Source organism: Corynebacterium pilosum DSM 20521 = CIP 103422 (genome assembly GCF_000373805.1).
GTDB lineage: Bacteria > Actinomycetota > Actinomycetes > Mycobacteriales > Mycobacteriaceae > Corynebacterium > Corynebacterium pilosum.
The window spans coordinates 1-45767 of the sequence record NZ_KB892469.1 but is presented as its reverse complement, the minus strand read 5'-3'; the positions used below and the strand labels follow the sequence as shown (position 1 = coordinate 45767).

Annotated in this window: 39 protein-coding genes, 2 pseudogenes and 1 CRISPR repeat array; of the genes and pseudogenes, 13 read left to right on the top strand and 28 right to left on the bottom strand. The window is 59.0% G+C overall.

Features of this window, described 5'->3' with window-relative positions; translation table 11 throughout:
• Positions 1-4 precede the first annotated feature (4 nt).
• A CRISPR array of direct repeats spans positions 5-1192; the repeat unit is 28 nt; unit sequence GGCTCATCCCCGCTAGCGCGGGGAACAC.
• A gap of 75 nt (positions 1193-1267) precedes the next feature.
• The 11 genes from cas2e to B097_RS0110185 all read right to left on the bottom strand — a co-directional run bounded on the left by cas2e (position 1268) and on the right by B097_RS0110185 (position 12179).
• Positions 1268-1612 carry a type I-E CRISPR-associated endoribonuclease Cas2e gene (gene cas2e / locus B097_RS13370; protein ID WP_081618056.1) on the bottom strand — a complete coding sequence of 115 codons (345 nt, stop codon included), beginning with the start codon at positions 1610-1612 and terminating at the stop codon, positions 1268-1270.
• The gene (gene cas1e / locus B097_RS0110230; RefSeq protein ID WP_026254460.1) at positions 1609-2544 is read right to left on the bottom strand and encodes a type I-E CRISPR-associated endonuclease Cas1e; all 936 of its coding nucleotides are present in this window, start codon (positions 2542-2544) and stop codon (positions 1609-1611) included. The genes cas2e and cas1e overlap by 4 nt, the downstream gene beginning before the upstream one ends.
• Complete coding sequence (gene cas6e / locus B097_RS13365) at positions 2537-3217, bottom strand: type I-E CRISPR-associated protein Cas6/Cse3/CasE (RefSeq protein ID WP_081618055.1); 681 nt, start codon at positions 3215-3217, stop codon at positions 2537-2539. The genes cas1e and cas6e overlap by 8 nt, the downstream gene beginning before the upstream one ends.
• The gene (gene cas5e / locus B097_RS13360) at positions 3214-3924 is read right to left on the bottom strand and encodes a type I-E CRISPR-associated protein Cas5/CasD (RefSeq protein ID WP_081618054.1); all 711 of its coding nucleotides are present in this window, start codon (positions 3922-3924) and stop codon (positions 3214-3216) included. The genes cas6e and cas5e overlap by 4 nt, the downstream gene beginning before the upstream one ends.
• A gap of 1 nt (position 3925) precedes the next feature.
• The gene (cas7e, locus tag B097_RS0110215; protein ID WP_026254459.1) at positions 3926-5053 is read right to left on the bottom strand and encodes a type I-E CRISPR-associated protein Cas7/Cse4/CasC; all 1128 of its coding nucleotides are present in this window, start codon (positions 5051-5053) and stop codon (positions 3926-3928) included.
• Positions 5054-5065: 12 nt separating this feature from the next.
• Positions 5066-5650: a type I-E CRISPR-associated protein Cse2/CasB gene (casB, locus tag B097_RS0110210; RefSeq protein ID WP_026254458.1), complete on the bottom strand. Its 585-nt coding sequence runs from the start codon at positions 5648-5650 to the stop codon at positions 5066-5068.
• A gap of 62 nt (positions 5651-5712) precedes the next feature.
• Positions 5713-7392: a type I-E CRISPR-associated protein Cse1/CasA gene (gene casA, locus B097_RS0110205; RefSeq protein WP_018582429.1), complete on the bottom strand. Its 1680-nt coding sequence runs from the start codon at positions 7390-7392 to the stop codon at positions 5713-5715.
• Positions 7393-7471: 79 nt separating this feature from the next.
• On the bottom strand, positions 7472-10321 hold the full coding sequence (locus tag B097_RS0110200) for a CRISPR-associated helicase/endonuclease Cas3 (RefSeq protein WP_081618053.1): 2850 nt from the start codon (positions 10319-10321) through the stop codon (positions 7472-7474).
• Positions 10322-10820: 499 nt separating this feature from the next.
• On the bottom strand, positions 10821-11261 hold the full coding sequence (gene arfB / locus B097_RS0110195) for an alternative ribosome rescue aminoacyl-tRNA hydrolase ArfB (protein WP_018582427.1): 441 nt from the start codon (positions 11259-11261) through the stop codon (positions 10821-10823).
• 34 nt (positions 11262-11295) lie between these two features.
• On the bottom strand, positions 11296-11823 hold the full coding sequence (locus B097_RS13175; protein WP_018582426.1) for a hypothetical protein: 528 nt from the start codon (positions 11821-11823) through the stop codon (positions 11296-11298).
• Positions 11820-12179, bottom strand: coding sequence for a GntR family transcriptional regulator (locus tag B097_RS0110185; protein WP_018582425.1), 360 nt, complete (start codon positions 12177-12179; stop codon positions 11820-11822). The genes B097_RS13175 and B097_RS0110185 overlap by 4 nt, the downstream gene beginning before the upstream one ends.
• Before the next feature lie 109 nt (positions 12180-12288).
• Between B097_RS0110185 and B097_RS13170 the strand changes: the two genes are divergently transcribed.
• Positions 12289-12801, top strand: a complete 513-nt coding sequence (locus B097_RS13170; RefSeq protein ID WP_018582424.1) for a GNAT family N-acetyltransferase — start codon at positions 12289-12291, stop codon at positions 12799-12801.
• A gap of 12 nt (positions 12802-12813) precedes the next feature.
• Here B097_RS13170 and B097_RS0110175 read toward each other — a convergent pair whose 3' ends face one another.
• From B097_RS0110175 to B097_RS0110165, 3 genes are all read right to left on the bottom strand, one after another.
• Entirely contained in the window at positions 12814-13836 is a 1023-nt protein-coding gene (locus B097_RS0110175) for a PTS sugar transporter subunit IIC (RefSeq protein ID WP_026254455.1), read from the bottom strand.
• A gap of 170 nt (positions 13837-14006) precedes the next feature.
• Positions 14007-15269: a Glu/Leu/Phe/Val family dehydrogenase gene (locus B097_RS0110170; protein ID WP_018582422.1), complete on the bottom strand. Its 1263-nt coding sequence runs from the start codon at positions 15267-15269 to the stop codon at positions 14007-14009.
• A gap of 447 nt (positions 15270-15716) precedes the next feature.
• The gene (locus B097_RS0110165; RefSeq protein ID WP_018582421.1) at positions 15717-17849 is read right to left on the bottom strand and encodes a beta-glucosidase; all 2133 of its coding nucleotides are present in this window, start codon (positions 17847-17849) and stop codon (positions 15717-15719) included.
• A gap of 146 nt (positions 17850-17995) precedes the next feature.
• Between B097_RS0110165 and B097_RS0110160 the strand changes: the two genes are divergently transcribed.
• The 5 genes from B097_RS0110160 (at position 17996) to larE (ending at position 23283) form a co-directional block, all read left to right on the top strand.
• On the top strand, positions 17996-18943 hold the full coding sequence (locus B097_RS0110160; RefSeq protein ID WP_018582420.1) for an Ldh family oxidoreductase: 948 nt from the start codon (positions 17996-17998) through the stop codon (positions 18941-18943).
• A 101-nt stretch (positions 18944-19044) separates the two neighbouring features.
• Positions 19045-20352 carry an MFS transporter gene (locus tag B097_RS0110155; RefSeq protein WP_018582419.1) on the top strand — a complete coding sequence of 436 codons (1308 nt, stop codon included), beginning with the start codon at positions 19045-19047 and terminating at the stop codon, positions 20350-20352.
• A gap of 25 nt (positions 20353-20377) precedes the next feature.
• Entirely contained in the window at positions 20378-21367 is a 990-nt protein-coding gene (locus B097_RS0110150; RefSeq protein ID WP_018582418.1) for a glutathione S-transferase family protein, read from the top strand.
• A gap of 11 nt (positions 21368-21378) precedes the next feature.
• On the top strand, positions 21379-22362 hold the full coding sequence (locus B097_RS0110145) for a glutathione S-transferase family protein (protein WP_018582417.1): 984 nt from the start codon (positions 21379-21381) through the stop codon (positions 22360-22362).
• A gap of 27 nt (positions 22363-22389) precedes the next feature.
• Positions 22390-23283, top strand: coding sequence for an ATP-dependent sacrificial sulfur transferase LarE (gene larE, locus B097_RS0110140; RefSeq protein ID WP_018582416.1), 894 nt, complete (start codon positions 22390-22392; stop codon positions 23281-23283).
• A gap of 37 nt (positions 23284-23320) precedes the next feature.
• On the opposite strand, the gene B097_RS0110135 is transcribed toward larE, so the two are convergent.
• Positions 23321-25237 (bottom strand): acyl-CoA dehydrogenase family protein, encoded by a 1917-nt coding sequence (locus B097_RS0110135; protein WP_018582415.1) that lies wholly within the window; start codon positions 25235-25237, stop codon positions 23321-23323.
• A gap of 13 nt (positions 25238-25250) precedes the next feature.
• Positions 25251-25871 (bottom strand): TetR/AcrR family transcriptional regulator, encoded by a 621-nt coding sequence (locus B097_RS12890; RefSeq protein ID WP_018582414.1) that lies wholly within the window; start codon positions 25869-25871, stop codon positions 25251-25253.
• A gap of 87 nt (positions 25872-25958) precedes the next feature.
• Here B097_RS12890 and B097_RS0110125 point away from each other — a divergent pair, with 87 nt between their 5' ends.
• The 5 genes from B097_RS0110125 (at position 25959) to B097_RS0110105 (ending at position 30715) form a co-directional block, all read left to right on the top strand.
• On the top strand, positions 25959-27209 hold the full coding sequence (locus B097_RS0110125; RefSeq protein WP_018582413.1) for an acetyl-CoA C-acetyltransferase: 1251 nt from the start codon (positions 25959-25961) through the stop codon (positions 27207-27209).
• Positions 27206-28606 carry a 3-oxoacyl-ACP reductase gene (locus B097_RS0110120; RefSeq protein WP_018582412.1) on the top strand — a complete coding sequence of 467 codons (1401 nt, stop codon included), beginning with the start codon at positions 27206-27208 and terminating at the stop codon, positions 28604-28606. The genes B097_RS0110125 and B097_RS0110120 overlap by 4 nt, the downstream gene beginning before the upstream one ends.
• A gap of 10 nt (positions 28607-28616) precedes the next feature.
• The gene (locus B097_RS0110115) at positions 28617-29504 is read left to right on the top strand and encodes a MaoC family dehydratase (protein WP_018582411.1); all 888 of its coding nucleotides are present in this window, start codon (positions 28617-28619) and stop codon (positions 29502-29504) included.
• Between the two features lie 55 nt (positions 29505-29559).
• Positions 29560-30225, top strand: coding sequence for a nickel pincer cofactor biosynthesis protein LarB (gene larB / locus B097_RS0110110; protein ID WP_172463368.1), 666 nt, complete (start codon positions 29560-29562; stop codon positions 30223-30225).
• Between the two features lie 82 nt (positions 30226-30307).
• Positions 30308-30715 (top strand): excisionase family DNA-binding protein, encoded by a 408-nt coding sequence (locus tag B097_RS0110105; protein WP_018582409.1) that lies wholly within the window; start codon positions 30308-30310, stop codon positions 30713-30715.
• A gap of 322 nt (positions 30716-31037) precedes the next feature.
• On the opposite strand, the gene B097_RS13355 is transcribed toward B097_RS0110105, so the two are convergent.
• The 6 genes from B097_RS13355 to B097_RS0110075 form a co-directional block, all read right to left on the bottom strand.
• Positions 31038-31337, bottom strand: a complete 300-nt coding sequence (locus B097_RS13355; RefSeq protein WP_202593336.1) for a hypothetical protein — start codon at positions 31335-31337, stop codon at positions 31038-31040.
• Positions 31338-31719: 382 nt separating this feature from the next.
• Positions 31720-32811: a Fic family protein gene (locus B097_RS0110095; RefSeq protein WP_048402848.1), complete on the bottom strand. Its 1092-nt coding sequence runs from the start codon at positions 32809-32811 to the stop codon at positions 31720-31722.
• Positions 32812-32886: 75 nt separating this feature from the next.
• Entirely contained in the window at positions 32887-34122 is a 1236-nt protein-coding gene (larC, locus tag B097_RS0110090; protein ID WP_018582406.1) for a nickel pincer cofactor biosynthesis protein LarC, read from the bottom strand.
• Positions 34123-34488: 366 nt separating this feature from the next.
• On the bottom strand, positions 34489-36255 hold the full coding sequence (locus B097_RS0110085; RefSeq protein ID WP_018582405.1) for a hypothetical protein: 1767 nt from the start codon (positions 36253-36255) through the stop codon (positions 34489-34491).
• Positions 36252-37169, bottom strand: coding sequence for a hypothetical protein (locus B097_RS12885; protein ID WP_147287099.1), 918 nt, complete (start codon positions 37167-37169; stop codon positions 36252-36254). Before B097_RS12885 ends, B097_RS0110085 begins: the two co-directional genes overlap by 4 nt.
• Before the next feature lie 334 nt (positions 37170-37503).
• Positions 37504-37776: a ribbon-helix-helix protein, CopG family gene (locus tag B097_RS0110075; protein ID WP_018582403.1), complete on the bottom strand. Its 273-nt coding sequence runs from the start codon at positions 37774-37776 to the stop codon at positions 37504-37506.
• 487 nt (positions 37777-38263) lie between these two features.
• Between B097_RS0110075 and B097_RS0110070 the strand changes: the two genes are divergently transcribed.
• Positions 38264-38737, top strand: a complete 474-nt coding sequence (locus tag B097_RS0110070) for a hypothetical protein (protein ID WP_018582402.1) — start codon at positions 38264-38266, stop codon at positions 38735-38737.
• A 53-nt stretch (positions 38738-38790) separates the two neighbouring features.
• On the opposite strand, the gene B097_RS0110065 is transcribed toward B097_RS0110070, so the two are convergent.
• Entirely contained in the window at positions 38791-39942 is a 1152-nt protein-coding gene (locus B097_RS0110065; RefSeq protein WP_147287095.1) for a hypothetical protein, read from the bottom strand.
• 647 nt (positions 39943-40589) lie between these two features.
• On the opposite strand from B097_RS0110065, the gene B097_RS0110060 reads away from it, so the two are divergent.
• Positions 40590-41552, top strand: a complete 963-nt coding sequence (locus B097_RS0110060; RefSeq protein WP_018582400.1) for an Abi family protein — start codon at positions 40590-40592, stop codon at positions 41550-41552.
• A gap of 253 nt (positions 41553-41805) precedes the next feature.
• Here the strand turns inward: B097_RS0110060 and B097_RS0110055 are convergent, their stop codons facing one another.
• The 5 genes and pseudogenes from B097_RS0110055 to B097_RS12875 form a co-directional block, all read right to left on the bottom strand.
• Entirely contained in the window at positions 41806-42552 is a 747-nt protein-coding gene (locus B097_RS0110055; RefSeq protein WP_018582399.1) for an ATP-binding protein, read from the bottom strand.
• Positions 42549-43622 (bottom strand): annotated as a pseudogene (locus tag B097_RS0110050) (Mu transposase domain-containing protein); the annotation flags it as partial. The pseudogene B097_RS0110050 and the gene B097_RS0110055, both read right to left, overlap by 4 nt.
• A 127-nt stretch (positions 43623-43749) precedes the next feature.
• Entirely contained in the window at positions 43750-44517 is a 768-nt protein-coding gene (locus B097_RS0110045; RefSeq protein ID WP_018582397.1) for an ATP-binding protein, read from the bottom strand.
• Positions 44518-44618: 101 nt separating this feature from the next.
• Entirely contained in the window at positions 44619-45506 is an 888-nt protein-coding gene (locus tag B097_RS12880; RefSeq protein ID WP_018582396.1) for a Mu transposase domain-containing protein, read from the bottom strand.
• Between the two features lie 25 nt (positions 45507-45531).
• Positions 45532-45767 (bottom strand): annotated as a pseudogene (locus B097_RS12875) (IS256 family transposase); the annotation flags it as partial.

Below are 45767 nucleotides of genomic sequence, written 5' to 3'. Positions count from 1 at the left end.
CAGGGGCTCATCCCCGCTAGCGCGGGGAACACGTGAAGTCCTGGTTCATTTCGGTGACAATCCGGGGCTCATCCCCGCTAGCGCGGGGAACACGTGAACACGATTTGGGCGATGCGGTCGCCTTGGGGCTCATCCCCGCTAGCGCGGGGAACACTCGCCGAAGTGGTTGGTGTCGAACCCGATGATGGGCTCATCCCCGCTAGCGCGGGGAACACTCCGTTTTGCACGGGTTGTCCTACTCGGGTGCGGGCTCATCCCCGCTAGCGCGGGGAACACCGAAGCCCAAAGCGCCTGTGGACGTCCGTTGTAGGCTCATCCCCGCTAGCGCGGGGAACACTTTCGGCCACGTCCTGCATGACCAGGCCGATGGGGCTCATCCCCGCTAGCGCGGGGAACACACGATGGCTGCAACTTCGTCTTCTTCGTACGTGGGCTCATCCCCGCTAGCGCGGGGAACACAGGCTGATACCCGTGAGGGGCCTGCGAAATGGGGGCTCATCCCCGCTAGCGCGGGGAACACGGGTCCTTGTTCGCGTCCCACACCTCGGATTTGGGCTCATCCCCGCTAGCGCGGGGAACACTGACCCCCTCACCCCGGCTCTCACCGTTTTGCCAGGCTCATCCCCGCTAGCGCGGGGAACACGAATCATGTGTGGTGGTTGATGACGATGGTGTGGGCTCATCCCCGCTAGCGCGGGGAACACAGGGCGAGGCTGCACCTCACCGTACCTACGGACGGCTCATCCCCGCTAGCGCGGGGAACACCACCACGAAAGGAACACACCACAATGAAAACCCGGCTCATCCCCGCTAGCGCGGGGAACACGGCGGCTTCCTCCACCCTCTGGAGTGGCAGGACGGCTCATCCCCGCTAGCGCGGGGAACACCCCGTGAACGTGGAATGGACACAGATAGCCGAGGGCTCATCCCCGCTAGCGCGGGGAACACTGTTGTGCCTTGTGCGTGGTGGCAAGCGGGTGGGGCTCATCCCCGCTAGCGCGGGGAACACTCGCCCGCCAGGTCCTCGACCTCCGAAACCAAAGGCTCATCCCCGCTAGCGCGGGGAACACATAATGTGGTTTATTGTCGTGCGTGTCGTGGGAGGCTCATCCCCGCTAGCGCGGGGAACACCCGGGCGTATTTATTGAGCGCGGTCTCTACCCAGGCTCATCCCCGCTAGCGCGGGGAACACCCTTAATGAACAGGGCTTTTGGGAGCCAGGATGCTAGTTTACACTCAACTTCAAAATAATTCTCGGACGTCTCAGTCATCGTCGACGGAATCGCGCACTAGCCCACCCCGTACGACGCCCGCTTCCGCTTGCCGCATCTGAACGTTTCTTAGTAGAACGCACCATCAGTGTCACTCCATCGAAATCTGTCGGTTCCCAATCGTGACGATGTGTGCGGAACTCCATTCCTTGTTCGTTATCCGACGAGAAAACTAGAATAGCTCGTCCATCACGGCACAATTCGACTGTTCTTTCCCACAACAAATCTCGAATCCTGGCTGAAGGTCGTCCAACGAAAACTCCTGGGCTGAGTTCCATAAGCCACTTCGTCAGGTCTCCCCTCAAGCCGGCGGGACATGCTGTTACGATGAGCACGATCAATGCTGATCAGCGCCCCAATTAACGCCGGCTGCTATGACTTCAAGCTCGCTCCACAGGATTAGATCCACGTCAGAGTACAAATCGCTTTCTGAGACTTCCAAAAGCGTTTGGAGGTCCCTCACCATCCTCTGCATTATATGCTTATCGACGATTAACTGGCGAAGCCTTTTGCGTACTGATGAACTGATCTCCATCTCTCCGCTAGCAACAACTTCGAAAGCACAAGGAATTGCTATTTCTGCCTTATAGAGATCTGCAAGATCATAAACGAAGCTACGATCTGTTCCGGAGTGTATGATCCCAAGACTTGGGATAAGGCCTAATCCTGCAATCACAGCGTGAGCAACTCCGTACAAGGCGGCGGACGCAGATGTGAGTGCTTGGTTGATCGGATCTCCGGAGGAAAAGTCATTAGGGTCGTAACGCCTTCCTGACCAGTCCACTCCTGTTCTTCGTGCGGCTTCGGCGTACGCTCGTTTCATGCGCGTGCCCTCTCGACCACGAAGTTGTGCCATATTTAACTTTGAAACATCTTCGTTTGGGAATCGCATCTGGTACATTTTGCGGGCGCAAGCAAGTCTGGTACGCTGGTTACTCCAAATACGTGCTTGAGCTTCAGCCAAGCGCGCAGTCTTAGCAGGTGGCCGTCCCGCCGCGTAGAACCTGATTCCTTTCGAACCTACCCAAACTACTGACGTACCCGAATCTCCCAGTAAAGACATTGCAGCATAAGTTATCTTTGTTCCAGGGCCAAGCAAAAGGACGGCGATCTGGGTTGAAGGAACATGTGCTACTCCGCGCTGATCAGTAATAGTCAGCGCATTGTTGTCTCGATTGAGTACAGCGCGCTCCACATAGAGAAACGATAATCGCTTCTCCATGCGGGTTAATGCCAACCTATCTATCGGTGACGCGCTAGGTTTATCAGCCATCACGTTGCCCCAAAGGAGCCAGGGTCATGAGTCCGCAACCATAGCCCTTCGCACGACCGATCCCGTTGCGCAAAGCATCACGAAACTTGGCCACATCTTGGATTTCAAGTTCTCCACCGAATCGTACAGTTGCTACCTTCACTCGCGAACGCCGATTATTCTTTTCCGGGTCTGATCGTCCGAAGTCCAAAAAATCTCGACTTAAAACACGCGGTTCACCAAGACCACCATCTGGGAGAGAAAATCCGTGCAGATCAGCTTTACGACGCAGCCAGGATAGTTGATGTTCAACAGAAACATGCGCTGTTACCTTACCGCGCTTACCCTCTCCTCTTGACTTACTTTGCGTTGGGTTAGCCACCAGCTCAAACCACCAACGTTGCCCCTTTAGTAGTGAATCGAGAAAACGATCATAATCTGCAGTCTGGGCTGGTATTCCATCCCATCCAGCGTCATCACTCAAAGTTTCGAGCTCAGGTTTGTTTGGGCCTACGATGTATAACACATGTTCATGCTGGCGTTTATCCAGTCTCCACAACACTCGCCCAGCATCACTGTCTTGCTGAGGAGGGAATGCCTGGGCCACCCGCGCATGCAACGCGTTAGGACTTGTGATTAGCTTTCTCCCTTCCCTTTTAGCAGGGCTAATAACAAACTTGGTGAAAGTTGTCATACCGACATCACCGCCTCCATAAATGGGTCATGGCTACGCCCAAACGCACTGTTATCAATTGCTTTCGAGCCAGCAAATACCACCGTGCGCCATCCGTACTTTCGATGCTGAGGATCGAATGAGATAGGGACATCTTGTCGCCTTTCTCCTTGTTCCCCTGGCCGCGCGTCACGGTAGACAGGAAGTTCTACCTTTTTACTCCGTACTTTCCGATGGGCGCTACTTGCAAACCATTCATCTTCTTCAAGGAGGGCTACGTCTGCAGCGGCCGGGACAATTCCCTGAACCAAGTTAGCCGGGGCAGGACACGACCGCCGCCCAAGAAAGAGTGGATAAGCCGGGTTACGCAGAGCTTCTTGAAGACCTTCAAGCAGCTCAAGATTCTCTGACTCTATTCCGACCAGAAATGCCGCATCTGAAAGATAGTAACGAGTGACCAGTTTTGCAGGATCATTCGGATTCTTTTGCCACGGTTGAGCCGTTTGGTAATCGCGCAACAATGACCCTGACTGGTCCACACGCACAGCAAGACTCAATGCAGCCAAATCCTCAATAGGATCCGTTCTCCGCCGACCTTCAGCCGCCGCTAAGAGTCCAACGATACCGGACTTTGTTGGCGTACTCCCCGTGCTTCTGGTCCGATAGCGCGAGTTATCTCCCCATGATTGCATTGGACCTTTAAGGAGCAGTTTCAGCGTATGCTCCACTTTAGTTCTCCTCAAGAACGTCAACGATCCTTCCTGGCAGATCCGGGAAAGAGACCGGTTCAGCCAGGTTTTCAAATGGTCGGCGCATGTCTTCACCAAGAGCTACCACGTAAGCGGCTTTCGGCTTCATGCCATAGTTCTCTTCAATCTCACGTTCTTCTGCTGCGAGCGCTTGTGCACTTGCCTCGCGACGTCCCTGACCATCTGTTGCTACCACTGGCTCTTCAAAGGCATTAACCAGTGACACGGATCGATCATCTCTAACAGCGACATACACTAGCTCTGGAAGCGTGTTGTTAGCGAAAGTATTCTGCTTACCAGTAGGCATGGAATTCACGAAGGCCTCCACGAGCTGCGCCACCGCTTGGGTCGGGGCTACTTCGCCACCAAGGTTCTTTTTTAATCCATCAACATTGATGGTGGCAAACCTGTACAGGGTGGACGACATCATCTGAACTGTGCCGATCATGCCTGCGCCAGATTCTTCAGCATCCTCGACGACATCGTCTACCGCTGTGAAATAATCAAACTCGGGCTGACTTTCATGTACGCCGAGCGCGTGAGCAACCTGCACTGAAGCATCGACGTTAAAACTCGGAGCATCGGCAAGCATCCGGCCGAAGGCAGCCATGTCAACTGAGTGACGCGTGTCAAGGATATCCTCTGCTTCTTTCTTAGAGAATTTTTCACCTTTGCGATCGATGATCGCCTGTGCGGCACGCTCGATTTGCTGTGGGCTCAGGAATAGAAGGTAGCTCGTCTCCGGATACTGCTTTTCCTGGTCCTCCTCAACTTCCTCATTCTTCTTTTTATCAGTGACTAGCTTGATCTTTGCCGCTTTAAAGAGCGCCGTTATACCCTCCGTAATCTGTTCATGAGTTAGGGAGTTGTCGAGCTCAGCCAACTTTTTCGCAATCATCGAAGGAATGCGCTTCGAGCGAGTACCCACAGTTTCGGGATCGAAGCGCGTTTCAAAATACTTGCGCATTGCACGCTTCCACGACTGGGATGAGACTCTCTGACGAGGCACCCCACCAAAAATGGCGGTCTTGGGAGCACCAGTGTCATCTCGGTTAATCAGGCTGGGAGGAAGAGTTTGAAGGATGTGAAGGTCAACAAAAGTAGACATGGATGTACCTTTCTAGGATTGTGGATTTGAATTCGAAAAATGAGATCTGGTTCCGTAGACAAAGTCCCGGCCCCAGCGGAGTTGGACACCTGAGCGTTTCTTGGCGTCCGCGAGTCTCCTTAAGTCGTCGGCAAAGCGCCCGTAGTCGAAGTTGATGTTGTTCCCACGCATAAGTGTGACAAGAGATCGGATATGCACAATGCGCGCAGCCTCATTCGTCGCCAAGAGCATTGCATCTACCCGAGGTTTGATTGAATTCGATAACTCCAAAGAATTGAGGATCCCGCAAGCGTAGGCAAAACTCTGCATCGGATTATGTGCGGGTTGTGTCGCCGATTGCATGTGGATCGCAAAAAGCGTCATTGCAGTTGCTGCTGCGTACTCAGAACTGGATGGTTTGTCTCCTTTCCCTAGCTCTCTTTCACTCAGTTCGGGCATCAAGATCATCAGAACCTCTTGAAGCAGAAGGGGATCGGTAAGTAAGGATCCTGACCCTGCCTTCCGAAGTCGCGCGAGCGTCGCTCGCGAACTAGTTGATCGCGTAGAACCCGCAGCTGACAGGTAATCAGACTGGAGCGCCTGGCACGTAGCTCGCACTGATGTCGATAGTGTGGGACCTGCTGCTGACGACTCTGTTCCTGTCTCGTCTTTAGAATCAGTCACTGTTTATCTCCTTTCGATGTACTCAGTTCTTCCTTGCTTGGAGGAACCGTGCTTGGCAAAATATTGTGGAGCTTCCTCTTCAGCTGGTTTAATGCCGAACCTGCTGAAATCACTTGGGGAGATTCACCTTCGCCCCGGGGAGGAAGGATGCGACCACTTAGCGCCTTTGGACCTGCTCCGCGAAGCTCTGTTTCAGCTAGCTCCATAACATGAGAGTAAACGGTCTGTTCCCACTCAGCCTCTGCATCAGCTGCATCTTGCGAGGTCGTTGACGCGGCATCGCTAAGTGTTGTCAACCACTCGACAAAGCTGAATTCAAGTTCCGAAAGCAACCTGTCAGTTAAGTCGCTGCGGAATTGATAGTCCCCTCCAGCAGCCTGGAGAAGATTGCCCCCGTAGGCTCCAAGAGCAATAGATGAATCACTGGCTTTAGCTGCCGCGTCTCGAGCTGACCTCCTCAGTGATCGATTGTCTGCAACAAGGATGTCGATAGGCATCCCAACATGTGAGTGCACTGTTGATGCCACCGATGATGATTGAGGGCCATATTCAACAGAGATCAGCTCCAAGTCCAGGTGTTTTGGCACTATCTTTCGAAATTCCGCAAGACTAGTCAGATTCTTTGGACGTTTCGGCGCCTTTTCCTTGGCTCCAAAGCCACCATCTGTTTCTGCAACAATGAGCGCATCGAGTGCGCGCCACAGCGTGCGTGTCGGGTCATATGGACGCGGATAATATACGTCTTTGTCCTTGGTGGACTTATTCTTCGACCACCGATACGGGGTCATCGGATCTTGAAGTACATTAGCTCCCGCATCTGGGATTTTGTCACCATTGGCGATAACCACCCTGGTAACTCGGCCCTCTTCGGTGAAGAGACGAACTCGTCGTACCTGCCATGTCGCTAGGTCTGCGGGACCCATAGGAAAATCGGGCACTATCGGATAGTTTTTCCATGGCGTTGCTTGACTACGAATGCTCGGACCGTCCGGAGTACGCTCCCAGACTGGGCGATCATCGGCATTCTTTAAAGCTTCCTCGATCGTGTTAAGAACGAGAGTGTGGCGCAAGTTCTTACCGTGAACGACGGTGGCGCCCGTCAATCCCGACCACCCTTGACCGATTGGATACCCTCTCCCGCCTTTGACCCTTGGATCGCCAAGTGCACCCGATTTAATTCCGCTGTAATCGAATGCTTGAATATAGACCAGCCAACGACTCGCTTCCTCGAGGGACAAAGAATCCAGTTCTGGCCCTGCACGCATCGTAAAATACGAATCTTGCGCTTCAGGCACAATCATCGTGATTTCTTTGGTTGAATCGTCCCTAGTGCTCAGATCCGGGACCTGCATAAAGGGTACTTCTGGGTGCAGCAAATCAAATCTTTCAGAAAACTTTTCCAAGTAGTCCAAGACTTGGTCATCGCGCTGATTCATGATTGCCACTTCTTGAGAATCGCTGAGCCATTCTCCAAAGCTATCGTTTTGGCCTAGCTGGTGCGCTCGCCAGAATATTGCGAGCAGCATTCGCAAGATCGCATAGTCTTGAGCTGGAGACTCGCCACGAACACGCGACAAAACGACTGTGCCATCAAAGACTTCTCGAACACTCACAGATATCGGATGGCCCGTGCTATCTTCGGCTCTGATCCAAGGCTCGTCGAGCAGTGAATACATATTCTTACTCCTTCCTTGCTTCTAGGTGTTGGGATTTCTTTCTGCGTTGGGGGCGGGGATCGTCCCCTATAAATCTTTTTCACGGTGAGTCTGCTTTCACTTGGAGTCCAAGATCTCGGGAGTAGTCCAATTGGAATCTGCCAAGGCGGCCTCGCCCTTGCGCGTCCAGAGTCACAGCAATTTTTCCTTTCAACATGTGGCTTCGAATCCACCCAGCAGGGGTTTGCTGCTCCGCGTCTGTCACGACCGCATCGAAGTCCTTCTCTCTCCGGGTCATCCGTACTGGCAGTCGGATAGTGGAGGCAAGAAGTTTCCGGGCAGTGGCTCTATCTGGTTCTTCATCTGGGGAAAGAAAGCCGGCTGATTCATCACCCCATACCCGAACGCCGTAGTCATTAACTTCACAAGCGATAACTTCCAAAGTGGGTTCCGCATCTCTGACCTGGGCAATCCCTGCCTCCTCTGACCTATCATTCGTCAAGAAGGAATACAGGCTTGTCAGCGTAGAAACCCCCGGCAGCGGGAGCTGAAAGTTCTTCGCCCTTTTCTCGGCTATCATCCTGTTCTCTTCAGAGCGGACCAGGGCCGACTTCCAAGCATCGTGCCACGCGGCTGGGATCGTCGGATCGTCTGGATCTTTGTCGTCAACCAAAGAGTAAGTATCCCGGACTAACTGTGCATTATCCTGTGGCCTTGTGTAGTAGGACGGCATTGTTAATAGCGTTGCTAGCAATACCGCCTCGTCATAGACAGCAGTGCTCCCCTTGTCGATGATCAGCACAGGTTGACGCTCCACAATTCCACGGAGGAAAATTCGCGGAACTTGCAGGTTAACTGGCCGATCCGAGGCAGGCCGCTTATGGCGCGCAACCCTGCCAACTCGTTGCACGAACGAATCCATGGGACACAAGTCTGTAATAATCATGTCAGCATCGAGATCGAGGCTTTGTTCGACAACTTGTGTCGCGACAACAACTAGACGATCAGGTCTGCCCTTGCCTCTGTGAGCCTGTGGCCCCAATTTCTGCCTTAAGTCGTCTTCCCGCTTCGAACGGTGCGTAGCTATAAACGCTGAATGGTGTAATTCGCATTCCCAAGGAAAAGATGTGCGGACAGTCTCGAAAGCTTCCTGAGCACGCCTGACGGTATTACATACGACAAGTGCAATACCTCCATCCGCCAAGGTGGACTCCAGTGTTGTTTTTAGAGACTCCAGATCGTCGTCGATGTACTCCACTTCCGCCCTGAACTCGCGGTCAGGCAGAGGACACGAGAAAGTGTTTATTCCATCAGCATTGACGGCAGTGATCAGTGGGCTTCTTATATCTGAAGCTAGTGATTCAAGATCTACCTCAGCGCCGGGCTCTGCTAAGCCTTTCATAAATGCTTCGACAAGTTCTCCGCGCCGCGCTGGTGTGAGAGTGGCTGACATGAGAACCACCGTGGCTCCATAACGCGCCAGCCATGCGAGGACCACCCTCAGGTAGGACGACATGTACACATCGTAGGAGTGAACTTCGTCAATGATGATCACTTTTCCTGCAAGGCCAATATGCCGAAGCATTAAATGGCGCATCTGCAATGCCATCATCAAAACCTGGTCAACGGTTCCCACCGAGAAGTTCGCTAGCACTCCCTTTTTAGGGCCGTTCAACCATTGAGTAGCGACTACATTCCCGGCCGAGCCTTCGTCGCCCACATTTCGGATATTCAGGTCATTGAAGCTTGGGTTGAGATAGTTTTTCGAGTGGGCGAGGTACATACTCGCCACTTCGTGTTCACTTGAAGTATTAGACGCCCACTCCACTGTCCTATCAAATAGCCCATTGCTAGTGGCCATTGTCGGTGCAGCCAAGAACACGCCTTGAGCGCCTTGCGCCAGACCAACGATTTCAGCGATTCCGAGGCCTGCCTCTGTCTTCCCCACTCCCGTCGGGGCTTCAATAACGAAGAGAAATGGTCCTTCCCACCCACAAGCCAATCGAGCTGCTTTTGTTGCTTGAATTTGAATCGGACGAGCTTCCCACTGGTCCGGCCAACCGAAGGACATGCGATAGTAGTCGTGATCCTCTGCTGGGAGCTCTTTATGGTTCCAAGGCCGAGTGAGATCTACTTTCAAAAGCGCCTCTTCTAATCGGCGACCTTGGTCTCCCCAACCGCCAAGAGGGAACGAATATGTGTTGGAAGCCAGCCAATCCGAAAGTATGATTAAACCCGTGAGAAGCTGGATAGTCTCGACCTTAATAGACTGTAACTCACTCTTTAACCTGTTAAGAACTGGGCCAACATTTGAGGCTCTCGCGATTGCGGAAGTCAGCTCGTCCTGCGCTTCGGTCCATTTAACCGGTTGGAATTCAATCTCTTCTTCGGCAGCCGCACTATATGCCGTGGCTGGTACCCCGTGGTGCGCACCTACGGTTTGCGCCAGCGGCAAAGCCTGCAAGGGTCGCAGATCAAAGTGTTCTACCAGCCACCCGTAGAGGATTTCCTCGGAAAGAGCACTGTGTGGAACCCAGCCGTCCCAGTCACCTTCAGACGCTTTGCGGTACACAGTAAAGCCAGCATCTTCAACGGCATCAGCTAGGTGCGCACACTCCGGCTTATATGCCACCTGCCCCTGGAATGGCTGTGTCGCTTTACCAATGTCATGAACCCCCGCCAAGAACACCAGAAGAGCCCCCGTTTCAGCCCCAGAAAGCCCAGTGAACTTCGTAAGTGTTCGCCTGACCTGGTCTGATACCCAATTGTTCCATAAGACCGCTGCCACGCTCGCTGAATCTGCCATATGCTGAGGCAAACTCAGCCACTCCAATCCGTCTCCAGATTTCGCCCATAGAACTCGAACACTGTTCGAACAGTGTTCCAGTTCCGTGTCCAGAGCATTTGTCAGACTGGCAATGTCCACAAACTCGGCGCGATTAGCGTTCATGCCTTAAGCATATTACATGAGGAAACAACTTCGCAACCGATACCAACTAGACGTTGATAGTAAAAGAAATTTTTAAGTAAAATCTGTGCGAGTAGCATGGGGGCGGTCAAACAATTTCCCTGCCAAGCGGGGATGAGCCGGTCTAATTGGTATCGGCGACCACTTCCCCGCGTAAGCGGGGTTTCCTTTTCCATCAATCTTCTAAGGCCGACCTCCGCCATCTACACCACGGGCAGGGCAGCCTCCTTACTATCGGGCCGAGGGGTGGACGAATTTTTGGAAACTACCCCATGTGTAGCCCGCGTGGTTTGACCAGCCGGAAAGTGAACCAACGTATCCGCGACCCGGGATCCAGGCCGGGCCTCCGGAATCACCATCGATCAGACCCCGCTTGTCACCGTAAATATTCTGTCCAACCACGTGGGCGATGCAGCCACGGGTGACGTGCTGAGAACGCGCGCCAACCGCACAGATTTCATCGCCAGGTGAAGGCCGCTCCCTAACCATCGCTGTCTGATCGCGGGGGCTTTCGCAGCTTCTTGATCTTGGAGCGCCGCCGCTTCGCATCCATGCGCCGTCGGACCGATCCCTGCGTGGGCTTGGTCTTCTTCCGCGGTGGCGGTGGCGGCGCCAAGGCCTCGCGAAGCATTGCGGCAAGACGATCTCTCGCATCGTTACGGTTACGCAGCTGCGAGCGCTGCGCGGCGGCCTCCACGGTAAGAACCGTCGTGCCCAGGTTCATGATCGCGCGCGCCTTCTGCTTCTCACTCAGCGCACTGCTCTGCTCAATATCGAAGCTGAGCTGGACTTTGCTGTCGGTCGTATTCACACTCTGCCCGCCTGGGCCGGATGAGCGCGCGAACCTCTCAGTCAGGTCCGCCGCAGGAATGACGAGGCCATTCGGCACGCCTGGCCCTGGGGCAATCCTCACATCACGCATGCCTCCACCATAGGCTTCGGCCTCCCGGCGCGGGCTAGACCACAGCGTTGATCAGGCCGGCGGCTGCTTCGGCGTCGTCCACGGTGACGGTGAACTTGCCGTTGTTTAGTTCGAGTACGAGTGCGGCACCAGGGCGCAGGATCAGTCCCCACCCGCGGGTCAGTGACCAGCGGAATCCGAGGCCCCCGAACTCTGCAGCGGTGACGGTTACTGCCCGGGCGGAGCGGATGCGCTCCGGGGCAAATGTGTAACCGATTCCGGGCAGTCCGGAATCGATGCGCACTCCCCCTTGGGATACGGTCACCGTGGTTTCGCGCAGGGCGATCGTCGTTAAGCCAACAGCGGCAGCTCCTGGAAGACTGCGCGTGGCCAGCGCGCCGGTGCCTGCGCCGATTGCGATCTGTGCCCAGGCGGGCATGCTGGATCCGGTGCTGACGGAGGCGCGGGCGCCGTCGGGCAGGTCCAAGGGGGTTGCGGGTGTGTGGTCGTCGCGTCCGGGGAGAAGGTAGGCGCCGGCTGCGCCGAGTGCTGTGCCGAGGGCTACTTTGGTCCATGCTTTCATTGGGTGGCTCCTTGATCGAGGGCGTCGTGAAGGTCCTGCAAACTCATCCCGGCCTCTTTGCCCGCGGCGAGCAGGTCGGCGACAGCTCGCGCGACACCGGCCGCACTAGGCTTAGCGACGACCACTGCTCCCCGACCGCGCCGCATATCGATGAGGCGGTCGTCGCGCAGCTGGTTGTAGGCCTTGAGGACGGTGTGCACATTGACATCAAGCGAATCCGCAAGCCGACGCGCGGCCGGGAGCCGCTGACCTACCGCGACCTGGCCCTGTGCGATGGCGGCCCGAAGCTGGTCAACCAGCTGGTCGTGGAGGGTGTCGGCGGAGTTGGGGTCGATAACAATGAGCACACCCAACATTATAGTTGTTCTAGTGGTAATAGAACAAGTTCTGGAGGCTCTACAGATGCCTTTAAGATTAGGATCATTCAAGACGGTCATTCGTCGTAAAGCGAAGAAAGGGGAACCCATGGGACGCCCACCAGCCCGAGCTGCCTCGCCCGAGCAGGCGCCTAGGTTGCTCACTTTTTACCACGACATCATTGCTGCCTCGGATGCGGATGCCGGCTGGCAGGTGGGCAGCTACCCCACCCGGGACATGCTGGAGTATCACTGCGAACGTGGGGAGTTGTTTTATATCGGCGAGGTGGACGCGGCGTTCGTGCTGACGTCGGAGCTGACACGCGGTTATGACGACGTGCCGTGGCGCATCGACGCTGCTCCGGACCAGATCGCGTCGATGCACATGGTGGGCGTTCACCCGTCTGCGCAGGGGAAAGGGATGGGGCGCTTTATGATGCGGGAGGCGGCCCGGCTCGCCCGCGCGCAGGGGTGCACTGTGCTTCGCCTGGATGTTTATCCGGATAATGCGCCAGCGGTGAAATTCTATGAGGCCGTGGGCATGACTAATCTGGGCCGGCACACCCTTGAGTACGAAGGGTTTTCGCCGGAACAGAACTACATGTTTGAGATGGCGCTTTAGAGGCTTTAGCGACTACTCGAAATCGATCTTGAAGTGTTCCGGCTTCACCCAGCCGAGGCGGGCGTAAAGCCAGCTAAAGAAGGTGGATAGAACGATCGGGGCAATGATGAAGATGCCGACAACGATGGCGATATTGCCGCCAGTCCAGCCCCAGCCCTCGTAGTTGAGGGCAGCCAATGGACCGACTAGGCCGGAGATGCCGAAACCTGCGGAGATCGGGGTACCGGAGATTCCGAAGATGCCACCCAGCGCGCCGAGTACTGCAGCGGTGGACAGCAATGGCAGGAAGTTCAAGGGGCGGCCCCACACGTTCGCCATCTGTACCTTGGGTGAACCCAGCAGTGGAAGCAGGGAGGTACCCGGCCCGTTGACTTTCCAACCGGCAATGCACAGGCAGAAGCCCGCGGCCACCACACCCAAGTTTGCGGTACCGGAGGCAACGCCTGCCATGGAGATGGCCGTGGCCAAACCCACCGTGGAGACCGGAGAGACGATCATGATGCAGAACAACACCGCGAGCACAATACCCATGATCACCGGCTGCAGATCGGTCGCACCGTTCACCAGGTTGCCCAGCCACACGGTGAAGGCCTTGACGATCGGGAAGGTCACCACCCAACCGATACCACCAGCAATGACCACGGTCAGGGTAGAGAGGAACAGGATGGTGTAAGAGCCCAGGCGGTGTCCGATCAGCAGGAGCAGGCCGACTGCGATAGCTGCGGTCAGGCCCGAGTTAAGCACCAGGCCAGTACCTTGGACCAGGAAGCCACCGGTTTCCTGGGGCACGGCAATCCCCGAGCCCAGCACCGATGCGAGCCCCACGCAAGCAGTTTGAATCGGGGTGAGCTTGAACTGCAGGCCCACCATAATGCCAATGAGGATCGGCAGCATCGCAGACGACAGGCTGACCATATTGATGATGGTCTGTCCCTGCGGGAACACCGGCAGCAGCGCGGTGAAGATCTCACCGAGCAGCGCCTGCGGGACCAGCGCCACGACCACGGCAATGGAGATGCCGTTGAGCACATTCATGGTGAATGAGCCAGGCGTGAGCTTGTCGTCTGGCTCAGCGGGTCCAGTGGGAGAGGTAGCGCGAATCGGCTCCTCAGATTCGGGAGCTTGTATGTTTGCCATAGAAAGATTAAACCCCACCACGTGCGTTTTACTCAACGCTGACCTGGTGGGGTTTAGGCGGCTGGTGCTTAAGGGAACAGACCACGCATGTGATGGGCATCTAGAACACGCTCAACTGCCATCGCGACAGCCGCCTCCCGCATGGTGATGTCCTTCTCTTCGGCAAAGGCCACCACGTCATTCCACACGGACATCATGGCTTCTTCCTGGTTCGCCTGGACACGCTCCAGATCCCACCAGAAGTTGTCGCGCGATTGCACCCACTCATAGTAAGAGACCAGCACGCCACCTGAGTTAGCCAGAATATCGGGCACAACCATGATGCCCTTGCTGTTCAGGATTTCGTCGCCACCAGAGGTGGTAGGCCCGTTCGCAGCCTCGATAACAACCTTGGCCTTGATCTGATCCGCATTGTCCGAGGTGATCACACCTTCCACAGCAGCAGGGATCACGGCGTCAACGTCGAGAAGCAAAACCTCAGCCGGATCCATCGCCTCCGCGCCCGCGAAGCCCACCACCTTGCCAGTCTCGTCGACATGCTCCGCCAAAGCCTCCGTGTCGATGCCATCCGCGTTGTAGATCGCGCCGAACACGTCCGACACCGCGACGACCTTCATGCCAGCCTTCTCCATGAAGATCGCGGCATCACGCCCGACCTTGCCGAAGCCCTGCACGGCAGCGGTAGCGCCCTCAACCTCGATGCCCAGCTGCTTGATCGCCTCGCGCGTAGTGATGAACACACCCAGGGAAGTCGCCTCCGCGCGGCCAACCGAACCACCCAGCGACACCGGCTTACCCGTAACAATGCCCGGGGCCGTATACCCCACCGCCGTGGAATAGGTGTCCATGAACCACGCCATGGTCTGCGCGTCAGTGCCCACGTCGGGAGCGGGGATATCCACCTCAGGCCCGATGATCGGCAGGATTTCCGCCACGTAACGACGAGTAATGCGCTCCCGTTCCGCCTCTGAATACTTCGTCGGGTCAAACGCCACGCCACCCTTCGCGCCGCCATATGGCAGGTTGAGCAGGGCACACTTCCAAGTCATCAGCATGGACAGCGCGCGGACCTCTTCCATGTCCACGTCCTCCGCGTAGCGGGTACCGCCCTTACCGGGGCCGCGGGTGAGGTTGTGCTGCACACGGTAGCCGTGCAGGACTTCGCGGGTGCCATCGTCGCGGCGCACTGGGATCGCCACCGATAGCTCGCGGCGTGGGGTGGCCAGCAACTCATAGTCATCGTCGGAAAAGCCCAAGATTTCCTGGGCGGCCCTGAGTTGCTTCTTGGCGTCGTCAAAGGCGGTGCCGGTTTCGGGGGTGTTATCTGCCATAGCGAGGTTCTCCTTATGTTTTCGCTCTAGTTTATATCGGTTGTATCACTTTCGTACTACTTTTCAGGCGGTGGGTTACACCTGCACGCGCTATTTGGCCGACAAATCCCGCTTTTGTTCTGACAAACCTCGAATTTGTCGGCCGAATGGTGCGCTAAGAGGTGCGCGCCCTACACGGTGGACTTTTCTAACGATTGCCTATACACAAAGGCCCAAGCCCCTCCTTACACCACGGATCTTTCCCAGCCGTTCTAATCCGCCACTGTTCCGCGTATTGGCGATTCACTGGTGGATTTGGCACTCCTTTTCCCCCGCGTGCACTTTTCGGCCGACAAAACCCGCTTTTGTTCTGAAAAAGCTCGGATTTGTCGGCCGAATAGCGCAGCCCAAGGGTGGCAGCCACAAAAATGAGGGCCCTCAAAGCCGAGGGCCCTCAAAGTTGCGGTTCTAGACGGTGAACTTCTCCACGTGGGAATCGTCCTCAGAGGAGGTGCCCACGTACACCGTGAACTCGCCCTCAGGCACCACGAAGTCATGGGCCACAATGTCCCACACGCCCAGCGGGTGGTTGGTGGCTGGAGAATCAATGTTCAGCTCGACGGTCTCCGAAGCACCCGGCTCCAAGTGAACCTTGGTGAAACCAACCAAGCGCTTTGGCGGCTGGCCAGCAACAGGAATACCCAGGTAGACCTGCACAACCTCCGCACCAGCAACATCGCCAGTGTTAGTCACCTTGGCCGACACCTTCACGCCCTCAGCGGAACCGGAGACGGAAACGTCGGAAAGTTCGAAGGTGGTGTAGCTCAGGCCGAACCCGAATGGGAAGGCTGGGGTAACGTCGTTGGCCTGGAACCAGCGGTAACCCATCTCAAGGCCCTCGGAGTAGCGGATGGTGTTGTAGCCCTCGCCCTCGTCGGTGCCTGGGTAGCGCTCTGGGTGGTTGTGGCCAATCCAGTCCTCATCCTTCTTCGGGTAGGTGGTGGGCACCTTGCCGGATGGGTTGACCTTGCCAAACAGCAGGTCGGCGACCACGTGCCCGTCTTCAACACCCTGGTTCCATACCTCGAGGACGGTCGCGGCCTTGTCCAGCCATGGCATGACCATCGGCGCGGAGGATTTTAGCACGACCACGTTGTTGTCGTTCGCGTCCAGCAGCGCCGGGATCATCTCATTCTGCTGGTGTGGCATCTGCATGGTCTGGGAGTCCGCGCCCTCGGTAGCGATCAGGCCGGCCATGATGACCACCAGGTCTGCGTCCTTCGCGGCAGCAATGGCCTCGTCCAGGTTGGAGAGGTCGCGCTCGACGACGAACAGGTCCACCTGGGCGTCGGAGCCCAGCTCCTCCAGAACATCCTGCATGCCCGGCTGTGGCGCCACGGTGTAGATCGGCTTGACCTTGGAGGATCCGCCACCGCCCTGGCAGGCGCGCTCCGCGAACTTGTCCTGGCCGACGATAAGGACCTTCTTATTGGCCTTCGGGTCCAGTGGCAGCAGCTTGTCGTCGTTCTTCAGCAGCACCGCCATCTGGGCGCCGATCCGACGAGCAATCTTGCCGTGCTTCTCACCATCGATGTCCACTGGGTTGTACTCACGGTCGAAGTGGTTGAAGCGGAACATCTGGGTGTAGCGGCGGACCAAGGCACGGTCGACCAGCTCGATCTCCAGCGACGTATCTTCCAGCGCCGCCTTGATGTTCTCCTCGTTTAGCCACTTCGCATCTGGCATCTCGTGGTCCAAGCCTGCGTTGATAGAGGCAGCACAGGAGCGGGTGGACCAGAAGTCCGACTGCACGTAACCTTCGAAGCCCCAGTCGCGGCGCAGGACGTCGTTAAGCAGGTAGCGGTTCTCAGTGGCGTAATCGCCGCGCACACGGTTATAGGCGGACATCATCGAGGCGATCTCGCCGTCCTTGACCAGCATCTCAAAAGGCAGCAGGTAGAGCTCGCGCAGAGTGGTCTCATCGAGTTCCACGTTGGTGCGGAAGCGCTCATACTCCTGGTCGTTGACGGCGTAGTGCTTGCCCATCGCGATAATGTCGTGCGACTGAATCGCCTTGGTGATCGCCACACCCATCGCGCCCGACAAATATGGGTCCTCAGAGAAGTATTCGAAGTTGCGGCCCGCAGTGGTGGTGCGGTGCAGGTTCACGGCCGGGCCTTCGAGGACGTGCTGGCCGGCGTCGTCGGTTTCCTGGCCGATGATGTCGCCGTACTCAGAGGCAAGCTCGGTGTCGAAAGAGGCGGCAACGCCAATCGTCATCGGAAGGGCGGTTGCGTGAGGGGCGTCATTGCCGTCGCCCATGCCCACGCCAACCGGGCCGTTGGTGATGCGGAAGCGCGGAATACCCAACTCGTCGAGAGCCTTCACGTGGCGCTCCACGTTAATCTGGGCGGTGAGCTGCTCCATCGCTTCTTCATCTTCGGCCTCACTGGAGATGCCGTAGATGTCGATGGTTTGCATTCCGCCGTGCAGCTGAGCGATCTTCTGCTCCAGCGTCATATTCTCCACGAGCTTTTCCGCGCGCTCGCGATCAGTCAGTGATTCATCCATCCATGGACGGTCTGCATTCTCGGCAGTCATGGTGCGATCCTTTCGTGTGGCGCATATCGCTAACTTATTTCTAAGGTGACGAACACTATTCTACGAACAAGCAGGCACCTCGGCTAGGAGTTTCACGATATTGCAGGCGGCGCGACGAGTCCCCAGTACCCTCTACGCTGGGAGCCATGAAACTTGAGATAAACACAGTCCGCGACACCTTCCACCGCGCCCTGCGCACGCACGGCATGAATGAGGCCCAGGCCGCCTCCACCGCCAACGTTTTCCTCGATGCAGAGCTGGCCGGCAAATCCAGCCACGGGGCGTTTCACCTGCTCACCTACCTCTCCGCGCTGGACAACAACAGCATCAACGGCCACGCCCAGCCCACGGCAGACGTGCGCGGATCGGTGATCACCATTAACGCTGACGCAGGCTTGGCCCAGTTCGCCCTCGAGTCCCACCTGGGCCCCCTTCTGGCTACCGCGCGCGAGCAGGGCGTGGCTGTCGCCGCCGTCCGCAACACGTACACCACGGGTGAGCTGGGCTGGTACCCACGATTTTTCGCGCGCCACGGCTTCATTAGCTTAACGACGACCAACTCGCCCGCCCTGGTGGCTCTTTCTGAGACGGGGCGCCGCGTGATTGGCACGAACCCTGTGGCATTCGGGGTGCCTGATGCCATGGTGATCGACCAAGCCATCAGCCCGTCCGCTTTCCATACGGTGCGCCAGTACGCCGAGCGCGGCGAGGAACTGCCGGAAGGGTGGGCCGTTGACGACAACGGTGCACCGACCCGGGATGCGCGCACCGCCGTCGAGGAGGGCGCGCTCCTCCCATTCGGCGGCCACCGCGGAGGAAACCTAGCGCTCATGGGTGAAATGTTGGCGATGCTCGCGGGCGGGCGATCGTCGTTAAGCGCTGCGGAACAAGGTAACGGTCAGCCCGGGGTGGGCCTGTTTTCGCTAGTGCTGAACCCGGACTTTTTCGGCGAGGACGCGCTGGAAAGGCTGGGCGCGCAACTGGACACCCTGCGTGAGCAGCACGAGGTGTACATCCCCGGGCGTGACCGGCCGACGCCGAACGAGGTGGAGATCGATGACGCGACCTGGCAGAAGCTGCAGGGCCTGATGTAGCCGTGAATGTATTGAGCACACCATTCTTGCCATACAGATAAGTATGCCTATACTGAACCGTATAGTCTATTGTTTAAATTTAAAACCATACGGAAGTAAGAATGTCAACAACGCTCACTACTAAAAAACCAAAGACAGGAGGCGGCAAAATCTTCGGCGCCCTCGTCGGCTCCGCGATGGAAGTCTTCGACTGGTCCATCTACACCACATTCGCCGCCTTCTTCGCGGTCTCCTTCTTCGGCCCCGGTGGTGGGGATACCCAGGCGTTTATTAATTCCCTGATCGTCTTCGCCGTCGGGTTCATCGCCCGCCCGGTGGGTTCCCTGCTTTTCGGGTATATCTCGGACGTGCGGGGGCGGCGGATCTCGCTGTTCCTCACCTCCCTGACCGCCATGGTGGGCACGCTGATCATCGCATTCGCCCCCACCCATGAGCAGGTGGGCATTGGTGCTGCGATCATCCTGATCGTCGCGCGCATTGTCCAGGGACTCGCCCACGGCGGTGAGCAGCCCGCCGCCGGCGCTTATGTTTCGGAACGTTCGACGCCGTCCAACCGCGGCCGCATGTCGTCGCTCATTTACGTCTCCATCCTCATCGGCGGCCTGCTTGCCACACTGCTCGGCGCGATTCTCACCGGCGCTGTCAGCGAATCCGACATGTTCGCGTGGGCTTGGCGCATCCCATTCATCGTGGGTGGCATAGGTTCCCTGATCGCCCTGTATTTTGTGTGGAGGCTGGAGGAGACAGAGGTGTTTGAGGACGTCTCCGCCACCACAAAGCAGCGCCCGAACCTCTTCAAGGAGATGGTGCGCGCATGGCGCCCAGCCCTGCAGATTATTGGCCTGACCTTGGGCATCACCATCGCCTTCCAGAACTGGGCGGCAATGTCCGGGTTCCATATTTCAATCCTGGATTCCAACCCGAACCACGTGCTGTGGACTGCCGTGGTCGCGAATATCTTGGCGATCATCGCACTCCCACTCTGGGGTGCCCTGTCGGACAAAATCGGCCGCAAACCAGTTTTGATCATCGGGTTCGTCGGCCTAGCACTGACCACTTTCCCCTTGATGCAGTTCCTTGACGGCTCCTGGCAGCACATGCTCATCGCCATGGGCGCATCGATGATTCTGCTGGCGGCACCGCTTTCCATCCTCCCCGCCCTCATGGCGGAGCTGGTCCCCACCTCCATCCGCACGATCGGCGTCGGTTTTGCCTACGCCATCGCCACCGCAATCTTCGGCGGTACCGTGCCCGCATTGCAGGCATGGATCGGCGAGCAGTGGAGCCCACAACATTTCGGCGTCTATGTCACCCTCACCGTTGTGGTCTCCCTGGTGGTGACCTTCTTCATCCCGGAAACACGCGGCAAGGATCTTTCCGACGAACACACCACCGCACACCAGAACTAAGCAAGAAGGGACAACCCACACACCTATGTCAAAGAAAAACACCTCACAGCATCTAGACCAGGAAGTCGGCCAGAAAGGCGAATTCAAACGCCAGAAGAACCGCTTCACCACACCTTTCGGTACTGGGCCAGACGATCTTCCTGTCGAAGCAGGAAAGTATCGGTTGATCGTCGGCAAGCTGTGTCCGTGGGCGCACCGCCAGCTCATCGTCCGCGAAGTCCTAGGCCTCGAGGATGCGATCAGCGTGGGCGTCATTGACCCGATCCGTGGTGACAACGGGTGGGAATTCAACCTTGATCCAGGCCAGAAAGACCCGGTGCTGGGCATTCATGAGCTCCGCGAGGCCTACCTCAACGCCGACCCAGACTTTGATGGACGGCCCACCGTGCCCGCTGTCGTCGATATTGCCAGCGGGAAGGTTGTCAATAATGACTATTTCAAGCTGAGCAACTATTTCGAAGTTGAATGGCGCGATCTGCACGGTGAGAACGCACCGAATTTGTACCCCGAGCATCTGCGCGAGGAGATGGATCAGCTGGCTGACTTCATCTTCCACCGCGTGAACAATGGCGTGTACAAGTGCGGTTTCGCCCGGTCGCAGGAAGCCTATGAGGAGGCCTACTTCCAGCTCTTCGAAGCACTGGATATGCTCGAGGAACACCTGGCTGACAAGCGTTTCCTCATGGGCGATCACATCACCGACGTGGACGTGCGCCTGTTCGCGACACTCGTGCGTTTCGACGCCGCCTACCACGGCGCGTTCCACTGCAATCGCAATCAGTTGATCGATTTCGACAACCTGTGGGGCTATGCCCGCGACCTGTACCAGACGCCCGGTTTTGGATCCACGACCGACTTTGACCACATCAAGCGCCACTACTACTCAATTCCCGTGGTGAAAAGTGAGTATGGCATCACCCCGGTCGGCCCTGATGAGTCCGGCTGGACCGCGGCGCATGGTCGCGAACGCTTATCGATGACACCCGACCAAAAGTTCCTCCCATTCGAAAATTAAGGAGTATTGAATTGGCTATTTCTGAACGTAAAAACGAAACCGATGGCAAGGGTGGGTTCAAGCGGCAAACATCCGCATTTACCACCTCTTTCGGCCCTGGCGAGGATGAATTGCCGGTCGAATCCGGGCGCTACCGCCTTGCCGTATCCATGATCTGCCCGTGGGCCCATCGCCAACTGATCGCCCGCGAACTGCTTGGCCTGCAGGATCACATCAGTGTCGCGGTGGCATCGCCACGTCGTACGCTGAAAGGCTGGCGGTTCAGCCTGGACGAGGGGAACCGCGACCCCGTCTTAGACATCGAGTACCTTGATGAGGCCTACCGCGCCGCCGACCCCGACTATTCCAAGCGCGGCACGGTCCCGGCGTTCATCGACATCCCGAGCGGCAAGGTGGTCAATAACAATTTCCACAGGCTTTCGAATGAGCTCGAGGTCAACTGGGCACCGCTGCACGCGGAAGATGCGCCCGAGCTGTACCCGGAAGAGCAGCGCGCTGCGATCGATGAGTTCAATGACTGGCTCTTCCACACGGTGAACAATGGCGTGTACAAGTGCGGCTTCGCCACCACGCAGAAGGCCTATGACGAGGCCTATGATGCGTTGTTCGAGGGCCTCGACCAACTGGAGGAACGCCTGAGCACGCAACGTTTCCTGTGGGGCGACTACATCTCTGATTCCGATATCCGCTTGTACGCCACCCTGTGCCGTTTCGACGCCGCGTACTACGGCGGCTTCAAGGCGAACCGCAACCGCTTGATCGACTTCGAGAACCTGTGGGGTTATGCCCGCGACCTGTACCAGACACCCGGTTTCGGGTCCACGACCGATTTCGAAGCCATCAAGGAAGGCTACTTCGGTGGCGAGGGTGTGCTCAGCGAGGATGCCGAACCGATTATCCCCAAGGGCCCCGACCAGTCCGGCTGGGACGAGCCACATGATCGCGCCCGCCTCTCGGATGACCCGGAGAGCAAGTTCCGGGCGAAAAGTGCCTAAATAAATTAAGCACCTAGAGTAGGAAGCATGTCTTTAACGCAGCCTGACCAAGCCACCCGTGCGCTAATCGATAGGGTTGCGCCGCACTTGCCGACGACCGGCCGGCTGGGTGTGGCCTATTCCGGAGGGGTGGACTCCGCCACTTTGTTGGCGATCTGCCACTACCTGCTGGGGCATGAGCGCACCTTGGGGATCACCGCGATTTCTGCCTCCTTTGCGGCACGCGAGCGTGCCATGGCGCGTGACACCGCCGCGCTGATCGGTGCTGAGGTGGTCAAGGTGAAGACCCATGAGGATGAGATCGAGGCCTACCAAGAAAACGACACTGACCGGTGCTACTTCTGCAAAAATGAGATGTTCGAGGTCATTGACCAGTCGGTCGTCGATAAGCACGATCTTGTCGCTGTGGCCTATGGCGAAAACGCTGATGACGCAGAGCGGATCGACCGGCCTGGCGCACGTGCCGCCACGGAGCATGGGGTGCTGCGCCCCTTAGCTGATGCGGGCTTGACCAAGGAGGATGTGCGAGCGATCGCGCGTGGGTTTGGTTTGCCTGTGGCGGAGAAGCCGGCGGCGCCGTGTTTGGCGTCGCGGGTGCCGCATGGGCTGCCGGTGAACCGGGAGAAGCTCGCCCAGATTGAGGGCTTGGAGCTGACGCTCTATGAGTTGGGTTTTTCGGATTCGCGGGTGCGCCACCATGAGAAGATTGCGCGGATTGAGCTGTTGCCGGATGAGATGGCGCGGGCTGCTCAGCCGGAGGTGGCGGCGCGCATCGTGGAGTCTGCGCGTGAGCTGGGGTTCACGTATGCCACGGTGGATCTGCGGGGGATCCAGTCGGGCGCGATGACATTGGCGGCGCTGAAGGACAAGTTGCAGTATGTGGGGGCGCAGGAGCCTGGGGCGGCAGCGGACCGCACCTAGCGCCTGCGCCCCGTGGGACCCCACGAGTGGCTACCGGCTAGCGGGAGGCATAGTTTGGGTCCTGCACGAAGGCCGAGTTCAGCCACTCCTCGGGTACCCCGAGGCCGTCGACCAAGTCGTCGGCGTTGGTGGCCAGTTCGGCGCAGAGGCGTTCCACGGTGGTGGTCAGCGCCCGCGACCGGGTGCCGTCGATTTGGCCGTGCTCGAGGAACCAGGAGCGGTGGCGGCGGAGCACGCTCAGCGCGTACAGGTCGCACAGCTTGATCAGCAGGTCGCGGGCTGGGCCCTCGGCCGTGTCACCGATCCCGCCGATGAAAGCCTCTAGGATCACGCGGTCCATGTGAGCCTTCGCGGCGGCAATGAGGTGGTTCTGGCAGCTGTTGAAGCCGGCGAACTGCTCCTCTTTGGGCAGTTTCAGCACGTCGCGCATGCGCATACCCAGCGATTCGACGATGCGCTTTTCACGGAACTCCAGCATCTCTACCTGCCAGCCGCGGGCCAGCAGGATCTCGTCGCCCTTCTTCCGCTGCGCCGTGGCGATCAAGCGGTCGATGGTGGCCGTGGCGGTGGTGCGCTCCAGCAGGCGGTTGCCCACCAGGGCTGCGGAGCGGCGCGCGGCCTCCAGCATGTCGAGGTCTTTCCAGCTGGACTGGAACTCCGCCAGCAGGGAGCGGCCGACCAGCTGGAACAACACGGTGTTGTCGCCTTCGAAGGTGGCGAAGACATCGGCGTCGCCACGCAGGGTGGTCAGGCCATTTTCTGTCATGTATCCGGCGCCGCCGCAGGCTTCGCGGCAGACCTGGATGGTGTCGTTGGCCCAGCGGGTCTGTACTGCCTTCAGCCCAGCGGCGCGTGCTTCGAGTTCTCGGGTGGTTTTCTCGTCGGCACCGTCGCGGACCTGCTGGAAGTGTTCGATGACGCGGTTTTGGGCAAATCCCATGGCGTAGGCATAGGCGATCTCAGGCATCAGCTTCTTCTGGTGCGCCTGGTACTCCAGGATGGTGACGGGTTCGCCCGTGCTGGTGGCAAATTGAGTGCGGCTCAGCCCGTAGCGGGTGGCGATGGTCAGCGCTCGTCGAGTAGCGGAGGCCGCCGCCCCGCCGACGGAGATGCGCCCGCGGACCAGAGTGGAGAGCGTGGTGTAGAACCGCTTCCCGCGGTGCTCGATGGGCGAATGGTACTGGCCGTCGTCGTCGACTGTGCCATAGCGGTTCAGCAGGTTGGTCCGCGGAACGCGGACGTGGTCGAAGGCCATGGTCCCGTTGTCCACGCCAAGCAAGCCGCCTTTGAGGCCGTGGTCGCCTAGAGTCACCCCGGGGAGGGCCTCGCCTGCGTCGTCACGCACGGGTACGACGATGCAGTGCACGCCGTGGTTTTCACCCTCGACGATGAGCTGGCCGAACACTGCTGCTAGCTCACCATGTTCGGCGGCGTTACCGATATAGGCCTTGCGGTCCTCCGGCGTGGGGGTGTTGATCTCAAACTCATCGTCGTCCGGCACATAAGTGATGGTGGTGCCCAGGGATTGGACGTCACTGCCGCGGCCGAGTTCGGTCATCCCGTAGCAGCCGGTCGTCGTGGTATCGATGATGCCGGGCATCCACTTCTGGATCTGCTCCTCGTTGCCCAGGTTCAAGATCGCGCCACCGAACAGGCCCTGCTGGACGCCGCTTTTCACCGTGAGCGAAAGATCACCCATGGCAAGGATTTCGAACGCGGCGATTGACGTGGCCATGGGCTGGCCGTCGCCGATACCTTCCGGCAAGCCGATCTTGCTAAAGCCTGTGCCTGAGAGTTCCTTTAGCGATTCGAGGACCCATTGGCGGGCCTGATCCATCGACTGGTCATAGGGGCGAACCACCATGTCAGGGGGTAATTCCTGGCGCAGTCGCTGCTTAAGTTCGTGGTGTGGTCCGTCGAGGGCTTCGCGTAGTGCGGGTCCGTGCATGCTCATTGTTCTGCTCCTTCTACTTCTTCAACTTGGTTGCGTTCAGGTATGGGGTGAACAGTTCTTCGAGAGTGTCGATGATCTCTTCCTTCGGCTTCTGCCTGCCGGTGGCCACCCAGCGGTCGGTCACCGCCCAGATCGCGCCGACGATGGCCTGCGCCACGATGTCGCCGCGCTTTTCGAAGCCGTGCTCCCGCAGCAGTTGCGCCACCCGCTCCCCGATCAGCGCAGTCAGCGTGACAACAGGGTCGCTACCCTGGCCGATGGCTGAGTCGGGGGTGGTTGTCACGAACAGGTACACGCCGGGATCCTTATCGACGAGATCCAGGTACGTCCCCGCCAGGTCAACCAGAAGTTGTGGCAGCGGGGTGGCGGGGCTGGGGGTCAGGGGTAGGTGGCGGTAGATGTACTCCACGGTGCGGTTGACCACCGCTGCCCAGAGCCCGGCGCGGTCATTGAAGTGCCGGTAGAACACTGCTTTGGACGTGCCAGCGGTTTCGGCGATGGCGTCCATGTGCACGCCTGCGCCGTGGGCGCGGATGGCACGAATTGTGTCCGCGAGCAGCTGTTCTTTCTTCTCCTGGCGGTGTTTTTCCCAGCGGGTGGAGCGGCCGTCGGGGGCAGTTGTCGAAGCGTTCATGAAACTTAGGGTATCAGATGCTTTGAGTATGGTGTAATATGAATCACACAACTTGATCACCCAGTACCCCACACAGAAAGTTCCGCCATGTCACAGCAGCAGAACACCCCCGTGATCGTCGGGGGCAACCGCACCCCCTTTGCCAAAGCGGGCACGGCCTACGCCGGCTCGTCGACAAGCGACCTGCTCACCGCAGCCATCGACGGGCTTGTCGCGCGCTTCGGGCTGGCCGGCGAGCGTATCGACGAAGTCGCCGGCGGCGCCGTGCTCAAACACTCGAAGGACTACAACCTCACCCGCGAAGCCGTCCTAGGCACCGCGCTGGACCCGCACACCCCCGCCGTGGACATGGGCCAGGCGTGCGCGACCAGCCTGCAAACCACCGTGTACCTGGCCAACAAAATCCGGCTGGGCCAGGCGCGCACCGGTATCGCAGCCGGGGTGGATGCGGCCTCGGATGCCCCGATGGCGGTGTCCGACGGGCTGCGCCGCGCCCTGCTTAGCTTCAGCCACGCCAAGACCACGCAGGACAAACTCAAAGCGCTCAGCGCCTTGCGCCCCGGGCACCTCGCGCCGAAGCCGCCGCAGGTGGCTGAACCACGCACCGGCAAATCCATGGGGCTGTCCCAGGCCGACACCACCGCCGCCCTGCAGATCACACGCGAGGCCCAGGACGAACTGGCCCTGGCCAGCCACCAGCGCCTGGCCGCCACCTGGGACTCCGGGTTTTTTGATGACCTGGTCACCCCCTACCGCGGGCTCACGCGCGACAATATCCTGCGCCCGGACACCTCCCTGGACAAACTTGCCAGCCTACCACCCGTCTTCGGCGACACCATGACCGCCGGCAACTCCACCGCGCTCACCGACGGCGCCGCGTCTGTCTTGCTTGCCGACGAAGCGCTGGCCCGCGAACGTGGCTGGCAACCCTGGGCGCGTTTCGTGGACGCCCAGGTGGCCGCGGTGGATTTCGTGAACGGCGACCCGCGTACCGACGGCCTGCTCATGGCCCCCGTCCACGCTCTGCCGGTGCTGCTGGAACGCAACGGGCTCAACCCCGATGACGTGGCCGTCTACGAATTCCACGAGGCCTTCGCGGCCACCGTCTTAAGCCACATCAAGGCCCTGGACACCAAGGGCATCACCATCGATCCTGACCGAATCAACCCCGACGGCTCCTCCCTGGCAGCCGGCCACCCGTTCGCGGCCACCGGCGCGCGCATCGTGGCCAGCCTGGCCAAGCGCCTGCACTCCATGGGTCCCGGTACCCGTGGCGTGATCTCTATCTGCGCTGCTGGTGGCCAGGGCACCGTCGCACTTTTGGAGGCAACAGCATGAACATCCTAGAAACCATCCTCACCTCTGGCCCGGGCCGCCTGGCCACCAAACAGCTGGGCTTAAGCGACCCGCCGAAGCTGCGCCGCGGCGACATCCTGCCCGCCGGCAGGGTGGTCCTGGCGGCCACCGGCGCATCGACTTTAGGCGCGAGCACGCTCGAGCTCGCAGGCATTACGCCCATCGATCCGCTTTACGACGAACCCTCCACCCGCACCACCGGCGAAGACGGCAAGGTCAAGGTGACAAGCTATGACACCCGCCCCGGCGTAATCGTTGTGGATGCCACCGACATAGTGGCCCTCGATGACCTGGAGAAGATCCGCAGTGTGCTGCGCCCGGCCATGCGTGACCTGGAGAAGTCGGGCCGCGTCATCCTCCTGGGACCCGCCCCCGATGACACCGACGGGCACGAGGCGCGCGCGGTGGCAGAGGCCCTCGACGGGCTGATGCGCACCGTAGGCAAGGAGCTGCGCGCGGGTTCCACCGCCAACCTGATCCGCGTGCGCGCAGGTGCCACGGAAGAAGATCTGCTGTCTACCATGAACTTCCTGATCAGTGGTCGCTCGGCGTTCGTCTCGGGCCAGACATGGGAGGTTGGCCCGGCGCGCAGATCGTCCGATGCAGATGGGCCACAGCCTTTTACAGACCGCATCGTGGTGGTCACCGGCGCCGCCCGCGGGATCGGTGAGGCCATCGCACGCACCTTCGCCCGCGACGGCGCCACCGTGGTGGCCGTGGACCTGCCCGCAGCCGGCGAGGCACTGGCCAAAGTCGCCGTAGAGATTGGGGGCTCTGCCCTGCAGTTGGACATCACGGAAGCAGGGGCCGCTTCGTCGATAAGCAACCATATCCGCAGCGTGCACGGCGATGACGCGCGCCTGTGGGCAATCGTGCACAACGCCGGCATCACTCGCGACAAGCAGCTGGCCAACCTGGACGAAAAGCGGTGGAAGCAGGTGATCGATATCAACCTCAAGGCCGAGATGACCATCAATGAGGACCTGCTGCACGGCGACCTGCCAGGTGGATTCGCAGGCGGTGGCCGGATCATCGGCATCGCCTCTACCAGCGGTATTGCCGGGCAGAAGGGCCAGACCAACTATGCGGCAAGTAAGGCCGGGGTGATCGGCTACACCCACTCCCTGGCCGCTACTCTGGCTGAATCGGACCAGGGCGACTTCACCGCCAACGCCGTGGCCCCCGGGTTCATCGAAACGGAAATGACCGCCGCGATCCCCTATGTCAGCCGCGAGATCTTCCGACGCACCAACAGCCTGGGCCAGGGTGGCCGGCCGGTGGATGTGGCGGAGACCATCGCGTACCTTGCCCGGCCGTCCTCTGGCGGCGTAAATGGGCAGGTAGTGCGCGTGTGCGGACAAAACCTGATCGGTAAGTAAGGAGACAGCAATGTCGAACTCACTGAAGAAATTCGCAGGCCAGGCAAGGTTTTTCGCCACCGCCCTGCGCCCGACCGCCAGCCGCAAACCCGCCTGGTCCGGCGCACCCGTCGCCGGTTCGCGGGTGGCTGACTTCACCCAAGACAAGGAACACTTAGCCGCCTACCAGGACTTATGCGGATTTTCCCGCAGCCAGTACGTGCCCGCCACCTGGCTGCACGTGCAGACCTTCCCGCTGCAAACGGAGATCATGTCCAGCCGCGACTGGCCCTTCCCCGTCCTGGGCACGGTGCACGTGGCGAACCAGATGCGATATTTCCGGCCGGTGCATATCGACGAAAAACTCAACATCTGTGTGCAGGTCGGGCAGTTATACCCCCACGCCAAAGGCACCATCGCCACCCTGGCCGCAACGATCGAAACCGGCCGCGAACTGGTGTGGGCGGGACGCTCCGACTACCTAATCCCCGGCTATGAAATCCCCGGCCAGCACGAAAAGGTGACCCGGGAGGAGCTCCCGGAGGCCGAACCCACCACCCGCCTAGAGGTGGGGGCAGACCTCGGCCGCAAGTACGCCGAGGTGTCTGGCGATTACAACCCGATCCACCTCAGCGCCGCCAGCGCCAAACTATTCGGGTTCAAGTCCGCCATCGCGCACGGCATGTGGACCCACGCCTGGGCGTTGGCGCAGCACGGCGAACATGGTGAGGAGCTGCCGGAGGCCTTTGAAACCCGCGTGCAGTTCACCAAGCCGGTCATGTTGCCGTCCGCGGTGAACTTTGCGCAGGACACCGCAGACGACATGGCCCGTTATGGCGTCCTGCGCGACGACGGCACCCCGCACCTAGCCGGCCACATCCGGCCACTGGCTCCGGAGGAACTGGGGCGCCCCGCTTAAAGGCTAGACTGGGAGCGTTCACCTCGGCCGCGCTGAAAGGACCTCCATGTCGGACATGCCGGAGCACACCCGCAACGTCGGCGACTTCGCCCGCCTCGACGTCGATCGCGTCCGCCGCCGCGGCTACCCCGAGGCCATCTACTGCGAGGGAAAAACCATTGCCCAGGTAGAGGCCATCGCGGGTGTGCTTGACGACGAGCACCCCACCCTGTTCACCCGCATCTCCCCCCAGCAGGCCGAGGCCGTTCTTGCTGTATTGCCGGACGCGCTTTACGACGAGGTAGCCCGCATGGTGGTGTGGCCGCCGCAGGAACCGGAGGTCTCTGGCGTGTCGGTGCTGGTGGTCTGCGCTGGGACGTCTGATCTGCCAGTCGCGCGCGAAGCCATGCTCACAGCCCGCTACCTGGGACGATCGGTAGACCTGCTTGCCGATGTTGGCGTGGCCGGCATCCACCGCCTCCTCGAACACGAAGAGGCGTTGCATGAAGCCGGAGTGATCATCGTGGTCGCCGGGATGGACGGTGCCCTGCCCTCTGTGGTGGGTGGACTGGTGGCAGCCCCCGTGGTCGCAGTGCCCACCTCTGTTGGTTATGGCGCTGGCGCCGGTGGCATCGCTCCCCTACTAACCATGTTGAACTCCTGCGCACCCGGTGTGGGCGTAGTCAATATTGATAACGGCTACGGTGCCGGGCACTTGGCCGCCCAGATCGCGGCGCGGTAGCTCGTCGGCCCAATGTATTACACTTGCACCTGAAACACTACTACAGTTACAAGGGCAATATTGGTACGGGAAGGAGCAACCGGTGACCACACAGGCGGTGCCTACGATCGAGCTCACCGACACAATCCAGGAGCAGGCTGAGCAGGTAGTCTCTCGCAATCAAACTGCCAGTGAGCTGATCGAGGATTCTATTCCACGCGAACTCGCCGATCTCATCAACGCGGTACTACACGCGGCAGCCAACGGAGAAACAATCACTATTTCTCGGCTGCCGGAGGTCCTCACAACAACAGAGGCGGCCCGTCAGCTTGGGATTTCTCGCCCTACTTTGATGAAGAAAATCAAGAATGGTGAAATTGACTCTTTCAAAGTCGGCACCCACACGCGCCTCAAGGCGGAAGCTGTTTTTGAATACCGCAAGAAGCGCTACGCGGACGCTAAGAAGGCATTTGAAGAAATGCGCGAACTAGACGAGGAAATCTTTGACTAGCTCTAAAGGCTCTAGCGTTAGCACGATAGGTGCACAGAACTCTAGGGCTTAGAGTTCAAGACCGACAAGACTGAAGTGCAGTCTGTTTTTGTTAGCACCTCGTTTACCCTGCTGGTGGATTGAATATGGTCAGCCAATGGTGGCAGCAGCATGCGGGCAATGGTGACGGTAGCGTTCTGAGCCTTGATCACTTCGTTAAGCCTTTTACCAGTAAATAATGGCTCGTGATGAGAGGCTCGGTTTCGGACTCGAAGAATAAGCTTGAGCAAACCATCCACCTGCTTACGGTCAGTTCCAGTGGGATAAGCATGATGGAGATAGTCTACCCACAGGCTTTTTCATGTGCTGCATCAGTGAGATGACACCAAAACCCAAGATTCAGCTCTGCGATGACCTGACCTGGTGTGGGATGCTCGCGGCGGGTAAGTCTCTTTGCCTCACGGATTTTCCGCCGATTAATATCATTGAGGTCGCTCTCCTTACCTTTGCGAGAGCGTATTAAGGGCTTCATTACCGGTGAATTATCATCGAACAGCCAATGGTCATCGCCGTCAAAGTTAGAGGAAATTGTCTGGTCGTAGGTGTTGCGGATACCAACTTCGATATGAGCGATATCATGCATGATCGCGCTTGCTAATTACAGAGTCCATTCATAAAGCTTAAGCGCTTTCTGGCTGTCTGAATCACATGCCTGCAGGTAAGGGGTCCATCGTGGTTCTGAAAGCCATGAGGCTATCCAATCGCTACCAGGCATTGGTGTACTCGCTTTAAATTGGCCAGCAACATCAATGCCCCGGCGAGAATATCTATCGGTAGTTTTCCGTCAGATAGCGCTCCACCGAGGCTTCAATATGAGCGTAACATAACTCCTTTATACTTGTCTAGCGCTTGCGACATGTTAGCCCGCATTTCGACGGTGGCGCAGCTAAAAGCTGACCGTCGTGGTGTACGAGTCAATTTCGCAACGTAACTCAAGGCCCTCTGGCTAGATCCCCTCTTGAGGTTCACCGGCGCGTGAGAATCCGGAGCGCAGAATCATTAGCGAACACTTTCGTTCTTCCGGCCTTGTGCTCCGATAAAACCTCGGCATCGACAAGCTGGCCAAGCCAAGCCGACGCGGTTTGGCGTTTGGCTAAACCTGCCGCTTCCACATCTGCAATGCGAACATAAGGTTTAACAAACAGAAGATGGGCAAGCTCAGCCCCGGCGGAAATACTTAACTCCCTTATCTTCTCAGCAGTCGCTTCCTGCGCTAAACGGAGATCATTAATCATCGTGGTTGCTTCCACCGCAGCCACCCGAACACCCCGAACCATGAATAAGATCCAGTCTTCCCACTGGCCTTCAGCAGTGACGCCACGCAGCAACCGAAAGTAATCGGACTTACTGTCCACAATATAGCCAGACAAGTACAACACTGGGAGACGAAGTACTTCCTGCTGAATAAGCAGGAGAACATTCAAGATCCGGCCCGTCCGCCCGTTGCCGTCATAGAAAGGATGGATCGCCTCAAACTGATAATGAGTAGCAGCCATCAGAACCAAAGGGTCAAGTCCATGATCTGAATAAATGAACTCTTCCCAGGCTGACAAGTGCGCCTCGATAATCTGCTTACCCTCCGGCGGCGTATATAGCCGTCGGCGGGTTCGCGGATCCCCGATAAATGTTCCAGGAGTTGAGCGAATCTGGGCAGGCTGGCCGTTCAGAATGCTGCAGACTCTCACCGCAGTTTTCTCCGATACAGGTCTTGCCTCTAGTGATTCAACCCCTGCAGATAGCGCATTTTTGTACCTTAGTGCTTCTTTTGTTGCTGGGGATGGAGTGCGATCAACTTCCCACTGAGCTTTGAAAAGCTCGTCGTAGGTAGTGACAATATTTTCAATCTCTGTGGATGCCTGTGCCTCACGTAAAGGAATCGTTGACGTGATGACGTCTGGGTTGGGGATAAGGTCACACGCGGTATTTAACGAAGCTAAAGTTCCGCGCGCCTCAATAACCTCCTTCAACACCCGCGTTGTTTCTAAAGCTTTCGCTGGGGGAAGTGGCGGCAAGTCATTAAACGGAATGTCCGGGGAGTATGAGCTGTGCGCGGTCATGTACACAGAATAAACATATCGTGGCGACGTGTCGATTTTCTCAGGTTAAATCGACACGTCGGTCAATGCCCAGCATCACTGCGATGCTCGGCGCAGCACTTCTTTGACCGGCAACCCCAATGCCTCCGCGGCGGCAACAGCGTCGTCGAACTCAGGCTGACGGGTCATCACCACTCCCCCGCGCGTACCAACCTTCACTCGCACCTCATGGCCTTCGACATCCACGCTCTCCCAATGCCGATCCAGCCCCTCGCGCTCCACAGTCCAGGACCGCACACCAAACGTGGTGGTGTGGGCAAACAAAATCTCCTTGGCCGCGGCTGGATCGTCGGTAAGCACGTGGACCGTGTGCGCTGATCTACCCTTTTTCATCACGATCGGGGTGAGCCACGCATCACGGGCCCCAGCGTGCAGAAGCTTATCGACGACTACCGGCCAGATCCGCGGATCGAGATCATCAACATTGGCCTCTAGCTGGACGAGCTGGCCGGTGTCCGGATTCGACGCAGCTGCTGTAGCATCCTGCAATAAAACAAGGCGCACGACATTGGGGCGACCTGGAGTGTCCTTGGTGCCCGCACCGATTCCGACTGTCTCCACGACACCATCCGGCAACGGACCAAAAGATGTGGCGAAGTGTTTCACCAGAGCGATACCGGTGGGGGTAGCCAACTCTCCCGGTTCGGCGTGCTCATGTCCGCTGCCACCATGATCATGAGCGTGCGAATGAGCGTGCGAATGATCATGCCCACCCCCGCGCAGGATCTCGCCCGAGCGGGTTGGGATGCCACGAGCCAACTCCGCTACCGCGGGAACCGGTACGGGGATATCACCATGGGCTGCGCTGATGCGTCCGAATCCGAGCGCCACTGGCGACGCCGTTACGTGCCACGCCTCGAGCAGCCGCATTCCTTCGCACACGCCCACCACGTCGGCGATGGAATCCCAGGCACCGACTTCGTGGAAGTGGATGGTGTCTGGTTCGACACCGTGCACCTTTGCTTCGGCAGCAGCAATCGATTCGAATACGGCCAGTGCATTGGTGCGGGTGTCGTCGTGAAGCGAAGCCTGCTGAAGCATCCCCCGGATCTCGCGCCAGGTGCGGTGGGGGTGATCATCGATAAGCACCTCAACGTGCACTTTCATGCCGCGCTGCCCGGCGCGCGTGACCTGCTCGGACCGCAAGACGACGGTGTCCGGCAGTACGGTGTCGATGGCGTGTTGCAGTTCGGCGAGATCAACGCCGGCATCGACAAGGGCCCCGAGTAGCATGTCGCCGGCGACCCCGGCGGTAGCATCAATCCACATCATGGTTCAAGCTTAGCTGGGGTGAAGTAAAGAAAAATCTCGTGCACCGCGGAGGCGATGTCACGAGACTTTGTGTTTGTGTGCGGTTTCCGAAACCTGTTCAATTGAGTTGTTCCGCGAGCATATCCCGAGGGTTTCGTTCCAGATTCCCGAGACTTTTGGTGGGTGATCGCAGATCGCTGTTGCAGCCGAAGAAGGCTTCCATAGGGGGCGTCAGAGCCGTCTATTCTCCGTCGCCCTGTAGGTTTATCTAGGCTGAATCCCTGCTCAAGGCCGCTAAATCGACATAGAAAGAAGTTTTCCCGAGACTTTTTAGCAATGCCTAACGCCGGGATCGGAATTTTCGATCCCGGCGTTAGTCATTCGGTGCTAAGTACGCGGTGGGATTGTGACCGGGCGACGCCCCAAGTCCTCCTCGATGTGCGCCCACCGGCGTTTGATCGACGAGGTTCTTCTCTTGCGGCGGCGCGAATGACTATCCTGAATCGCGCGGTTTGTTGATGCGACCCACAATGCCACCAGGATGGCGATTCCGGGTTCCCGCCGTCCCGACCAGTGCAAATCAGAAATTCCTGCGACGTGCACGCTCTTCATCACCGAAAAGCGCTGCTCGGTTAAAGCACGCGCCGCCTCGAAATAAGTCGCGTGCTCCCACGAACCAGGGGTCATGCCCCACGTTGCCATTCGCCACTGGTCACGCGAGTACTCCACTGTGACCTGTGATTTTGCACAGCATCGGAAATCCTCAGCGTTCCACGACGGGGTGACCGTCGGGGTTTCTGGGCCTGCCACCATCGAGGCCGGTTTCAGCGGGCAACGGACTCGCCCCTGCACGGCAGGACACACAAGGTCGATGCGGGCAGTCGGTCTCGCGCTGTCGGAGTCTTTACGGGGCCGCCCTTGTGGTCGTGCTCTATAGGGACGAGAGTTCGTCCCCATCAGCATCGGCAGGAGTGCTTCCAGCCGGCGGTCGTGCCGTTCGAACCCATCATCATCGTCTAATATGTCGACGGTTTTTCGGACCAACCTCGTCGTGCCCGTAGCGATTCGTGCTGCGGCTGGACAATAGAAGTCTCCGGCGATCTGCACCGGGCCGGCTGGCACCCCTCGAAATGTGTGCTCGTCGCCCGCGCTCGCCCAGACGGCGCGCCAGGACCGGGGATAGCGCACCACCGGCGAGTACCCAAGGTCCAGGCACGCGTCATTAAAACCCCTCTTCTGGTTGTAGCCCATATCGACTGTCAGGTAGGGCAGTCGCCCGCGGGTGCCCTTACGGTTGTCAAACCCGTGCTGCTGGTGAGCCTGAATCGCCCGGGTCGCTCCCTCGATGGATGCCGAGGTCGGTTTGTGGATGGCGATCCCGGTGATCACCGGGGCCACACCGTAGAGGTCCTCGACGTCACCGATACGAGTTACTGCAGTGATTCCGATCCCGAACGCCGCCTTCTTTACTGTCTTGACCGGCTGACCTGCAGTATTGATCGAATTATCTTCACGATCGCGTACATAGTACGCCCCCATGTATGCCGCGGCGCGGAATTTGTTATCGCGAGAGCCCAGGCCGTCGGACTGGCCCGCAAGATCAACGACTGTCTCGTCGATGACGATATCTCCGCGTGCGCCGGCGGGGTGTGTTTCGTCGACAGATGCTGCGACCAGCAAATTCACGACGGCATGGAGGCGATCGGCAGCCAGATGGACGGCCGCGCTGACCTCGGGCGTCCTGGAGCCGACGTGTCGTCGGTGCTCCGCGTTGGTCACGCGGCGAGCCGGCAGGTCGAAGCCCGGATCAACCACACGCAGTCGACGCGCGATCCAGTTGTAGAAGGCCTTGTCCGACGCGGTCCGGACCTCGGCGTTCATCCCCAGGCGCTCCAGCTGGTCAACCGTCAGCTCGCGGATCACCCGATAGGCCTCGGCGTCGGAGGCAGCACGCGGAATCGCCATCAGTGCAGCTTTTACCGTGAGATACCCAAGCATCGAGAACCTGTACTCGGATACGCGACCTCCCCGACCTCGTGATTCTTCAAAATATTGGTCCAGAAGCTCCGCGGCTCCGGAACGCTCGACCCACTGTGCCTTCTGCTCTAGGACCTCAGGGTGGATGGTGTAGGCGCACGCCTTGTCAGCAATCACATCGTCACCTCGTCAGCGTCAAGAAGCATTTCTGCCAGATCGGCAGCTGAGAGTGCCGGTAGGAGTGCTGCCTGATCTGCCAGCACCCGGAGATCTCCGATCCCGGCAAGCTTCAACAGCGCCGCGGTGCTCACACCCGGCGTTGCGGCGAGGTCGAGGATCCAGCGGTTGCGCAAGCTGACCGCGTCGAGTCCGGCGAACCCGTACTCCCGCAGGCGGTCGTTGAGCCTGGATACCGCGTTTTTCGAGACCACCCCGTTGACCGTCAGCGGGTACAACGTTCCGGTCCCAACCTCCCGGGCACGCATCTGGAGACGGTGGCCTTTCCGCGGGTCCGTCACCGGCACCACCCGATCGATGACGCCGGCCTTGCGTACCTTGACAGTGACCACCTCCTGGCCTGACCCGAGAGAGACCGTCGAGATGTCACCACCGGTCGCCTCGCGGACCTCGCTGGACCGCAGACCCGCACCAGTGATCAGATCGAGCACCAGCAGCAGCCGCGGTCGCAGCACATCGGGGACCAGGGTCGCCTCCTCATACAGGCGCTGCGCGGTTCCTGGAGGACACGCCGGCGTCGCCCTTCCACGTGGCGCGAGCACCGCTCTCGGTGCAGGGAATTCGCGCGGGTACAGCACCCGCCCCGCGTCATACAGGATCGACCGGTACGTCCGTACGCTGCGCAACGAGAATTGATTCGACTGATATAACCAATGATCGACATGTGCGCGGGTCAGGGCACGTTCCTCGTCGACCACACCGTCAATGACCGCCTCATCGTACAAAAACCGCGCGATGACGCGGACGGCTTTCAGGTCCGGCGTCGCTGCCGAGACCTTGGTGTGGGCGCGGACCAACGCAGCACGCTCCACCGCTTGCGTACGCAGTGGGCCTGCGGGTTTCGCCAGGGACACCTGGCGCAGCCGCTCGAAACGCTCGAGATCCGGCAGCGTACGACGGGTCAGCTTGCGCACCCGCGACGGGGCACTTTCAGAATGCAGCGTCGCAACCGGCACCGAACCGGCCGCCGGGGAAGCCGCGAGCATCCTCTTGTGGCGCCCCACCTAGATCACCGCCCCAACACGACGGTCAGCGACAGGGTTGCCAACTTTTTTCAGGCATGACAAAATAGACACATCTCCTTTAATGGACAATTGATGGGAGTTTCTGGGAGAGCGATCCGGCACGATCGTTCGTCCCTGCGAGGCGTTTCTTGGCTGAAGCGCCTCGCTCTTTTTCTGCGGCAGGTCATTGGTCCGCTCCGCCCCGATGGGGGTCGTTCAGATTTGCAGTACCTGCACTCGGCGCACGAGGCTGAGGACCGGCACGCGTCCGGGCGCGCACCGCCTCGGCCAGAACCTGGCGAATATAGACATTGCGCGACTGCTCCCGCTCACGCGCGCGCAGGGTAATCTCCCGCGCCAGTGAGGCAGACACGCGCACCTCGATACGCACCATCGCGTCGACGGCGACCTCGCGAGCACGCCGCGGGCCGTACAAACCACCGGGAATCTCCACCATCAGGCCATCCTTCCTCGGGTCCAGCAACGAGACCACCGACGGTCGGTGACCTCCGCCGCAGATTTCTCCACGACAGTGAGCATCCGGATCTGCCGGATACCCACTCACGTCCGCTGGCCCCGAGTGGGCCGCGCTTTCCCAGGATTCAAGTTTCCTAGTCACGCAGTGATGTGATACCGAAATCGTAGCGGAAAGGTTCCGGAATGACAAGCCTGTAACTTACTTCGACGCAGCGCAACGACATAATTCCCTGAATCGCTCAATCGTTCGCTAAATGATTGTGCGCCTCATTGGCGGAACACGCCAGGAAAGATAGCGTTGATCCTTGCAGGAACCCGCACAATCGTTTCGAACATGTGGGCCCGCAATGGCACGGATCGTCGCATGCACGCTGTCGGCACCCGCGAGACGGATGCGCGAGGTTGATTGGCACGCGGCCGCACGAACAGGCTTCAGCGCCGTGGTGCCAACCGGTTAGGATGTACACGTGTGGGAAAGCATTGCTGCAGGAACGATCTCCGGCGTCATCGCCGGTCTTATCGTTGCAGCCGCTCTGGGTGTGTTGAACCAGTGGAATCGTCCGCGGTTTCAGCTACGGCAGGTCGCTCCGAACACGGCCGTGCTGACCTACTCGCGGTGGCCCCCTGTTGTCATCGGCGGCAGTTACGCCTTGGAACGAGGGTCGGTCTTGTCAACAGCGGAGGGCTTCCGGGCGGGGACGGGCGGAATCTACCTGGTCGGCCCCAGTGAAACAGTTCTCCGCACCGACGCGGGCCTCGGTGAGCTCAATGTGGGAGAAGTCGTTGACATCAGTTATCGATTCGCCCCGTGGTTTCCCCTTGACCGGTCCAAGCGCATGATGCGGGCCGTCTCCTGGGAAGTCGACCCATTTGACACCCAGCCACGCTGGTGGAGGTGGTGGGGCTGGAAACGGTACACACTCGTGTTGCATCCGTCATAGCTTTCCTCTCTCCGCAGCCGATGACGTGCGCCCCCCGGCCCCCGACCCCCCTTTCACGGATCTCCCGGCAACGGACCCATGTCCTTGATGAGCCGCTCAATGAGTCGTTCGCGTTCCTGCAGATTCTGAGCAGGGATCGTCGGCATGTGCAGTTGTGTGAGCGGATCCTGGTCGGCACGATGAGCCACGCACCAGTTGGCCCACTCATCATCCGGTGAACCCGGTTCGATCTGCCCATCCCGCTGCGCTTGAGCCAGGGCATCAACATAGGTTTGAACATCGAGGAACCGTCTGTACTCCTCGGCACGCTCACGCATGACCTCACGACGGACGTTATCTGCATGGATCAGATCAGCAGCGGGTTCAACCTCCGCCCGCCTACGGGCATGTTCCGCTTCTCGACGCTGCCCCAACACTCGTTTGCGCTTCACCCACGGTTCCTTGGCCGCCCACTCCGCGAACACCGTCGGCAGGCGGTTCTCGACGGTCGAGCGCCCCGATTCCGAGTCCTGGACAATCACCGAGTACGGCCTGGTGATGATCAGTCGACCCGTCGGAAGGTACTCATATGTGTGCGAGTAGTAACCCCAGCGCTTCTTGTGCTCGAGATCCTCCTTGGAGGGCTCTTGTTCGCGACGTCGATGCTTCTCGTATGCCTGAATCTCATGGGATTCGGCGTTGGTTACGATGCGGACCGTACACCGCTGTTTATGAAGCGTCGTCGCAGCCTTGTAGTCGATGGCACCACGGCGTTCCGGCTCACCAATGGTGACTTTCCAGCCACGGGCCTCCGCCTCAGTGAACATGGCATGGAGCACTCGCTTGGCCCTTGTCACCGTTGCTGTACTGAAACCTCGGGAGCCTTCGACCACTGCCGCGACCGCGGGATGATACTTCACTCTGGTGGCGTCGACGACCTCCCGGGGAGTCCTGGTCAGCCACCTATCCTTCGGGACCAGCGCCACGGAAATAGTCTCGCGGTAGTCGTTCCACGAGCCACCACGGTGATGGGAAATCGTCACTCGGTCTGACCCCAGCAGGTCCTCGGCTTTGGCCAATCGGCGGGCTCGGGCCCTCCAATCCACGTCCGGAGAATCTGCAGGAAGGTCGGCCAGAATGTGGAACTCATCGGCTACCAACAGGTCGTACAGCTCACGGACGTCGTCATCCGGCACCTGTGGCGCCGGCTCGGGTGCAGGTGCCATCTTCTCTGAGACAGGGACGACTGACGTTTGATGGTTTACCGTGACCTTATTGCCCCTGGATGTGGCTGAATGAGATCCTGGTTTCCGTGGCTTGCCAGCCGTAACCTCTGCACCGTGAGCAAACTGATCACGCCCCTTGTCCGTAATGCACGCAGTCCAGGTGGGCCCATGACCAGAGACTTTCACCAGGTCGTAGGCTTCCATCATCCGTGCCGACTGCTTGTAGTACGAGTCCGGCCATCCTTTGTCGGGGCATCCCTGACTAATCCAGTCCAGCACTTCAAGCTGCCGTTGATTTAACCGCTTCTTCGCCACAACTCCATTCTCCCCTCGGAGTTGCGTTTAGACTCCGCTCGCTCAGTGCTACACGATGCGTGAGTTCTTGCCGGCGCATCGGGACATCGACTCGTAGCCGCCTAATAAATCGCGGAAGTCCCTGCGATGCAGAAACGGGGGTGGTTAAAGACCACCCCTGTTTACCGCCAGAAAATCGCATCGAGCTGGGCAATTGAAGGTACATGACGCTAGATTCTGAGATATCACCTCGAACAAATTAGACTCAAAAACAACAGTCCCTCTGTAAAGCCTCTCCATGGAAGCGCAACCAGAGGTCCTTAAATTTTTCCGGTCTTAGGGCTTTCAGAACATTGACTTCAATACCTTTTCTCGAAACTACCGACGCAAAAATTGCCTACCTCGTAGATGAGAAAAAGTACTTCTCTGGGGATCAGTTCGACGACGACGTGCGCAAGTCGTTGGAACGCCTGAACTTCCACTTCTTCCTCGGCTATGCCAGAAACGTCGACAAGCTTCGCAAGAGTGGATTGACCAACGCCGACGCAGACCCGAGGCACGTCTTCGAGCTGGTTGAGCTTGACCGGCAAGTGTCCTCGCTGCTGTTCGAGTTTATCCATGCAGCTGAGCTCAACCTTCGCCGCTTGGCCGTCAAACACTTCTGCCGCAACGGAACACCGACCAGTTATCTAGACGAGAGTCGATACCTCGTTTCATCCCAGGAGTTTCAACCCCGCGATATTGTGGAGGGAATCCTCAAAGAGGTTTTTCGATACGGCGAGGACTACACCGTCAAACGTCTTGAGGAGGAGGCGGACAAACGTAGGATCGATAAACCTAGGAAAGTTCACAACGGAAACTACGATCTCTGCCTCGACCTAGCTAAAGACCTTCCGCTTTGGTCGGTCATCGATTGCTTCTCGCTGGGGCAGCTCGGGAAGTTTATTATGTCGTGCGACGGGGACCTTCCACACAAGCAAAAGACGTGGCTTCAAGTTGCCGAAGAACTTGGCATGAAGGCAGGCGTGTTCTCCGCTGGAATCGAATCACTATCTGTGACGAGAAACCTGGTGTGTCACCACGCACGGCTCTGGATGAGGCCTGCCAATAACTCTCCCAAGAAACCGAGGGTCTTCGATAAACAACTCAGAGGCATCGATCCAAAATCGCAGTTCTTCGCTTTCGCAAATATCGCCCATTTTCAGCCAGATGCCACGGCAGGACGAGAGGCGCTAGCACGAATCCTCGACTTGACGCAACAGAACGAGCTGTACTTCTACGGCGTTACGCAAACCTCCCACAAGCCGAGAAACTGACAAGCCCCGCCGACAATACGTTCTCAGTCCCTTGTCTCATAAGACCGGTTTTCACCAACTACCGCATCGCGAACTAACGGTAGGTGGTGGCGACCAGCCGGTACGCTTCTTCCGCACTTGACGCTTCACGAATAGCCTGAGTATTCGTAGGTGTGAAGGCCACCCAATCGTGCGGTTGGGGGCCAGCGATATTGCCTGCGGGGGCCGGCGGCCGTAGGGGTGGGGGCCACCGGCCGGCGCTGGGGGTTCGTTCCTATTGGTTCATCGTGATGTGCTCCCGCATGTTGTGGGTGCCGGTGTCGACCCAGATCGTGTTGTGGACGATCCGGTCCATGATCGCATCCGCATGCACCCCGGACCCGAGCCTCTGATGCCAGTCCTTCTTGGCGTACTGGGTGCAGAACACCGTCGACGCGGAGTCGTAGCGGCGTTCCAGCAGCTCCAGCAGCATGCTGCGCATGGCCTCATCCGGATGATCCAGCAGCCATTCGTCGATCACCAGGACCGTGAACGCGGCGTACTTCTTCAAAAACTTCGTCGTCCCCTGCGGCTTGTCCCGTGCTGTGGCCCAGGCTTCCTGAAGATCCGGCATCCGGATGTAGTGCGCCCGGTACCGGTGCTGGCAGGCCTGCTTCGCCAGCGCGCACCCCAGGTAGGATTTCCCGGAACCGGTGAATCCCTGGAACACGACGTTCTGGTGGCGTTCGATGAACCCGCAGGTCGCCAAGGTGGCCAGCAGGTTGCGATCCAGTCCGCGTTGCTCGACCAGGTCGTTCCGGCGCAGGTCAGCTGCCGGGTAACGCAGGCCGGCCCGGCGGATCAGCCCGTCGACCTTGCCGTGGGTGAAGGTGGCATACGCCTCATCGACGATCAGGTGCAGCCGTTGCTCGAACCCCATCCCCAGGACCAGGTTCTCGTCTTCAGCGTCGATGGCCTCCAGCAGCGCGGTCGCGCCCATGTCGCGCAGCTTGCGTTTGGTTTCCATGTCGATGCCGCTCACTGGTCTCCTCCTGCGTAATAGTCCGCACCGCGGACGAATCCGCCTTCTTCGACCGGTTCCTCCCGGGGTGGGCGCTGCCGGGCGGCCTGGTCCTGCCCGGTGGCCAGGATCGGGTGCAGATGCACATAGCGCGGGAACCGGACATGCCCGGCCAGGGCGATCCGGCAGGCGGCCTCGACCCGCTCGGCGGAATACCGCCGCGTCAGCCGCAGGACCGCCAGGGCGGCGTTCAGGCCCTGCTCGTCGACGTCCACCGATTCGAAGATCCGGTTGACCACCACCGTCGCAGACGGGCCGACGCGGCCGGCCCACTCTCGTACACGCGGGGCGTCCCACGGCTGGTAGCGCTCACCGGCGGGTAGGTCAGCATCGTTGGTGCGGTACTCGTTGGCCGAACCCGCAGGAAGCAGCAGGTGACTGCTCAACCGCTGCTGTCCGGAGTAGACCTGCAGGACCCGGTCGGTGATCCGCAGATCCACACCCGTGCCGATATGGGTGACCGGTACGGAGTAGAAGTTCTTCTCCCACACCACATGCCCGTTGCGCTGGACTCTACGACCGTAGACCCACCGGCTGATCTCATAGGCGACCTGCGGCAGCGGCGTCAGCAGTGGTTGTTCCTCTGCTATGAACACGCTGGCCCGGGAGCCGGCCCGTTTCTGGAAGTCCTCCTGGTTGTAGGCGGTGACCTGATCGGTGACCGCGGCGCTCAGCTCCGGAAGCGACGTGAAGCGTCGGTCGCGTAGCCGCGCGATGACTCGCATCGCGACATGCCAGACGGTGTTCTCCACGCTCGGCTTGTCCTTGGCCTTGCGAACCCGCCCCGGCAACACCGCCGCCGAGTAGTGTGTGGCCATTTCCCGGTAGGCGTCGTTGAGGACGATCTCACCGTCGCGGGGGTGCTTGATCACTCCGGTCTTGAGGTTGTCGGGCACGATCCGCGGCACCGATCCGCCGAAGGCCTCGAACATCGCGACATGAGCCCGCAACCACGATTCCTGCGTCATGTCCAGACTCGGGTAGACGAACGAGTAGCGGCTGAAGGGAAGACATCCGACGAACAGGTACACCGGCCTCGGGGTGGCGTTGCTGAGTGCGCGTAGTTGGTAGGGGTGTTCCGGGGACTTGGTCGGGGTGGTATTCCGGGTTGTTGGTAGGGCCAGCCCGCCGTGGTGTTGTGGGGGGCTGGCGGTGCGGTTAGTCGTCGGCGGTGTTACGGATGGCTGCTAGGTGTTGGCGCATGTCGAAGTCGCCGATTTCTATGTGGCGTCCGCTGCTGATCCTGCTGACGAGTGAGTCGGCTCCGACGCGGTTAGGCAAGATTTTCAGCCAGTAACCTGCGCTTGATTGTGATGAGATGATGGTCGGGAGTCGGCCTTCTCGATCGAATATGATCTTGGTCAGGTCGTCTTGGCCTCGGGAGTCTATTTCTAGGGTGAGGAAGTCGTCGATGATGAGGACATCGACGTTCGTGATCTTCTTCATCTCTTCTTCGTAGGACTCGTCCGTGGGCAAGAAGGCCGCTAGCTTGGAGACCAGTTGATCAAGACTGAAGTACAACACCGAGTACCCGGCTTGACACGCGGCGATACCGATCGCGCAGGCGATGTAGGTTTTGCCTGTTCCTGCAGGTGCGAGTAGGTGCAGATTGGTAGGGGTTTCCCGCCAGTTAGTTTTGGCGATGCGTGTCAGCTGCCTGATGTCGATTCCACGTCCTTCGGGATCGGTGATTTCAGCAAGGCGGGCGTGCGGGTAGCGGAATCGTGCCTGGGTGATGGCTTTGGCAATGTTGCGTTCACTACGGCGCTGCGCCAGGATATCGGCAGCGGCTAAGAAAATGTCCTCGGGTAGTGCCTTGGCGAAGTCGTCGCTGGCGACAAGGTCGAAGTAGACCTCAGCAAAAGTTGATAACCGCAGGCTGCGTAGTTTCGCCCAGGTGGTGTCATCAAGGTCAATCATGGTCATCTACTTCTCCTTTCCTTTCGTGAAGTGGTCAGCTGATCGGATGAACACTTCTGATTCCAGCCCGGTCAAGTCAATGGGTCCACGGTCACGGTGATCAGGAGCTACTGATGTGGTGGGCGGTCGTGGTTGATGTTGGATTGCACTCGCTGGATGACAGATCGTGCCGGGGCGAGTTGTTTATCCAGGATGTACTGGCAGGCTGGTTCCAAGGTGGTGCCGTTGTGGCGTTTGCCTAGTGACGTAAGAATCAGACTTGCTTGTTTCATCCCTTTCGGTACGGCCTTGTCATACCGGTCGAGTACCTGGGCGATGACCTTCATGGTTGCGGTGCCATAGGACGACGCCCAGGAGAGCAACTCGTCGCGGGTGTAGGCCTTCGACGTCGACGAACCATCTGGACTATGGGCCGGATCGGACGAGTAGCGGTAGCGAAACCCGTGCAACCTGGGATGCTCGGCGACGAGTTGATCGTTGTAGAAGATACTGACAACCGATTGGGTCAGGCGAGCGCGGACTGTTTTGCCGACCAGGGTAAACGGCACGGAGTAATACTGGTAGTCACACGTGACGTGCCAGGACCGGTCGACCTTCAGGCTACGCCACAACACTTCCGTAAAAGGGTCATCAGGCAGTGGGCGCATCACGGGGCGTTCATCAGCGTCGAAGAGTTCCCGACGGGTCAGCCCATCGGTACGCGGGCGTACCTCGTTGATGTCGTCGACGCGGTCGGTGATCGCCTCATTCAGCTCGTTAAGACTGTAGAAGCGCTGATTGTCGAAATAGCCCAGGATCAGCGAATACACGGTCTGCACAGCACGTTCAACGGCAGCTTTATCACGGGGCTTGGCTGGCCTGGTCGGCACGATCAAGATGTCGTAGTAGGCCGCGAAGTCCGCATAGCGGTTGGTGATCGCCCGGTACGAGGACTTCTTGCTCGGCCGATACGTTGCCGTTGACGCGTTATCCGGCACGATAATCGAGCGTGTCAAGTTGTTTGTGTGTGGGGCGTGATTATTAGAGGTAGGGCTCGAAGCGGTCAGGGTAAGCCACAGACATCTGGTTGATGGCCTGCTTCCAGTTCGTCNCCCGCCTGCCCTCGATCAGCCGGCCGCTGGTCGCCGCGACCCGTTTGCCCTGCTTAGCGCGCTTGGCGGCCCGTTTGTCCTCAATGTTGCAGATCATCAACCACAAGGTTTTGATCGCAGACTCATCGTTGGTGAACTGCACCCGATTCCGGGTGGCTTTACGTA

Excerpts from the sequence above, each read along its gene's own strand:
- cas1e (WP_026254460.1), bottom strand. The coding sequence starts at position 2,544 with ATGGCTGATAAACCTAGCGCGTCACCGATAGATAGGTTGGCATTAACC.
- cas6e (WP_081618055.1), bottom strand. The coding sequence starts at position 3,217 with ATGACAACTTTCACCAAGTTTGTTATTAGCCCTGCTAAAAGGGAAGGG.
- cas7e (WP_026254459.1), bottom strand. The coding sequence starts at position 5,053 with ATGTCTACTTTTGTTGACCTTCACATCCTTCAAACTCTTCCTCCCAGC.
- casA (WP_018582429.1), bottom strand. The coding sequence starts at position 7,392 with ATGTATTCACTGCTCGACGAGCCTTGGATCAGAGCCGAAGATAGCACG.
- B097_RS0110200 (WP_081618053.1), bottom strand. The coding sequence starts at position 10,321 with ATGAACGCTAATCGCGCCGAGTTTGTGGACATTGCCAGTCTGACAAAT.
- arfB (WP_018582427.1), bottom strand. The coding sequence starts at position 11,261 with ATGCGTGATGTGAGGATTGCCCCAGGGCCAGGCGTGCCGAATGGCCTC.
- B097_RS13175 (WP_018582426.1), bottom strand. The coding sequence starts at position 11,823 with ATGAAAGCATGGACCAAAGTAGCCCTCGGCACAGCACTCGGCGCAGCC.
- B097_RS0110185 (WP_018582425.1), bottom strand. The coding sequence starts at position 12,179 with ATGTTGGGTGTGCTCATTGTTATCGACCCCAACTCCGCCGACACCCTC.
- B097_RS13170 (WP_018582424.1), top strand. The coding sequence starts at position 12,289 with ATGGGACGCCCACCAGCCCGAGCTGCCTCGCCCGAGCAGGCGCCTAGG.
- B097_RS0110175 (WP_026254455.1), bottom strand. The coding sequence starts at position 13,836 with ATGAATGTGCTCAACGGCATCTCCATTGCCGTGGTCGTGGCGCTGGTC.
- B097_RS0110170 (WP_018582422.1), bottom strand. The coding sequence starts at position 15,269 with ATGGCAGATAACACCCCCGAAACCGGCACCGCCTTTGACGACGCCAAG.
- B097_RS0110165 (WP_018582421.1), bottom strand. The coding sequence starts at position 17,849 with ATGACTGCCGAGAATGCAGACCGTCCATGGATGGATGAATCACTGACT.
- B097_RS0110160 (WP_018582420.1), top strand. The coding sequence starts at position 17,996 with ATGAAACTTGAGATAAACACAGTCCGCGACACCTTCCACCGCGCCCTG.
- B097_RS0110155 (WP_018582419.1), top strand. The coding sequence starts at position 19,045 with ATGTCAACAACGCTCACTACTAAAAAACCAAAGACAGGAGGCGGCAAA.
- B097_RS0110150 (WP_018582418.1), top strand. The coding sequence starts at position 20,378 with ATGTCAAAGAAAAACACCTCACAGCATCTAGACCAGGAAGTCGGCCAG.
- larE (WP_018582416.1), top strand. The coding sequence starts at position 22,390 with ATGTCTTTAACGCAGCCTGACCAAGCCACCCGTGCGCTAATCGATAGG.
- B097_RS0110135 (WP_018582415.1), bottom strand. The coding sequence starts at position 25,237 with ATGAGCATGCACGGACCCGCACTACGCGAAGCCCTCGACGGACCACAC.
- B097_RS12890 (WP_018582414.1), bottom strand. The coding sequence starts at position 25,871 with ATGAACGCTTCGACAACTGCCCCCGACGGCCGCTCCACCCGCTGGGAA.
- B097_RS0110125 (WP_018582413.1), top strand. The coding sequence starts at position 25,959 with ATGTCACAGCAGCAGAACACCCCCGTGATCGTCGGGGGCAACCGCACC.
- B097_RS0110120 (WP_018582412.1), top strand. The coding sequence starts at position 27,206 with ATGAACATCCTAGAAACCATCCTCACCTCTGGCCCGGGCCGCCTGGCC.
- B097_RS0110115 (WP_018582411.1), top strand. The coding sequence starts at position 28,617 with ATGTCGAACTCACTGAAGAAATTCGCAGGCCAGGCAAGGTTTTTCGCC.
- larB (WP_172463368.1), top strand. The coding sequence starts at position 29,560 with ATGCCGGAGCACACCCGCAACGTCGGCGACTTCGCCCGCCTCGACGTC.
- B097_RS13355 (WP_202593336.1), bottom strand. The coding sequence starts at position 31,337 with ATGCATGATATCGCTCATATCGAAGTTGGTATCCGCAACACCTACGAC.
- B097_RS0110095 (WP_048402848.1), bottom strand. The coding sequence starts at position 32,811 with ATGACCGCGCACAGCTCATACTCCCCGGACATTCCGTTTAATGACTTG.
- larC (WP_018582406.1), bottom strand. The coding sequence starts at position 34,122 with ATGATGTGGATTGATGCTACCGCCGGGGTCGCCGGCGACATGCTACTC.
- B097_RS0110075 (WP_018582403.1), bottom strand. The coding sequence starts at position 37,776 with ATGGTGGAGATTCCCGGTGGTTTGTACGGCCCGCGGCGTGCTCGCGAG.
- B097_RS0110065 (WP_147287095.1), bottom strand. The coding sequence starts at position 39,942 with ATGGCACCTGCACCCGAGCCGGCGCCACAGGTGCCGGATGACGACGTC.
- B097_RS0110045 (WP_018582397.1), bottom strand. The coding sequence starts at position 44,517 with ATGACCATGATTGACCTTGATGACACCACCTGGGCGAAACTACGCAGC.